Source organism: Mycobacterium sp. NGS68 (assembly GCF_059812195.1).
Genome location: NZ_JCALCE010000002.1, coordinates 229770 through 285446, shown reverse-complemented (window position 1 = coordinate 285446; position 55677 = coordinate 229770). Strand labels below are relative to the sequence as shown.

General features: G+C 67.1%; 54 protein-coding genes, 3 tRNA genes and 1 pseudogene (1 of these 58 cut by a window edge). 24 read left to right on the top strand and 34 right to left on the bottom strand.

The features are described from left to right. Nucleotides 1–36: 36 nt before the first annotated feature. Entirely contained in the window at nucleotides 37–1269 is a 1233-nt protein-coding gene (gene lipQ, locus AC5Y5V_RS04255; protein ID WP_499931538.1) for an esterase LipQ, read from the bottom strand. A gap of 193 nt (nucleotides 1270–1462) precedes the next feature. Between lipQ and AC5Y5V_RS04250 the strand changes: the two genes are divergently transcribed. After that, nucleotides 1463–1536: transfer RNA gene (locus AC5Y5V_RS04250), tRNA-Arg, on the top strand. 24 nt (nucleotides 1537–1560) lie between these two features. Here AC5Y5V_RS04250 and AC5Y5V_RS04245 read toward each other — a convergent pair. The 3 genes from AC5Y5V_RS04245 to AC5Y5V_RS04235 form a co-directional block, all read right to left on the bottom strand. Continuing rightward, nucleotides 1561–1806 (bottom strand): DUF6400 family protein, encoded by a 246-nt coding sequence (locus AC5Y5V_RS04245; RefSeq protein WP_499931353.1) that lies wholly within the window; start codon nucleotides 1804–1806, stop codon nucleotides 1561–1563. 567 nt (nucleotides 1807–2373) lie between these two features. Next, nucleotides 2374–4329: an ABC transporter ATP-binding protein/permease gene (locus AC5Y5V_RS04240; protein WP_499931351.1), complete on the bottom strand. Its 1956-nt coding sequence runs from the start codon at nucleotides 4327–4329 to the stop codon at nucleotides 2374–2376. A 100-nt stretch (nucleotides 4330–4429) separates the two neighbouring features. Next, nucleotides 4430–5983, bottom strand: coding sequence for an FAD-dependent monooxygenase (locus AC5Y5V_RS04235; RefSeq protein ID WP_499931349.1), 1554 nt, complete (start codon nucleotides 5981–5983; stop codon nucleotides 4430–4432). A 131-nt stretch (nucleotides 5984–6114) separates the two neighbouring features. On the opposite strand from AC5Y5V_RS04235, the gene AC5Y5V_RS04230 reads away from it, so the two are divergent. Then, nucleotides 6115–6297 carry a hypothetical protein gene (locus tag AC5Y5V_RS04230; protein ID WP_499931347.1) on the top strand — a complete coding sequence of 61 codons (183 nt, stop codon included), beginning with the start codon at nucleotides 6115–6117 and terminating at the stop codon, nucleotides 6295–6297. 59 nt (nucleotides 6298–6356) lie between these two features. On the opposite strand, the gene AC5Y5V_RS04225 is transcribed toward AC5Y5V_RS04230, so the two are convergent. The 4 genes from AC5Y5V_RS04225 to AC5Y5V_RS04210 all read right to left on the bottom strand — a co-directional run bounded on the left by AC5Y5V_RS04225 (nucleotide 6357) and on the right by AC5Y5V_RS04210 (nucleotide 10986). Then, nucleotides 6357–7529: a serine hydrolase domain-containing protein gene (locus AC5Y5V_RS04225; RefSeq protein WP_499931346.1), complete on the bottom strand. Its 1173-nt coding sequence runs from the start codon at nucleotides 7527–7529 to the stop codon at nucleotides 6357–6359. Beyond that, complete coding sequence (locus tag AC5Y5V_RS04220; RefSeq protein WP_499931344.1) at nucleotides 7526–8977, bottom strand: biotin carboxylase; 1452 nt, start codon at nucleotides 8975–8977, stop codon at nucleotides 7526–7528. Before AC5Y5V_RS04220 ends, AC5Y5V_RS04225 begins: the two co-directional genes overlap by 4 nt. A 14-nt stretch (nucleotides 8978–8991) precedes the next feature. After that, nucleotides 8992–9366, bottom strand: coding sequence for a DUF4189 domain-containing protein (locus AC5Y5V_RS04215; RefSeq protein WP_499931537.1), 375 nt, complete (start codon nucleotides 9364–9366; stop codon nucleotides 8992–8994). Between the two features lie 117 nt (nucleotides 9367–9483). After that, entirely contained in the window at nucleotides 9484–10986 is a 1503-nt protein-coding gene (locus AC5Y5V_RS04210) for a flavin-containing monooxygenase (RefSeq protein ID WP_499931342.1), read from the bottom strand. A gap of 135 nt (nucleotides 10987–11121) precedes the next feature. On the opposite strand from AC5Y5V_RS04210, the gene AC5Y5V_RS04205 reads away from it, so the two are divergent. After that, entirely contained in the window at nucleotides 11122–12336 is a 1215-nt protein-coding gene (locus AC5Y5V_RS04205) for an Rv1453 family transcriptional regulator (RefSeq protein ID WP_499931341.1), read from the top strand. Here the strand turns inward: AC5Y5V_RS04205 and AC5Y5V_RS04200 are convergent. Continuing rightward, nucleotides 12333–12584: a hypothetical protein gene (locus AC5Y5V_RS04200; RefSeq protein WP_499931340.1), complete on the bottom strand. Its 252-nt coding sequence runs from the start codon at nucleotides 12582–12584 to the stop codon at nucleotides 12333–12335. The two genes, AC5Y5V_RS04205 and AC5Y5V_RS04200, sit on opposite strands and share 4 nt — an antisense overlap. 56 nt (nucleotides 12585–12640) lie before the next feature. Continuing rightward, nucleotides 12641–12811, bottom strand: coding sequence for a hypothetical protein (locus AC5Y5V_RS04195; RefSeq protein WP_499931339.1), 171 nt, complete (start codon nucleotides 12809–12811; stop codon nucleotides 12641–12643). 201 nt (nucleotides 12812–13012) lie between these two features. On the opposite strand from AC5Y5V_RS04195, the gene AC5Y5V_RS04190 reads away from it, so the two are divergent. The 3 genes from AC5Y5V_RS04190 to AC5Y5V_RS04180 all read left to right on the top strand — a co-directional run bounded on the left by AC5Y5V_RS04190 (nucleotide 13013) and on the right by AC5Y5V_RS04180 (nucleotide 15297). Then, the gene (locus AC5Y5V_RS04190; protein ID WP_499931338.1) at nucleotides 13013–13210 is read left to right on the top strand and encodes a hypothetical protein; all 198 of its coding nucleotides are present in this window, start codon (nucleotides 13013–13015) and stop codon (nucleotides 13208–13210) included. Nucleotides 13211–13306: 96 nt separating this feature from the next. Then, nucleotides 13307–14266 (top strand): hypothetical protein, encoded by a 960-nt coding sequence (locus tag AC5Y5V_RS04185; protein WP_499931337.1) that lies wholly within the window; start codon nucleotides 13307–13309, stop codon nucleotides 14264–14266. Between the two features lie 62 nt (nucleotides 14267–14328). Beyond that, nucleotides 14329–15297: a GlxA family transcriptional regulator gene (locus tag AC5Y5V_RS04180; protein WP_499931336.1), complete on the top strand. Its 969-nt coding sequence runs from the start codon at nucleotides 14329–14331 to the stop codon at nucleotides 15295–15297. A gap of 6 nt (nucleotides 15298–15303) precedes the next feature. Here AC5Y5V_RS04180 and AC5Y5V_RS04175 read toward each other — a convergent pair whose 3' ends face one another. The 9 genes from AC5Y5V_RS04175 to AC5Y5V_RS04135 all read right to left on the bottom strand — a co-directional run bounded on the left by AC5Y5V_RS04175 (nucleotide 15304) and on the right by AC5Y5V_RS04135 (nucleotide 25029). Further along, on the bottom strand, nucleotides 15304–15591 hold the full coding sequence (locus AC5Y5V_RS04175; protein ID WP_499931335.1) for a hypothetical protein: 288 nt from the start codon (nucleotides 15589–15591) through the stop codon (nucleotides 15304–15306). Nucleotides 15592–15816: 225 nt separating this feature from the next. Then, a complete protein-coding gene (locus AC5Y5V_RS04170) occupies nucleotides 15817–16629 on the bottom strand; it encodes an HpcH/HpaI aldolase/citrate lyase family protein (protein WP_499931334.1) in 813 nt (270 codons plus the stop codon). Further along, a complete protein-coding gene (locus tag AC5Y5V_RS04165) occupies nucleotides 16616–17116 on the bottom strand; it encodes a MaoC family dehydratase (protein ID WP_499931333.1) in 501 nt (166 codons plus the stop codon). Before AC5Y5V_RS04165 ends, AC5Y5V_RS04170 begins: the two co-directional genes overlap by 14 nt. Continuing rightward, entirely contained in the window at nucleotides 17113–18288 is a 1176-nt protein-coding gene (locus AC5Y5V_RS04160; protein WP_499931332.1) for an acyl-CoA dehydrogenase family protein, read from the bottom strand. The genes AC5Y5V_RS04165 and AC5Y5V_RS04160 overlap by 4 nt, the downstream gene beginning before the upstream one ends. Before the next feature lie 6 nt (nucleotides 18289–18294). Then, nucleotides 18295–20268 carry an acetyl/propionyl/methylcrotonyl-CoA carboxylase subunit alpha gene (locus AC5Y5V_RS04155; RefSeq protein WP_499931331.1) on the bottom strand — a complete coding sequence of 658 codons (1974 nt, stop codon included), beginning with the start codon at nucleotides 20266–20268 and terminating at the stop codon, nucleotides 18295–18297. Nucleotides 20269–20273: 5 nt separating this feature from the next. Continuing rightward, nucleotides 20274–21857, bottom strand: coding sequence for a carboxyl transferase domain-containing protein (locus tag AC5Y5V_RS04150; protein WP_499931330.1), 1584 nt, complete (start codon nucleotides 21855–21857; stop codon nucleotides 20274–20276). Further along, the gene (locus AC5Y5V_RS04145; RefSeq protein ID WP_499931535.1) at nucleotides 21854–22480 is read right to left on the bottom strand and encodes a CoA transferase subunit B; all 627 of its coding nucleotides are present in this window, start codon (nucleotides 22478–22480) and stop codon (nucleotides 21854–21856) included. The genes AC5Y5V_RS04150 and AC5Y5V_RS04145 overlap by 4 nt, the downstream gene beginning before the upstream one ends. Before the next feature lie 85 nt (nucleotides 22481–22565). Next, nucleotides 22566–23309, bottom strand: a complete 744-nt coding sequence (locus AC5Y5V_RS04140; RefSeq protein WP_499931329.1) for a CoA transferase subunit A — start codon at nucleotides 23307–23309, stop codon at nucleotides 22566–22568. 100 nt (nucleotides 23310–23409) lie between these two features. Then, the gene (locus AC5Y5V_RS04135) at nucleotides 23410–25029 is read right to left on the bottom strand and encodes an AMP-binding protein (RefSeq protein ID WP_499931328.1); all 1620 of its coding nucleotides are present in this window, start codon (nucleotides 25027–25029) and stop codon (nucleotides 23410–23412) included. 115 nt (nucleotides 25030–25144) lie between these two features. On the opposite strand from AC5Y5V_RS04135, the gene AC5Y5V_RS04130 reads away from it, so the two are divergent. Together AC5Y5V_RS04130 and AC5Y5V_RS04125 are read left to right on the top strand one after the other, a co-directional pair. Beyond that, on the top strand, nucleotides 25145–25786 hold the full coding sequence (locus AC5Y5V_RS04130; protein ID WP_499931327.1) for an SACE_7040 family transcriptional regulator: 642 nt from the start codon (nucleotides 25145–25147) through the stop codon (nucleotides 25784–25786). 63 nt (nucleotides 25787–25849) lie between these two features. Next, entirely contained in the window at nucleotides 25850–26623 is a 774-nt protein-coding gene (locus AC5Y5V_RS04125; protein ID WP_499931326.1) for an MmpS family transport accessory protein, read from the top strand. Here AC5Y5V_RS04125 and AC5Y5V_RS04120 read toward each other — a convergent pair. Next, nucleotides 26620–27951, bottom strand: a complete 1332-nt coding sequence (locus AC5Y5V_RS04120) for an MFS transporter (protein ID WP_499931325.1) — start codon at nucleotides 27949–27951, stop codon at nucleotides 26620–26622. The genes AC5Y5V_RS04125 and AC5Y5V_RS04120 overlap by 4 nt on opposite strands. A gap of 394 nt (nucleotides 27952–28345) precedes the next feature. On the opposite strand from AC5Y5V_RS04120, the gene cmrA reads away from it, so the two are divergent. Beyond that, nucleotides 28346–29149, top strand: coding sequence for a mycolate reductase (cmrA, locus tag AC5Y5V_RS04115; protein ID WP_499931324.1), 804 nt, complete (start codon nucleotides 28346–28348; stop codon nucleotides 29147–29149). Nucleotide 29150: 1 nt separating this feature from the next. Here the strand turns inward: cmrA and AC5Y5V_RS04110 are convergent, their stop codons facing one another. Then, nucleotides 29151–30719 carry a helicase HerA-like domain-containing protein gene (locus AC5Y5V_RS04110; protein WP_499931323.1) on the bottom strand — a complete coding sequence of 523 codons (1569 nt, stop codon included), beginning with the start codon at nucleotides 30717–30719 and terminating at the stop codon, nucleotides 29151–29153. A gap of 109 nt (nucleotides 30720–30828) precedes the next feature. On the opposite strand from AC5Y5V_RS04110, the gene orn reads away from it, so the two are divergent. Together orn and AC5Y5V_RS04100 are read left to right on the top strand one after the other, a co-directional pair. Further along, nucleotides 30829–31476, top strand: coding sequence for an oligoribonuclease (orn, locus tag AC5Y5V_RS04105; RefSeq protein ID WP_499931322.1), 648 nt, complete (start codon nucleotides 30829–30831; stop codon nucleotides 31474–31476). A gap of 32 nt (nucleotides 31477–31508) precedes the next feature. Next, nucleotides 31509–31584, top strand: a tRNA-His gene (locus AC5Y5V_RS04100). A 74-nt stretch (nucleotides 31585–31658) separates the two neighbouring features. Here AC5Y5V_RS04100 and AC5Y5V_RS04095 read toward each other — a convergent pair. Beyond that, the gene (locus tag AC5Y5V_RS04095) at nucleotides 31659–32027 is read right to left on the bottom strand and encodes a SpoIIAA family protein (RefSeq protein WP_499931321.1); all 369 of its coding nucleotides are present in this window, start codon (nucleotides 32025–32027) and stop codon (nucleotides 31659–31661) included. 85 nt (nucleotides 32028–32112) lie between these two features. Here AC5Y5V_RS04095 and AC5Y5V_RS04090 point away from each other — a divergent pair, with 85 nt between their 5' ends. Then, nucleotides 32113–32298, top strand: a complete 186-nt coding sequence (locus tag AC5Y5V_RS04090; RefSeq protein WP_499931320.1) for a YegP family protein — start codon at nucleotides 32113–32115, stop codon at nucleotides 32296–32298. A gap of 13 nt (nucleotides 32299–32311) precedes the next feature. Here the strand turns inward: AC5Y5V_RS04090 and AC5Y5V_RS04085 are convergent, their stop codons facing one another. Further along, the gene (locus AC5Y5V_RS04085) at nucleotides 32312–32911 is read right to left on the bottom strand and encodes a TetR family transcriptional regulator (protein ID WP_499931319.1); all 600 of its coding nucleotides are present in this window, start codon (nucleotides 32909–32911) and stop codon (nucleotides 32312–32314) included. A gap of 278 nt (nucleotides 32912–33189) precedes the next feature. On the opposite strand from AC5Y5V_RS04085, the gene AC5Y5V_RS04080 reads away from it, so the two are divergent. From AC5Y5V_RS04080 to AC5Y5V_RS04035, 10 genes are read left to right on the top strand one after another with little or no spacing between them, the layout of a single operon-like run. After that, a complete protein-coding gene (locus AC5Y5V_RS04080) occupies nucleotides 33190–34062 on the top strand; it encodes an MlaE family ABC transporter permease (protein ID WP_499931318.1) in 873 nt (290 codons plus the stop codon). Nucleotides 34063–34064: 2 nt separating this feature from the next. Next, a complete protein-coding gene (locus AC5Y5V_RS04075; RefSeq protein ID WP_499931317.1) occupies nucleotides 34065–34931 on the top strand; it encodes an MlaE family ABC transporter permease in 867 nt (288 codons plus the stop codon). An 11-nt stretch (nucleotides 34932–34942) separates the two neighbouring features. Then, nucleotides 34943–36508, top strand: a complete 1566-nt coding sequence (locus AC5Y5V_RS04070; RefSeq protein ID WP_499931316.1) for an MlaD family protein — start codon at nucleotides 34943–34945, stop codon at nucleotides 36506–36508. A 38-nt stretch (nucleotides 36509–36546) separates the two neighbouring features. After that, entirely contained in the window at nucleotides 36547–37563 is a 1017-nt protein-coding gene (locus tag AC5Y5V_RS04065; RefSeq protein WP_499931534.1) for an MCE family protein, read from the top strand. Further along, nucleotides 37556–38602, top strand: a complete 1047-nt coding sequence (locus tag AC5Y5V_RS04060; RefSeq protein ID WP_499931315.1) for an MCE family protein — start codon at nucleotides 37556–37558, stop codon at nucleotides 38600–38602. The genes AC5Y5V_RS04065 and AC5Y5V_RS04060 overlap by 8 nt, the downstream gene beginning before the upstream one ends. Next, on the top strand, nucleotides 38599–39726 hold the full coding sequence (locus AC5Y5V_RS04055) for an MCE family protein (protein ID WP_499931314.1): 1128 nt from the start codon (nucleotides 38599–38601) through the stop codon (nucleotides 39724–39726). Before AC5Y5V_RS04060 ends, AC5Y5V_RS04055 begins: the two co-directional genes overlap by 4 nt. After that, nucleotides 39726–40946 carry an MlaD family protein gene (locus AC5Y5V_RS04050; protein ID WP_499931532.1) on the top strand — a complete coding sequence of 407 codons (1221 nt, stop codon included), beginning with the start codon at nucleotides 39726–39728 and terminating at the stop codon, nucleotides 40944–40946. Before AC5Y5V_RS04055 ends, AC5Y5V_RS04050 begins: the two co-directional genes overlap by 1 nt. Then, nucleotides 40943–42193: an MlaD family protein gene (locus AC5Y5V_RS04045; RefSeq protein ID WP_499931313.1), complete on the top strand. Its 1251-nt coding sequence runs from the start codon at nucleotides 40943–40945 to the stop codon at nucleotides 42191–42193. Before AC5Y5V_RS04050 ends, AC5Y5V_RS04045 begins: the two co-directional genes overlap by 4 nt. Nucleotides 42194–42217: 24 nt before the next feature. Continuing rightward, the gene (locus AC5Y5V_RS04040; RefSeq protein WP_499931312.1) at nucleotides 42218–42898 is read left to right on the top strand and encodes an Rv1363c family protein; all 681 of its coding nucleotides are present in this window, start codon (nucleotides 42218–42220) and stop codon (nucleotides 42896–42898) included. A 16-nt stretch (nucleotides 42899–42914) separates the two neighbouring features. Next, nucleotides 42915–43712 (top strand): mannan-binding family protein, encoded by a 798-nt coding sequence (locus AC5Y5V_RS04035; RefSeq protein WP_499931311.1) that lies wholly within the window; start codon nucleotides 42915–42917, stop codon nucleotides 43710–43712. Between the two features lie 10 nt (nucleotides 43713–43722). Here the strand turns inward: AC5Y5V_RS04035 and AC5Y5V_RS04030 are convergent, their stop codons facing one another. The 8 genes and pseudogenes from AC5Y5V_RS04030 to AC5Y5V_RS03995 all read right to left on the bottom strand — a co-directional run. Next, nucleotides 43723–44373, bottom strand: coding sequence for a PadR family transcriptional regulator (locus AC5Y5V_RS04030; protein WP_499931310.1), 651 nt, complete (start codon nucleotides 44371–44373; stop codon nucleotides 43723–43725). A gap of 11 nt (nucleotides 44374–44384) precedes the next feature. Beyond that, a complete protein-coding gene (locus AC5Y5V_RS04025) occupies nucleotides 44385–44804 on the bottom strand; it encodes a Zn-ribbon domain-containing OB-fold protein (RefSeq protein ID WP_499931309.1) in 420 nt (139 codons plus the stop codon). Next, complete coding sequence (locus AC5Y5V_RS04020; protein ID WP_499931308.1) at nucleotides 44801–45961, bottom strand: thiolase family protein; 1161 nt, start codon at nucleotides 45959–45961, stop codon at nucleotides 44801–44803. Before AC5Y5V_RS04020 ends, AC5Y5V_RS04025 begins: the two co-directional genes overlap by 4 nt. Before the next feature lie 34 nt (nucleotides 45962–45995). Beyond that, the gene (locus tag AC5Y5V_RS04015) at nucleotides 45996–46325 is read right to left on the bottom strand and encodes a hypothetical protein (protein WP_499931307.1); all 330 of its coding nucleotides are present in this window, start codon (nucleotides 46323–46325) and stop codon (nucleotides 45996–45998) included. A 7-nt stretch (nucleotides 46326–46332) separates the two neighbouring features. Beyond that, entirely contained in the window at nucleotides 46333–48702 is a 2370-nt protein-coding gene (locus AC5Y5V_RS04010) for a CaiB/BaiF CoA-transferase family protein (RefSeq protein WP_499931530.1), read from the bottom strand. Between the two features lie 14 nt (nucleotides 48703–48716). Next, nucleotides 48717–50054, bottom strand: a complete 1338-nt coding sequence (locus AC5Y5V_RS04005) for an amidohydrolase family protein (protein ID WP_499931306.1) — start codon at nucleotides 50052–50054, stop codon at nucleotides 48717–48719. A gap of 475 nt (nucleotides 50055–50529) precedes the next feature. Next, nucleotides 50530–51726: a L,D-transpeptidase gene (locus AC5Y5V_RS04000; RefSeq protein ID WP_499931305.1), complete on the bottom strand. Its 1197-nt coding sequence runs from the start codon at nucleotides 51724–51726 to the stop codon at nucleotides 50530–50532. Nucleotides 51727–51903: 177 nt separating this feature from the next. Beyond that, nucleotides 51904–52041: pseudogene (locus AC5Y5V_RS03995) on the bottom strand (DMT family transporter); the annotation flags it as partial. Nucleotides 52042–52198: 157 nt separating this feature from the next. On the opposite strand from AC5Y5V_RS03995, the gene AC5Y5V_RS03990 reads away from it, so the two are divergent. After that, nucleotides 52199–52274: transfer RNA gene (locus tag AC5Y5V_RS03990), tRNA-Lys, on the top strand. Nucleotides 52275–52300: 26 nt separating this feature from the next. Here AC5Y5V_RS03990 and AC5Y5V_RS03985 read toward each other — a convergent pair. Beyond that, nucleotides 52301–52876, bottom strand: a complete 576-nt coding sequence (locus AC5Y5V_RS03985; protein ID WP_499931304.1) for a TetR/AcrR family transcriptional regulator — start codon at nucleotides 52874–52876, stop codon at nucleotides 52301–52303. A 48-nt stretch (nucleotides 52877–52924) separates the two neighbouring features. Between AC5Y5V_RS03985 and AC5Y5V_RS03980 the strand changes: the two genes are divergently transcribed. Then, nucleotides 52925–53785 (top strand): lysophospholipid acyltransferase family protein, encoded by an 861-nt coding sequence (locus AC5Y5V_RS03980; protein ID WP_499931303.1) that lies wholly within the window; start codon nucleotides 52925–52927, stop codon nucleotides 53783–53785. A 46-nt stretch (nucleotides 53786–53831) separates the two neighbouring features. Here the strand turns inward: AC5Y5V_RS03980 and AC5Y5V_RS03975 are convergent, their stop codons facing one another. Beyond that, nucleotides 53832–54620 carry an ABC transporter permease gene (locus AC5Y5V_RS03975; protein ID WP_499931302.1) on the bottom strand — a complete coding sequence of 263 codons (789 nt, stop codon included), beginning with the start codon at nucleotides 54618–54620 and terminating at the stop codon, nucleotides 53832–53834. Beyond that, nucleotides 54617–55677, bottom strand: the 3' portion of a protein-coding gene (locus AC5Y5V_RS03970; protein ID WP_499931301.1) for an ABC transporter substrate-binding protein. It continues 112 nt past the right edge of the window; 1061 of the gene's 1173 nt are visible here — the last part of the coding sequence; the start codon falls outside the window, past its right edge — the gene reads right to left on this strand; its stop codon occupies nucleotides 54617–54619. Before AC5Y5V_RS03970 ends, AC5Y5V_RS03975 begins: the two co-directional genes overlap by 4 nt.

Here is a 55677-nt window from a genome sequence, read left to right as displayed (position 1 = left end):
TCGGCGAAGAGAGGCCGGCTGCGGCCACCGCCGGCGTCAGCTGGCCGGGTTGGCTGCCAGCGGCAGCGGATCCAGCATCGAGATGCCACGCCGCCCGTAGACGACGCCCAGGAAGTCCGAGACGGCCCTGGCGGCCAGCCTGGACCGGACCGTCGGCGTGATGTCGAAGGCGTGGTGCGCGTTGGCGAGTTCGGCGTAGGACACCGAGGCGCCGACGTCCCGCAGCGCCGCGCAGAAGGAGTGAGCCTGGCCCGTCGGGACCAGCTCGTCGCGCTCGCCGTGCAGCACGAAGAACGGCGGCGCGTCTGGGTGCACGTAGGAGATCGGCGACGCCGTGGTGAACCGTTCCGGCTCCTCGTCGTAGCGGGCGCCCATCACGAAGTGCTCGAGGAACGGCAACATCATCTCGTGCATGTTGTCGAAGTCGGTGAAGTCGTAGACGCCGTAGTACGGCGCCACCGCCTGCACCGTCGTGTCCGCCCTTTCGAAGCCGGGCTGGAACGTCGGGTCGTTGGCGGTGAGCGCGGCCAGCGAAGCCAGGTGCCCACCCGCGGATCCGCCGGTGATTGCGATGAAGTCCGGATCGCCGCCGTAGTCGCCGATGTTCTCGCGGACCCAGGCGATGGCCCGCTTCACGTCGATGATGTGCGCCGGGAACTTCGCGCGTGGGCTGCGGCTGTAGTTGATTGAGACGCAGACCCAGCCGAGTTCGACCATCCGGCTCATCAGCGTGTAGGCCTGCGGGCGCTTGCCGTTGACCGTCCACGCGCCGCCGGGCACCTGGATCAGCACCGGGGCGTGGTCACCGGGCCTCAGGTCGGAACGCCGCCAGATGTCGAGCAGGTTCTCGCGGCCGCGGGGGCCGTAGGAGATGTCGGAGGTGTGGGCCGCGTAGCGGCGATGCGGGCCCGACGGCAGCAGCCCGCGCCGCGCGCACCGGTCGGTGGCGGGATGGCAGACCAGCTCCCGAAAGTCCGGCCCGAACGAGTCCTCGAGGGCGGCGGTGAGAGCCTCGTCCGCCTTCTGCGCGGCCCACGTCGCGCCGACGCGGCCGATCGATCGGCCCGACACCCGGGACAGCGCATGGCCGGTGACGACATGCGGCGGAAATTCGGTGGCCACCCAGCCTGCGACCCACCCGACAGCGAACGGCGAGCCGCGCAGCAGTACGCCGCCGGCACGGAGCGTATCTCTGCCCGCGGCTGCCAGCTGGGCCCCGTGCCGCAGCGCGTCAGCACCGGCACGCGAGCACCGTGAAGTCACGTTCATGACCATGGTCAACGTCACCCCTCGACGTCAGGCACACGCATCGTTGCGGTTAACGACTGATTACCAGTCGATGTAGCACGTGTGTCGAGGCTCACACCATAACCGATAACTGCGGCAGCGGAAGGCTTTTGGGGCGCGTTGCGGTCACCGAAATCGATCAAGTTGGCCCGTTGGATAGACTGACCTGCGCATTGCCTCCGTAGCTCAGGTGGATAGAGCAAGGGCCTTCTAATCCCTAGGTCGCACGTTCGAGTCGTGCCGGGGGCACTGGGAACCGCCCTGCGGCGGTTGCTACCCAGCGGTTCCTGACGGCATCCGTGCGGGCAGAACCCCGGCGCGGACCAGGTCGTCGTAGATTCGCTGCTGCTCCGCGTCCAGATCGGAATACAGCATGTCGTAGGCAGCCTGTTCCCCGGCGAGCACGGCGTGGGGATCCCAGTCGTCACCTATGGCGTCCAGCACCGCGCTGCGCCGACGCGCCTCGTCGAGGGTCAGGTCATAGGCGAAGTCAAGGTTGGCCACTGCGCTCCCAGCCATCAGGTATCCGAACGAATGGTTAGGATGCCTAATTGACGCTGATCAGCGCTATGACCCAGCTCACTTTGGCGGTTGAGGTTCGTCACAATCGGCCGCGCCGCCAGCGCCCCACCTGCGCTATGCGTGGTTGGCGATCCGGCAATGCGTGAGATTGGGCTCGCAGATAAGGCCAGGTGGCGGCGGTGGCGGCGGCGGAGGCGGGGTCTCGCCCTCGAAAATCAGCCTCGCGACGTTGCCCTGGCCCGGGTAGACGTACCAGTACGTGTGGCAGACACTCGCGTCCCACCGCACAGGGTCAACTTGGAGGTTGCCCGTCTGCACTGGCGGGTCGCCCGGACACCAGTGACACGGACCCGCCGGGTGTTCCGGCGGGCAACCGGGCCACGCGCCGTTCAGCGGCGGCGGCGAGGGCTGCGCGTGGGCGGTTCCTACCGCCAGACCGCCGACCGCGGCAACGGCGACAGCGCCCGAAAGCAACGCCCGGGCAATGATTCGCCCAAGGTTAGGAGGGGTGTTCATGAGCTGCGACGTTAGGCCCGCGTGCTTGCGGAATTCTTGCGTCCCGACTCAGCGTGAAAGCGCAAGCTCACCATCGAATTCGACGCCGCCAGACTCGGCTTCCAGAAGGAGTTCGCCGATCCGGCCGTGCCGCCAGCCGCCGTCGCCGAGCAGCTCCAACTCGCGCTCGTGGTGCTGCTCGACGGTCGAGCGGTGACTCACGCTGACCACGATGCACTCCGGCAACTGGGTGCGCAGCAGGTGATACAGCACGAACTCGAGGCCCTCGTCGAGCGCTGAGGTGGACTCGTCGAGGAACACCGCCTTGGGTTTGGTCAGCAGGATGCGCGCGAAGGCAACCCGCTGCTGCTCGCCGGGTGAGAGGACCGTGGACCAATCGGCGACCTCGTCGAGCCGGTCCCGCAGGTGCGGCAGCGCCACCTGGGCCAGGACCTGAAGTACCCGCTCGTCCCCGCAGTCGTCGGGCTTGACGGGGTAGCACACCGCGGTGCGCAGGTCGCCGAGCGGCAGATACGGCAGTTGGGAGATGAACAGGGTCTCGTTCTCGCCGACGGGCCGACGGCACACCCCTGTGGTGGCGGGCCACAAGCCGGCCAGGCTGCGCAGCAGCGTCGTCTTCCCGCCACCCGACCGGCCCGTGATCATCAGCGCCTCGCCCGGCTCCAGCCGCAGATCGAGCCGCTCGATCAGCAACTCACCGCTCGGTGTGCGCACCTCGACGCCGTCCAGCTGCACGGAGCCGTCGGTGCTGGGCGCGGTGGCCAGCTCGGGCAGCTCGCGGGCGCGCTCGTTGGCCTCGACCAGCCCGTACAAGCGCAGGACCGCTGAGCGATAGGTGGCGAACTCGTCGTAGGCCCGGCGGAAAAACGACAGCCCGGTTTGGATCCTGTCGAAAGCGATGGACGACTGGTACACGTCGCCCAGCGTGAGGGCGCCGGCGAACAGCCGTGGCGCCTGCACCACGTACGGCAGCGGGTGAATAGCCTTCGTCACCGCATAGTTCCAGCCGACAAATCCGAGCGTCCGCGCAAGGTAGCGCCGGTAGTTGGCGATGATCGCCGAAAACCTACTGTCGAGCTGCGCGCGTTCGGCCTGCTCGCCGCGGTAGAACCCGACCGCTTCCGCCGAGTCGCGCAGGCGCACCAGCGCGTACCGGAACGCGGCATTGTGGGACTCGTTGCGGAAGCTCAGCCGGATCAGCGGGCGGCCGATCCGGGCGGCGATCACGGTGGCCACCAGCACGTAGAGGATCACGATCCAAAACAGCGCCCGGGGTATCACCAGCCCGAATACGTTCAGCGGCCCCGACAGTCGCCACAGGATCATGGCGAAGGCGCCCGCCGCGCCCACTGATTCCACCGCCCCGAAGAGCAACGTGCTGGTCGAGTGGTACGACGGGATGTTGGGGCCGATGCCCACGCCGGTGGTGAAGATGTCGACGTCCTGCTGGATGCGCTGATCGACGTTGTCCACCGCACTTTGGGTGAACCGCGTCCGGCAGTAGGCGCGTCCCGCAAGCCAGTCCGTGGTGAGTCGCTCGGTCAGCCACACGCGCCAGGCGATGATGAAGCGCTGAGTCAGCCAGGTGTCTAACACCATCCGCACGACCAGGATGGCCGCCAGGAGGAAGAACACCATGATCGCGGCCCAGAAGCCATGTACCCCCGACTTACGCGCCACCGGGTTGTGGGCGCCGGGACCCAGCGCCACCTGAAGCGCCGAGAACCAGTCGTGGCCGGCGTAGCTGGTCAGCACCTCGATGCGCACCAACACCAGCACCGACAGCAGGATCAGGGCGAACATGCCCCAGACCCGCACACTGGCCGGGCCGGTGAAGTAGTCGCCGGTGATCCGCCAGAATTGCCGTCCGCAGGTGGTGTAGCGGATCGCCAAGAAGCCGAGCACGGCCAGGCATACCGCGCAGATCGCCCAGCCGTGCAGGATCCACGTTGCGGACGCGACAAGTTCATTGCCCCAGTTGATTGACGGCTTAAACGTTTCCAACGCTCAGGCTTTCTGTTCGGGGCACCTTGGCAGCACCGTGTTACGAACAGACTGTCGACCACGCCTGGCGGACTTCTAAAAGGATTCTTGGCAGCTGCTGTCAACGGCCGGACGTCAGGTAGTGGGCCACCATCGCGGCCCGCAGCTGCGCGGCGTCAATTCCGTTCTGGTGCAGCGGAATCGACGCCGCCACGAACTGGTCCGGCCGGACCAGATAGACGCGGTCAGACCTGAGCCGAACACGGTGATCGATGCCGAATGAGCGCGGCCCGTCGATCCAGTCGGGCGCATCGGGCCGAGCGACATCGCCCGCGCCGTACGTGTGGAACTGCCACATCATGTCCCGCAGCGACAGCTGATTGTCCCCCACCGGCGGCAGGCGCAGGCCCACGGCAGGGTCGTCGGCCCAGGCGGGCTTGGATGCCTGTTTGTCGACGAAGTGGTAGCGGATGCGGTACTGCCCCAGGTAGCCGCCGAGGCGCGGTCCAAGCCGCGAATTCATCACCTTGGGAGCGACTCTGGCCATGACCGAACTGAACCGTCGGCGGAACAGGGCGGTGGCGCGGCTTCGACGCCCGATGACGCCGAACGCGCGGTCGGTCACTTTCACCAAATGCAAAGCGACAGGCCGACGCTCACGCTCGTAGCGATGCAGCGCCGCGGAATTCAGGCGCTGGTGACTGACGTCGGCAAGCAGCATCGCGAGGTTGTGGGCGTCCTGCAGGCCGGTGTTCATGCCCTGGCCCCCGACGGGTGAGTGCACGTGTCCGGCGTCGCCGGCGAGGAAGACGGACCCGACGCGGAACCGGGAGGCCACCCGGTGATGGACCCGGTAGGTGGAGAACCAGTCGACCGGGCCGAAGGTGAGGCCCAGATCGCTGCTCGCCGACGTCAGTGCCTCGTCCTGGGTGATCTGGTCATGCGCGGCCAACGCGACAAGCCGGGTGTGACCGTCGGGTCCAAGGGGGAAGGCGACGGCGAAGGTTTTGTCGCCGAATCGCATGGCCATCGACCCTTCCGGGACGCCACGCACGTCACGAATATCGGCAACCCAGAACGTCGCGTCATCGGTGACGCCCTCGAACCGCACGTCCACGATGCGACGCACCGTCGAGGCGGCGCCGTCCGCCCCGATACACCACCGGGCTCGCACCCTGCTCAATCCGTCGGGACCTTCCAGCAGCGCGACGACGCGGCCGTCGGATTCGCACGTGTGGTCGATCAAATCGACCAGCCGGTGGTTCCAGCGCAGGTCGGCGTTGCACATCGAGAGCGTCTCGCTGAGCAGTTGCTCGTTGCGGCTCTGTTCGAAAATCTGAATTCCGGGAAACCGCGTCGCGCCCTGCTGAAGGGCCGCGATACCGATTCCGTCCAGGCCCGCGGCCCGACCGATTTGCATGCTCGCGGCGGGATAGGCGCCGTCGACGACCTGCTCGGCAAGTCCGAGCTGATCGTAGATTTCCATGGTCCGCGCCTGGACAGCCAAGGCACGCGACTCCCGGGTCGGTCTGCCCTTGCGGTCGACGATCACCGCGGGCACCCCGCGCCGCGCCAGGATCAGCGCGGCCATCAATCCCGTCGGTCCCGCTCCGACGATCAGAACCTCGGTATCGGTCACCGGAAGGTCCTCGACGCGAACTTCAGTCGCACTCACGAGTCGACCCTCTCCCATCTCCGGTTACACGCCAAGAATCCGTCAAGGATGCGTCAAGCCCAGCACGCGAATCTTTCTTCAGTCAACAACGACCAACCCACCAAAACCCAACACACACAGGAGCAACCACCATGAAGAACATCATCCGCACCGCCGTCGGCTCGACCCTCATCGCCGGAGCGCTGGGCGCGTCCGCCCTCGGACTTGCCACCGCCGCGAACGCCTCCCCGACCGACAACGCCCCCAAGGCCGTGTACTGCCAGGTCTACCGCAACGGCGTGCCCGTCTACTGGTACTGGGGTCCCTGCCGCTAGGCCCCCGCCCAACCACGACACAGTGGACCCAGCCCACACCGGGCTGGGTCCACTTCGCGTTACCCGGCCAGTTCGTGCGCGACGGCGTCGAACGCGCGCAGCGTGTCCGCCAGCATCCGCGGATGGGGAGAGGCCGACTGGGTGGACAGCTTGGCGGCGACGACCTCCGCGGCGCGGTTGATGTAGATCATCTGACCGCACATGCCCAGGCACAGCAGCACGTTGTTGCCCGGACAGGGAAACCACATCTGGTTGCGGTACATGCCGCCGGGCATTTGCGTGTCGTCGGGGCTGGCGGCGAACGCCCGACGCGAGTCGGCGTCGCCGTCGAGGGTGTCGGCGATCCACGCCTCCGAAATCACCTGTTGATCGGTCAACGACACGCCGTCACGCAGGAACAGCGACCCGAACCGGAGCATGTCGGTCAGGCAGGCGGTGATGCCGCCGTCGAACAGCCCGGCGCCGACGGGGTCGACGCCGATGGTGGCGTCACACCGCGCGCCGAGGCGGCTCCACAGCAGCTCCGACATCAGTTCCGGCATCCGCTGACCGCCGGCCACCTCGCAGATCCAGCCGAGCACATCGGTTTCACACGAGCGATATTCGAACGGGCCGCCGTGCGCGGACTTCTGCCGCAGGGTCAGCAGGAAGTCGTACAGCGTGGACGGGCCGTGCGGATCGCTCTTCGGCGCCCACCCCATCGCCTGGTCGAGGCGATGGATCTCCGCCGCAGGGTCGCTGTAATCCTCCGAGAACGCGATACCCGACCGCATGTCCAGCAGCTGGCGGACCGTCGCACCGGCATAGCCGCTGTGCGCCAAGGCGGGAACGAACGCCGTGACGGGTGCGTCGAGCTCGATCGCGCCCGCCCCGTGCAGCGCGCCGACGACCGCCGCCACCAGCGACTTGCTCACCGAGAACAGCAAATGCCGGGTCTGGGACCTCATGCCGCCCAGGTACTGCTCGGCCACCAGCGATGCGCGGTGCGCGACGGCCCACCCGTCGGTCGCCGTGGTGGCCATCACCGTCCCGACGGTGACCCGCACCCCGTCCACGCTGGCCACCGGGATCTCGGCGACCGCGGCAGCCACGGCAGGCAACGCCGCAACGGTTCCGGTCCCGCGTGAGATCACTGCGGTCGGGACGAAGTCGTCGACGTGCTGGAACGACCAGTGCGAATAGGGCTCCGTCAGCCAGTTGTTCAGCGAGATACCGGCCGGAACGCCGCTCACGCCCGTGCGACGAGCCGTGAGACGATCGGCGCGGCCGGCGTCAGCGGCGTCGAGACGAACTTCGCCTTCATCCCCTTGACCCAGCGCTTGCAACGGTCGCTGAGCTGATAGTCGTCGGTCTGCAGGTGAGAGCGGGTGACGAGCACGCCGAGCTGGGCGCCCTCGGAACGTAGGTCGCCGGGCGCCGCGACCCGCATGTAGAAGGCCTCGGACCCGTCGAGCAGCGTGGCCCAGTCGTTGGCGGAACGCGCATAAGAGACCCGGCCGTCGTCGTCGATGCGCCACACACCGGTGCGTGGCGTCGCGGTGAAGATCTCGAGATCCGGCGAGGTCTCGGTGATGATCACCTGGCCCCAGACCTCGTCCTCGCCGTAGCCGCGCTCCCAGCGCGCATTGATGTCGTCGATGTCGAGTTCGTACTCCACATCCATGTACTCGAGCAGGTGGAAGAGGAACAGCGGCATGTCGGCGTAGGCCTCGGTGGTCAGGTTGGTCATCGGGCTGGCGCCGGACAGGCGCGGATTGACCTCGCCGAGATAGAGCTGGTCGGAGTCGAGGTCATGCAGCAGGTCCACCTCGAAGTAGCCGCGGTAGCCCTCGCGGCGCATGACGTCGCCGAGTTTCCCCACCATTTCCCGCGCGGCGTGCGTCTGTGCGGGCGGCAGCACCTCACGCCAGATGTCATTGCCACACCAGCTGCCCCGGCTCGGCGTCAGCTCCGAATAACCGACCAGGCTCGTCATCGCGGGGCCTATCACGGTGCCGTGGCGGGTCACCGCACCCTCGAGGCACACCTCGACGTTGCGGATGCGCTTCATGACCTTGAGTTCTTGCGACGCCAGGTCACTCGCGTGCTGGTCCCAGTCGCGCTGACCGTGCACGAAGAACGTCCCGCTGCCGGCGGCGCCGTACGCGATCGAGATGACGAGGTCATCGCCCAGTCCGGCGCCGTGTGCGAGCGCCTGCAATTCGTCGTAGGAGCCGGCCCGCCCGATCACGTGCGGCACGCTCGGTATGCCCGCCTCGTTGGCCAGCCGCGTCATGACGATCTTGGAGCCCAGGCGCTGGCGCAGCTCGAACGGCGGGTGCATGACCTCGAGACCCGCTTGCCGCGCCAGGGACTGCATTTCCTCGTTGAGCATCACGAAGCAGGCCTTGCCGCCGGCGCCTTTGCCCGCAATGAACTCCAGCGTCTCGGGATCGGACAGGAGGTGGCTGCACACCTCGTCCATGGAGTCGAAATCGCGGCGGTCGCGCCGGCGGGGCACGAACACGCGCGAGTGCGTGCCTTCGAACGAGTCGAAGTACGTCAGGTAGAAGAAGTTCCGGATCCAGCGGTCAACGCCGAGCAGGTTGAACGGGGTCGGCGAGATGAAGTACAGCGGCACCTTGTTGGTGTGGAAAAACGCGCGTATGTCCGAGAGTCCGTTCAGCACACTGCCACCCATCCCCTAAGTCTGCACTAGCTCGCCGGATCCCCGTCGCAGTGCGTGTGGTCGGCCAGGACCTTGCCGCCATGCGCGTTGGCCGACGCCGTGGCTTCGGCCTCCCCGCGCGACGGGCCCCAGCCGCCGATGTATTTGCTGCCCGCCGCGTTAAGCGCGAGCGCGATGCACCCGCCCTGCCCGCTGGCCAGCAGCCGACAGTCGCTGATGGACTTGCGACACGCCCCCATCGCCGCTTGCTGGGCCGCATCTTCGGTGGTGTTGCCTGACGAGAACTTGATCCGCCCCGTCGAGTCCGAGATCGCCATCGCAATCCAGTTGTCGTCGGCATGCGCCGTGGGTGCCGCCGCGACCACCACTGCGAATGCGATCGCCACCGCCGCGTGTTTCATCATGAGCAAACCCGGTCCCCCGCTCTTGCGCTGCACCGCGGTGGCGCAGGTAGACGCACAGGAGCCCATCTTCGCCCGTCGCGGCCCGCGGCGCGACCGCTGCCGCTGGGCGGTGACTCAGGCGGGAACCATCTCTCGCGCGGGTACGTACGCGGCCGAGTTCGACAGCTGCAGGGCGGGGTCGACGACGTCCCCGTTGCGCAGCAACTGCACGTCGCCGGAATAGCCCATCGACGTCTGCCACGGCTGACCCGCTCCCTGGCGGGGCAACCGGTCGGCCACGCGCTGAACGTAGCCGGCCGAGAAGTCAAGCAGCGGACGGGTTTCCATGCCGGGGTCACCGATGACCGGGCGCGCCGTGTCGTGGCCGTTGGCGTCCATGTGGCTCAGCAGCCGGCAGAAGTGCTCGCACAGCAGGCCGACTTTGAGTGTCCACGAGGAGTTGGTGTAGCCGAACACGTAGGCGAAGTTCGGGATGTCGGACAGCATCATCCCCTTGTAGGCGACATGGTCGGACAGGTTGATCGCCTCGCCGTCCACGGTGAGCGACATCCCGCCGAACAGCTGGATGTTCAGCCCCGTCGCGGTGACGATGATGTCCGCGTCCAGTTCGCGGCCGGACTCGAGCAGGATCCCGGTCTCGGTGAACGTCGCGATCCGGTCGGTGACGACCGACGCGCTGCCGTTGCCGATCGCCTTGAACAGGTCGGAGTCGGGCACCGCGCACAGCCGCTGGTCCCACGGGTTGTAGGCCGGGCTGAAGTGCTCGTCGACGGGGTAGTTCTCGGGCAGCTGCTTGGCATTGACGTATCGGATGATCTTCTTAGCCAGTGTCGGGTGATTCTGGCAGAACTGGTACACCGCACGCTGTTTGACGATGTTCTTGCGGCGGGCCAGCGCGTAGCCCAGCTTGGCGCCGAGCAGTCGCTGCGCGGTGTTGGCGAAGGCGTCCTTGGACGGCACCGGCATGATGTAGGTCGGTGAGCGCTGCAGCATGGTGACGTGCCCGGCGCGCTGGGCCATGGTCGGCAGCAGGGTCACGGCGGTGGCACCGCTGCCGATGATGACCACCTTCTTGCCGGTGTAGTCCAGGTCCTCGGGCCAGTGCTGCGGGTGCACGATCTGCCCGGCGAAGCGCTCGCGGCCCTCGAAGTGCGGTGTGTAGCCCTCGTCGTAGCGGTAGTAACCGCCGGCACAGAACAGCCAGTTGGCGCTCATCTGCGCTCGCTCACCGGCGCGTTCGATGTCGACGACCCAGCGCGCGTCGGCGCTCGACCAGGCGGCGCCGAGCACCTTGTGGTGGAACCGGACCTTGCGGTCGATGCCGTTCTCGGCGGCCGTCTCACGCAGGTAGGCCAGGATCTTGTCGGCGGTGGCAATGGCGTCCTCGTCGCGCCACGGCTTGAACTCGTAGCCGAACGTGTGCAGGTCGGAGTCCGAGCGAATTCCGGGGTAGCGGAACAGGTCCCAGGTGCCGCCGGTGGCGTCGCGCGCCTCCAGAATGGCGTAGCTGCGGCCGGGGTGCTCGCGCTGCAGGTAGTACGCGGCGCCGATGCCGGAGATGCCGGCGCCGACGATGAGTACGTCGACGTGCTCGATGTTGCTGTTCGACTGGGACATGATCCGGGCTCCTGACGCTGGTGGAATGCGCTGTTGGAGTAATCGTCGCGATTCCGGCCGCCCCAACCAAGGGCAAATGATCCCAGTCGTTCCCATCCCGTGGTGCAATTTGCACCAATAACTTACGGTGACTAAATGTCGTGGAAACGTCCGTCGGAGCCGGTCAGGGAGTTGATCCGGCAGTGCGCGCAGATCACCGTCAACCCGCGCGCGGAGTGGCTCGAAGAACTCGATGCGGAGGTGCTTGCGACCAGCCCGGCGCTCGCCGGGGATCCCGAGCTCGCCGCCGCCGTCAGCCGCAGCAACCGGGCCAACATGTACTTCTGGGGTGCGGCCAACGTGCGCGACCCCGGGGCGCCCGTGCCGCCGAACACCGGCCCCGAGCCGATGATTATCGCGCGCGAGGTGGCGCGCCGTGGTCTCACCGCCTACATCCTCGACGGCTATCGCGTCGGCCAGGGCGTGGCGTGGCGCCGGTTGATGGAGATCGCGTTCGAGTTGACCTCGGATCCCGCCGAGTTGCGGGAGATGCTCGACGTGTGCTCGCGCTCGATCAGCGCCTTCATCGATGCCACGCTGGCCGGTATCGCCGCGCAGATCGAGCAGGAGCGCGACGAACTCACCCGCGGCAGCCACGCCGAGCGACGCGAGACCGTCGCGCTGATCCTCGACGGCGCCCCCATCGCCCGTAAGCGGGCCGAAGCCCGACTCGGCTACGCCCTGACCGGCCCGCACAGCGCGGCGGTGATCTGGAGCGACGACCCTGCCGGGGATATGGCCCGGCTTGACGCCGCCGCCGAGGCGCTCGGGCGCGCCGCCGCGGCGCGGCCGCTGACCATCTTCGCCAGCACCGCCACCCGCTGGGTGTGGACCTCCACGACGTCGATAGACACTGCCGCGTTGGGGGATTCGGTCGAGCACATGCCCGATATCCGGATCGCGATCGGACCATCGGCCGACGGCATCGACGGCTTCCGGCGCAGCCATTTCGACGCCATCACCACCCAACAGATGATGGCGCGCCTGAATTCACCGCAGCGGGTGGCGCGTTTCGCCGACGTCGAATTGGTCGCTCTGCTGACCGCCGACACCGACCGAGCGGCCGATTTCGTGCACCACACGCTCGGCGGCCTGGAGACGGCGGGAAGCGAATTACAGGAGTTCGTACGGATATTCGTCAACGAGCAGTGCAACGCCTCGCGCGCGGCGGCGCGGCTCTACACCCATCGCAACACGCTGCTGCGACGGCTGGCGCGCGCGGACGAACTGTTGCCGCGCCCCTTGGCGGAAAGCACCGTCAACGTGGCCGTCGCCCTGGATGTGCTGCGCTGGCGCGGCAAGAGTCTCTAGTGGCCCTCGCTGTCGCCGCCGTCGTCGTCGCGGGGGCGGGGCTGGGCGAGCAGGGCCACGGCGATTCCGATCGGCCCGAGGAACAGCAACGTACACCAGAAGAAGCTCCAGGACCTGTCTGCCGGGGCCACGATGAGCGCCGCGAACGCGGCGATCACCCAGATGCCGGCGAATATGACGGCGAATATCAGGGCGTATGCCGACAGGGTAGCGATCAGCTGGTATCCCGCGTGTGGGTCGTTGGTCATGCGCGCGATCATTGCAGCGCGCCGAATCCCGACATCGGGCCCCCAGGGCGCGCGGGTTACTTTTGGCGAGCCGCAAAGCCTTTGGGCGCTTTGCGGTAGCCCATCGCGGCGGGGTTGATTTCGGCGAAGAACGGGTCGGCGTTCAGCTGAGTCCACTCGGCGCCGGCCAGGGCCGCCGACGGCAGCTCCGGCGCGGCGACGCGGGTGGGGCCGCCGAAGAGGGTCATTTCGTGAACTCGAGGCATGGCGTCAGCGTCCACCGCAGGCGTTGACGAATTCTTGGAGGATTCTTGAAACCGGCTGCCGCACCGGCACTCACAGCAACATCACGTTCGCGTCTCGATTCGCCAAGGATCTTTTAAGAATGCGTTGAGGGTGGCTCGCGAAGCTTTAGCCATCAGCCACCAACCTGAACCCAGGAGTACACAATGATCACCAACCGCATCCGCACCGTCGTCCGCACCGCCGTCGGCTCGACCCTCATCGCCGGAGCGCTCGGCGCGTCCGCGATCGGACTGTCCAGCGTCGCCAGCGCCTCCCCGACCGACAACGCCCCCAAGGCCGTCTACTGCCAGGTCTACCGCAACGGCGTGCCCGTCTACTGGTACTGGGGCCCCTGCCGCTAGCCCCGAATCAAAAGGACCCAGCCCAGGCTGGGTCCTTTTCCATGTGCGGACCCGATCGGGGGGCAATTTTTGGCGCGGCGGTGCGATGATGGCAACGTGGCTGACGGGACATCACCTGCGCAGACGGCCGCGGTCGACGCGCCGACGGCGGGGCCGAAGTCGGGAGCGGCTCGCCGGTCCGCCGCCGCGCGCGCAACCCTCGGCAAGGTGGTAAGCGCGATCGGGTCGGCGGTGGCCGCGGTGGTTGGGGCCATCGTGAAGGCGGCACCGCACGCGGCCGCGCTGGCGAAGAAGTGGTTCATCCGGCTCACCGAGTTCCGCCCTTCTCCCCTGACGACCCTGGCCATGCTCGGCGGGGCCGCCGCGTTGAGCGTCGTTGGCGGCCTTGCTTTTCCGCATAACGTGATGGGACAGGCGTGCGCGATCGCCCTCGTGCCGGGGCTGTCGATCGCCATTGGCATCCTGGCGAATCGCTGGTACGTCAACGAGGTGCCCGCCCGTCGGGCCGCGGACTACCCGACGTCGCACCTGACGAGGTCCGTTCGCTTCGTCGACGATCGGCTTTCCGCGGCGCAAACGCACCTGCAGAACGGCGACGCCTTCGGCGCCCTCATCGAGGTCGTGCGGGCCAAGACCGCGACCGAACTCGGCACCGAGCCGACACACCGGGGCGACCCAGCGGCCACCCCGGCGCCGAGGGCCGGTGAGCACAATGACGGCAGCGTCGCTCGCGTCGAGGACCGCAACACGCTGATCATCAACCGCGGAGCCGACCACGGCGTACGCACCGACATGGTGTTCGCGGTGATGGCCGAGGGCGGCGACACGCTCATCGACCCCGAGACCGGCGAAGCGATCGGCGACCTGCCGATCGAGAAGCTGCGCGTCAAGGTGTTCAACGTGCAGGCCAGATACTCGTGGGCGGAGGTTGAATATTCGACGCCGAGCCTGACGAGCGTCGCCGACCAGGAGGTCCCGCATCAGGAACTGGCCGAACGGGCCGATCTGGCCAAGGTCACGGTCGACATCGGCGACAAGATCCGGCACGTAGCCTGACCCCGCCGCGTCGGGACCGCGGCCAGTGGCAGGAATAGTAACTTTCTTGCATAATTCGCCGCATGATCGGAATCGACGTACTGGTGCTTGAGGGAGCCAGCGCGAGCGCTGTCGGCACCTCGATCGACGTCGTGTCCGCGGCGAATCGCATCCTCGGGACGCCCAGCTTCGACCTGCGCTTCGTCTCCTGTGAGAGTCGAGTTACCTTGCGGGGCGGGCTGATCGCGCCGGCGCAACCGCTGGCGCACGCGAGGCCGCGTGACGTCGTGGTGACGCCGGGACTGGGCGCGGCCACCGCGGCCGAGATCGCGACCCGGCTAGGCGCCACCGACGTCGCCGAGGCCGGCGCTTGGCTGATGCGCGCGAACTCCCGCGGCGCCGACATCGCCGCATCCTGCACAGCCGTGTTCGTGCTCGCCGCCGCCGGCCTGCTGGACCGGCGCCGCTGTGTCACCACGTGGTGGCTGGGCGCGGAGCTGGCGCAGGCGGCGCCGACGGCCCAGGTCGTCATCGACGACATGGTGGTGCGGGACGGGCCGATCTGGACAGCCGGCAGCGCGTTCGCCCACATCGACCTGATGCTGGCGGTCATGCGCCACCTCGGTGGGGCGGCGTTGACCGACGAACTGGCCAGTCGCCTCGTCGTCGATCAGCGCACGTCACAGGCGAGCTTTCTGATTCCCTCGCACCTCGCGGCTCGCGACGACACCGTGGCCGCGCTGGAATCATTTGTGCGCAACCGCCTTGATCAGCCGCACACGCTGGAATCGCTGGCTGACCACTGCGGAGTCAGCCCGCGGACGCTCGCCCGCCGAACCGGTAATGCCGTCGGCCTCAGCCCTCTGCAGCTCGTACAGCGGGTGCGTCTCGAACGCTCGCTGCATCTGCTGCGAACCACGAAGATGTCGTTGGAAGAGATCGCCGCCGCCGTCGGGCTGGGTGACCCGGCGACGCTGCACCGGCTGGTGAAGAAGCACACCGGACGATCGCCCGGGGCACTGCGGCCGGGCGCCGCGGCCAAAACCGCCTGACGGCACCTACGGCTGGTTCTCGGTGCGTCCGCCCTGCTCTTCCACGTCGGTGTCGGACGGGTATTGCCACACCAGTTCGCGGCTTCCGACGCCCTTCGGGTCGCAGGCCATCGTGCGCCCGATCGCATCCTGCGCGGTGGCGTGTTCAACCGTGCACGTCTGTCCCCGCACCGGGGCGTTGTAGTAAAGAAAGCCGATCCCCAGCGCGACCACCCCCATCGCAAACAGGGACACGATCGCCAAGCGACGGCGAATGGCCTTGTTGCTGAGGGTCTTCGTTTCTGCACTGGTCATAGGTTGTTGTCCTCGTCACGTCGACGTCCGGCGGGCGCTCTTTTGTGATCTTTCGTGAGCTGCCCAGAGCATCCGCACGATGCCTTGGAGGATTCTCGAGAAATCCTTGGCGCCGCGGTGCGCCAAGCGAATTGCCTTATAGCCTAACGATGCTGCCGCCGGCTCGCAGAGCCGGTGATCGATGACACACGTGCGGCGCGAGTGTCGGCCGCGCCACGGTGGCCGTTAGGACTCGCCCGCCCGGCGCAGCATCATTGCGGCGTGCTTGAGCACGGGCGAGTCGACCATCTGACCCTCGAACGCGAAGACCCCGCGTTCGGTCCGCGCCGCCGCCAACACCCGCCGTGCCCAGTCCAGCTTCTCCTCGCCGGGTCGATACGCCTTACGCACGACCGGGATCTGGCTCGGGTGAATGCACACCGTCGCGTCGAAACCCACCGCGACGGCGTCGTCGGCCTCGGCCCGTAGGCCGTCGAGATCCCGGATGTCCAGGTGCACGGCGTCCAGCGCCATCCGCCCAAACGCCGACGCGGCGAGCAGGACCGCCGAGCGGGCGTGGCGGGCGACATCGCGATAGGTGCCGTCGGCGTGGCGACTGGAGCTGCCGCCCAGGGTGGCGACGAGATCCTCGGCGCCCCACATCATTGCCACGGTGTCGGGCTCCGCGGCGATGTCCGCGGCGAACACCACCCCGCGCGGGGTTTCCAGCAGGGCGATGACGTGGCGCGGCGCCAGCGCGGAGATCTGCCCGGCCGACTCGGTTTTCGACAACATCACCGTGTCGTACGGGGTTTGGGCCAGCGCCTCCAAGTCGCGCGCATACTCGTCGGTGTCGGCCGCGTTGATCCGCACGACGGTTCGCTCGGGGTTCAGCAGCGTGCCCCGCAAGGCTTCGCGCGCGGCGGGCTTGTCCGCCGCGGCCACCCCGTCTTCGAGGTCGAGGATGACCACATCGGCTGCGGCCGAGGCCTTTTCGAACCGTTCGGGGCGGTCGGCCGGGCAGAACAGCCAGCCTGGGCCGGCGTCACGCAAGCTCATCGCCACGCTCCTCGCCCGGCCGTTTCTGCACCAGCGTCGTGCGGACCGCCCGGGCAACCACGTCACCGTGCTGGTTGCGCCCAGTGTGCTCGAGGGTGACGATGCCGTCGCGTGGCCGGCTCTTCGACTCGCGCTTGCCGGTGCACACGGTCTCCGCGTAAAGGGTGTCGCCGTGAAAGACCGGCTTGGGGAACGACACCTCCGAGAAGCCGAGGTTGGCCACGATGGTGCCCAGCGTCAGTTGCGCCACCGACAGCCCGACCAGCGTCGAGAGCGTGAACATCGAATTCACCAGCCGCTCGCCCCGAAAGCCCGGCTGCTCGGCGGCCCACGCCGCATCCAGGTGCAGCGACTGGGTGTTCATCGTCAGGGTGGTGAACAGCACGTTGTCGGCCTCGGTGACCGTGCGGCCGGGCCGGTGCAGATAGGTGGTGCCGATCTCGAACTCCTCGAACCACAAGCCCCGCTGGACAATTGACTTGCTCATGACAGCCCAAGCGAACGCGCGATCAGCATCAGCTGCACCTCGGTCGTGCCCTCGCCGATCTCGAGGATCTTGCTGTCGCGGTAGTGGCGCGCCACCGGATACTCGTTCATGAAGCCGTAGCCGCCGTGGATCTGGGTGGCGTCGCGGGCGTTGTCCATCGCCGCCTCCGACGAGATCATCTTCGCGATCGCCGCATCCTTCTTGAACGGCTTGCCCGCCAACATCTTTGCGGCTGCCTCGTAGTAGGCGGTGCGGGCAACGTGCGCACGCGCCTCCATCCGCGCGATCTTGAAGCTGATGCCCTGATAGGAGCTGATCGGCCTGCCGAACGACTCACGCTCCTTGGCGTACTTCACGCTTTCGTCGACGCAGCCCTGTGCCACCCCGGTCGCCAGCGCGGCGATAGCGATGCGGCCCTCGTCGAGGATTGACAGGAAGTTCGCGTAGCCGCTGCCACGCGCGCCCAGTAGGTTTTCTTCGGGGACGCGCGCGTCGGTGAAGCTCAGCGCGTGGGTGTCGGAGGCGTTCCAGCCGACCTTGTTGTATGCCGGTTCGACCGTGAATCCCGTTGTGCCGCTGGGCACGATGATCGCCGAGATCTCCTTCTTGCCGTCCGCTTCCATGCCCAGGGTGCCGGTGACCGCGGTGACGGTCACCAACGACGTGATGTCCGTACCTGAGTTGGTGATGAATTGCTTGCTGCCGTTGACGACCCATTCACCGTCGTCCAGGCGGGCGGTGGTGCGGGTGCCCCCGGCGTCCGAACCGGCTCCCGGCTCGGTAAGCCCGAAGCCGGCGAGCGCCCGACCGGCCACGAGGTCCGGCAGCCATTTCTGCTTCTGCTCCTCGGTCCCGAAGCGGTAGATCGGCATCGCTCCGAGGCCGGTCGCGGCCTCCAGCGTGATCGCCACCGATTGGTCGACCTTGCCGAGTTCTTCGAGCGCTAGCGCCAGCGCGAAGTAGTCGCCGCCCATGCCGCCGTACTCCTCCGGAAACGGCAGACCGAACAGGCCCATCTCCCCCATCTTGGCCACGACCTCGTACGGGAAGCTGTGCTCCTCATCGTGTTTGGCCGAGACGGGGGCGACCACGCTGCGCGCGAAGTCGGCCACCGTATCGCGAAGGTCTTCGTATTCCTTGGATAGTGTCCCCCCGCTGATTGTCGTCGTCATAATCCCTTATCCCTTGATCCTGGCCAGTACCTGCTCGACCTTCACCTGGTCGCCCACCGATACCAGCACCTCTACTTCTCCCGAAATCGGTGCGGCCAGCGAGTGTTCCATCTTCATCGCCTCGACGACCACCACCACGTCACCTTCGGTCACCGCCGCGTCGGAATCCACCTGCACGGCGATCACGCTGCCGGGCATGGGACTGATGATTTCGGCCGGCCGCTCCCCCGCCTCGCGGTGAATCTTGCTTTCTTCGGCTTCGCGGATGTGCCAGGTGCCCCGCTCGTCGGCGACCCACAAGTGCCGGTCGGCCTCGGCCCAGCGGTACTCACGGCGCACGCCGCCCAACGTCACGCTCATGAGAGCACCCTCGAGTCGCGCACTCGCGGCGTGGATTTCGCCGTCACCGACCTGAACCCGGGCCGCCTCCGGCAGGCCCCACACCGACACCGTCTCGGTGCGCTGCGGGGTCTGCATCGCAGTGCGCACCGGCGCGGTGATACCGCCGACGCGCCAGCCGGCCGGCGCGGCCCACAATGAGCCCGTCCCACGTCGAGCAGCAAGCGCCAGCATGCTTTGCACGTACAGCCCGCCGGCGGCGAACACGTCGTCGGGCGCGGGCAGCGGCGCGAAGTCGGCCAGCCGCTCGTCCAGCAGCGCGGTGTCCAGGTCGCCGGCGCGGACCCGCTCGTCAGCGAGCAGAAACCGCAGGAACTCCACGTTGGTCTGCACCCCCAGGACGGCGGTGCGCGACAGCGCCTGGTCGAGCCGGGCCAGCGCCTGGTCGCGGTCGTCACCGTGCGCGATCACCTTGCTCAGCATCGGGTCGTAGTCGCTGCCGATCACGGTTCCGGCCAGCAGCGACGAGTCCACTCGGACGCCGGCACCGAACGGCTCGACCACCGCGAGCACCCGGCCGCCGGTCGGCAGGAAGCCCCGCGCCGGGTCCTCCGCGTACACCCGGGCCTCGATCGCGTGGCCGTCGAGTTCGATGTCGTCCTGCGCGAACGGCAGCTTCTCGCCGGCGGCCACCCGCAGCTGCCACTCGACGAGGTCCAGCCCCGTGATGGCCTCGGTGACCGGATGTTCCACCTGCAGGCGGGTGTTCATCTCCATGAAGAAGAACTCGTCCGGGCGCTCGGCGGACACGATGAACTCCACCGTGCCGGCGCCGACGTAGTCCACGCTGCGGGCGGTGTTGCAGGCCGCCGCCCCGATCCGCGCGCGGGTCTGCGGGTCCAGCAGCGGCGACGGCGCCTCCTCGATCACCTTCTGATGACGCCGCTGCAGGCTGCACTCGCGCTCACCGAGATGCACCACGTTGCCGTGCGTATCGGCAAGCACCTGCACCTCGATGTGCCTGGGCCGCAACACGAACCGCTCGAGGAACAGCGTGTCGTCGCCGAACGACGACGCCGCCTCGCGTCGGGCGCTCACCAGCGCCTCGCGCAGCCGGGCGGGCTCGGCCACCATCCGCATGCCCTTGCCGCCGCCGCCCGCGGACGGTTTCACCAGCACCGGGTACCCGACCTCGTCGGCCGCGGCGACGAGGTCGTCGTCGGTCAGGCCGGGCTTGGCGATCCCCGGCACCACGGGGACGTCGAAGGCGGCGACCGCATTCTTGGCGGTGATCTTGTCGCCCATCACCTCGATCGCCCGGGCCGGCGGCCCCAGGAACACCACCCCGGCGCGGTCACAGGCCGCGGCGAAATCCGCGTTCTCGGACAGGAATCCGTAGCCCGGGTGGATCGCCTGGGCGCCGCTGCGCGCCGCGGCGTCGAGCACGCGATCGATGTCGAGGTAGCTTTCCCGCGCCGGCGCGGGACCCAGCCGCACCGCGGTGTCGGCTTCCAGCACATGCCGGGCCCCCGCGTCGGCGTCGCTGTAGACCGCGACCGACCGGATACCCAGGCGGTGCAGGGTCCGGATCACCCGGACCGCGATCTCGCCGCGGTTGGCCACTAATACCGTGTCGAACATTCTTGTCACATCCGGAAGACGCCGTAGGAGACCGGTTCCAGCGGGGCGTGGGCGCACACCGAAAGGGCAAGCCCGACACACGTTCTGGTATCGGCGGGGTCGATGATGCCGTCGTCCCACAGGCGGGCCGTCGAATAGTAGGGGTTGCCCTGGTCCTCGTACTGCCCCCGGATTGGCGCCTTGAACGCCTCCTCCTCGTCGGACGTCCAGGGCTTGCCTGCGGCGCTCAACTGCTCGCCGCGCACGGTCGCGAGCACCGACGCGGCCTGCTCGCCGCCCATCACCGAGATCCGCGCGTTCGGCCACATCCACAGGAAGCGGGGCGAATACGCGCGGCCACACATCGAATAGTTGCCGGCGCCGTAGGATCCGCCGATCACCACGGTCAGCTTGGGCACGCGCGCGCAGGCCACCGCGGTCACCATCTTGGCGCCGTGTTTGGCGATGCCGCCGGCCTCGTAGTCGCGGCCGACCATGAAGCCCGCGATGTTCTGCAGGAACAGCAGCGGGATCCTGCGCTTGTCGCACAGCTCGATGAAATGTGCACCCTTCAGCGCGGATTCGCTGAACAGGACGCCGTTGTTGGCGATGATCCCGACGGGATGTCCATGGATGCGCGCGAAGGCGGTCACCAGCGTCTTGCCGTAATTGGCCTTGAATTCGCTGAATTCGCCGCCGTCGACGAGCCGCACGATCACCTCGTGCACGTCGTAGGGCACCCGCGGGTCCGGGGGAACAACGTCGTAGAGCTCGGTTTGTGCGTACATCGGGTCGACGGAACGGATCACGTCCCACTGGGCCGGTTCGCGCGGCCCGAAGGTGGCCCCGATCGAGCGCACGATCCGCAGCGCGTGCTCGTCGTCGTCGGCCAGGTGGTCGGTGACGCCGGAGACCCGCGAGTGCAGGTCGCCGCCGCCGAGTTCCTCAGCGGTGACGACCTCGCCGGTCGCGGCCTTCACCAGCGGCGGACCGCCCAGGAAGATGGTGCCCTGCTCGCGGACGATGACGGCCTCGTCGCTCATCGCCGGCACGTAGGCGCCGCCGGCCGTGCACGAGCCGAGCACGGCCGCCACCTGCGGAATACCTCTGGCGCTCATGGTCGCCTGGTTATAGAAGATCCGCCCGAAGTGCTCGCGGTCCGGGAAGACTTCGTCCTGGCGGGGCAGGAAGGCGCCGCCCGAGTCGACGAGGTAGATGCATGGGAGCCGGTTCTGCAGCGCGACTTCCTGTGCGCGCAGGTGCTTCTTGACCGTCATCGGGTAGTAGGTGCCGCCCTTGACCGTCGCGTCGTTGGCGACGATCACGCATTCGTGCCCGGAGACCCGGCCGATACCGGTGATGATGCCGGCGCCCGGCGACTCGTCGCCGTACATGCCGTTGGCGGCCAGCGGGGACAGCTCCAGGAACGGGGTGCCCGGGTCGAGCAGGCGGTCCACCCGCTCGCGGGGCAGCAGCTTGCCGCGGCTGACGTGACGTTCGCGGGCCTTCTCGCTACCGCCGAGCGCGGCCGCGCCCAGTTTGTCGTTGAGTTCGGCGACCAGGCGGCGGTGCTCGTCGGCGTACGCCGGCGCGGCCGCCACGGCCGTCACGGGGCCACCAGACCCGAGACCACAAGCGGCGGTTGGGTCTTGGCGAGGACTTCCTCGACGGACACGTCGGGCGCCGTCTCGACCAGGTGCAGGCCGTCGTCGCGGACGTCGATGACCGCGAGCTCGGTGACGATCCGGTTCACGCAGCCCACGCCGGTCAGCGGCAGCGTGCACCGTTCGAGGATTTTCGGGCTGCCGTCCTTGGCGGCGTGCTCCATCATCACGATCACCCTGCGGGCGCCGTGCACCAGGTCCATCGCGCCGCCCATACCCTTGACCATCTTGCCGGGGATCATCCAATTGGCCAGGTCACCGGTGACCGAAACCTGCATGGCCCCAAGCACCGCCACGTCCAGATGTCCGCCGCGGATGATGCCGAACGACGTCGACGAACCGAAGTACGCCGCACCCGGTTGCGTAGTGACCGTCTCCTTGCCCGCGTTGATCAGGTCGGCGTCGAGGTCCTCGCGCCGCGGGTAGGGACCCACGCCGAGGATCCCGTTCTCCGAATGCAATACGACGTGCACGCCGTCGGGAAGGTGGTTGGGGATCAGCGTGGGCATGCCGATGCCGAGGTTGACGTACTGGCCGTCCTCGAAGTCCGCGGCCACCCGCGCCGCCATGCCTTCTCTCGTCCAGCTCACAGTGCACCCCACGGCTCGGCGCCTAACGTGAAGCTGGCGTCACGTTCGACGAAAGCAAGGTTGTTCACCGCACCGTCTCCTTCTCGATCCGCTTGGGGGCATCGGGCACGTGCACCACGCGCTGCACGAACACGCCGGGGGTGTGCACGGTGGCGGGGTCGATCTCGCCGGGCTCCACAAGGTGTTCGACCTGGGCGATCGTGATCCGTCCCGCCGGGGCGCACTCGGGGTTGAAGTTGCCGGCGGCGTGGCGGTACACCAGGTTGCCGTGCCGGTCGCCCTTCCAGGCATGCACCAGCGCGAAGTCGGTCCGGATCCCGCGCTCGAGAACATAGGTGACACCGTCGAACTCGCGGGTCTCCTTGGGCGGCGACATCACGGCCACCGCGCCCGACGCGTCGTAGCGCCACGGCAGGCCGCCGTCGGCGATCTGCGTGCCGACCCCGGCCGGCGTGTAGAAGGCCGGGATGCCCATGCCGCCGGCGCGCAGTCGCTCCGCCAGGGTGCCCTGCGGTGTCAGCTCGACTTCCAGCTCACCGGACAGGAACTGCCGGGCAAACTCCTTGTTCTCTCCCACGTAAGACGAGACTGTGCGGCGAATCCGCTTGTGCGCCAAGAGCACACCCAGCCCGATGCCGTCGACGCCGCAATTGTTGGACACCGTCTCGAGGTCGGTGACGCCGCTGTCTGCGAGCGCCGCGATCAGCACCTCGGGAATGCCGCACAGGCCGAAGCCGCCGACCGCCAGGGACGACCCGTCGGTTATGTCCGCCACCGCCTCCGCAGCGGTAGCCACCACCTTGTCCATTACCGCAGAGCCTCCAATTTCAGTTAATCTTCATTAACTGGCAGCTGAGAATACCATCGCCCGCTCGGCGCGTCCAGGTATCCCGATGCCATGCGGGCGCTCACTGCCGGCCGCGCAGGTACTCGATTGCCTGTTCGCGGATCTCCACTTTGCGAACCTTGCCGGTGACGGTCATCGGGAATTCGTCGACGACCCACAGGTACCGCGGGATCTTGAAGTGGGCGATCTGGTCCGCGCAGAACTCGCGTAATCCCCGCACGCTCAAGGCCGTCGCGCCGTCGCGCAGTTTGACCACCGCCATCAGCTCCTCGCCGTAGCGCGCGTCGGGCACGCCGACGACCTGCGCATCGACGATGTCGGGATGGGTGTAGAGGAACTCCTCGATCTCGCGCGGAGAGATGTTTTCGCCGCCGCGGATGACGATGTCCTTGATCCGGCCCAGGATCTGCACATACCCGCAGTCGTCTAGCGCGGCGAGGTCTCCCGTGTGCATCCAGCCGTCGGAGTCGATGACCTCGGCCGTCTTCGCCGGATCGTTCCAGTAACCGGCCATCACTGAATAGCCCCTGGTACAGAACTCTCCGGCCACGCCGCGCGGGACCGTCTCGCCGGTAGGAGGGTCGACCACCTTGATCTCGAGGTGGGGACCGACTCGGCCGACCGTGCCGACGCGCCGCTGCAGCGAGTCGTCGGAGCGGGTCTGAGTGGATACCGGACTCGTTTCGGTCATGCCGTAGCAGATCGAGATCCCCGCCATGTGCATGCGCTCGATCACCTTGCGCATCACCTCGACCGGGCACGACGAGCCGGCCATGATCCCGGTGCGCAGGCTGTCCAGCCGGTAGTCGGCGAAGTCCGGCAGGGCGAGCTCGGCGATGAACATCGTCGGGACGCCGTAGAGGCTGGTGCACCGCTCGGCCTCGACGGCACGCAGCGTGGCGGCGGGATCGAAGCCGGGAGCGGGGATCACCATGCAGGCGCCGTGACTGGTGGCCGCGAGGTTGCCCATGACCATGCCGAAGCAGTGATAAAAGGGAACGGGGATGCAGATGCGATCCTCTGCGGTGTACTCGAGTAGCTCGCCTACCAGGTAGCCGTTGTTGAGGATGTTGCGGTGGCTCAACGTGGCGCCCTTGGGCGATCCCGTTGTGCCGGAGGTGTATTGGATGTTGACGGGATCACGGTTATCCAGTGTCGCGGCTATGCGATTCAGCGCGGCCGGGTCGGCCTCCGTTGCGGCCAGTTCGGCCCAGCGGTCGCTTTCCATCAACACGACCTCGTTAAGGTCCGGACAGCGAGGAGCGACCTCGGCCAGCATCGCGGCGTAATCGGTGGTCTTGAAGCTCGGTGCGGCAACCACCATCGCCACCGCGGATTGCGTTAGCGCATACTTCAATTCGCGCGTTCGGTAGGCGGGGTTGATATTCACCAGGATCGCGCCGATCTCGGCGGTTGCGTACTGGACGAGCACCCACTCCCAACGGTTCGGCGACCAGAGGCCGACCCGATCTCCGGTACGGATGCCCGCCCGCAATAGCCCCGTCGCCAACCGGCGCACATCGTCCAGCAATTCGGCGTAGGTCCACCGGCGCCCGGCCCAGACGTCGACGAGTGCGTCGCGCTGGCCGAATGTCGTTGCGGTATCGGCGAAGTTGGCGCCAATCGTCGTCTCGAGCAGCGGAGGGCTACTCGGGCCCCGCTCGTAGGACAGCGGCTCCACGGCTCCTCCGCCTCGCACTTAGAAGGGCAACGAACTTGAGTTAATCACCCATAACTCGTGCTACGTTAGTGACGATTAACCGAAGTGTCTAGGACGAGTTGGACGGAGGGCCGTCGTGACAACGTCCGCCGCGTCTGGCCGGAACGGCCCCGCCGAGGCTCCGAATCGCCGCAGCCAGTTGAAGTCCGACCGGCGCCAACAGCTGTTGGCCGCGGCCGAAAGACTGTTCGCTGAACGCGGATTCCTCGCAGTGCGGCTCGAAGACATCGGTGCGGCGGCCGGAGTCAGCGGGCCGGCCATTTACCGACACTTCCCCAACAAGGAGTCGCTGCTGGTCGAGCTGCTCGTCGGGATCAGCGCCCGGCTCCTCGCCGGCGCCCGCGAGGTGACGGCCGGCGCCGACGACGCCGCCGCGGCGCTGGATGGCCTGATCGACTTCCATCTCGACTTCGCGCTCGGCGAACCGAACCTCATCCGGATCCAGGACCGCGACCTCGCGCACCTGCCCGCGCCCGCCCAGCGGCAGGTACGCAAGGCCCAGCGGCAGTACGTGGAGATCTGGGTGGGCGCGCTGCACGAATTGAACCCCGCGCTGGCCGAGGCCGACGCTCGGCTGATGGCCCACGCGGCGTTCGGCTTGCTGAACTCGACGCCGCACAGCATGAAATCGGCGGACGCGAAGCCCGCGCGGGCGCTGCGCTCGCGTGCCGTGATGCGGGCGATGACGGTCGCGGCGCTCACCACCGGCGACCGCTAGGCCTGCCCGCGGGTAGCTCGCCACCCCGCGCGGTTTAGGTACCCTGCAAGTCATGAGGTGGACATGACCGATCCACGTCGACCTGAGTCCACTCAAGCGGGGTCTGCAGCCGACGACCCCCAGGATCAGCCTTACGTCGACCCCGCGTATGCCGAGCAAGCGCCGTATGGACAGGCCTACGGCGGCTCGGCCTCGCCATGGGCGCCGAACGCCGACGGCACCCACTCCACCCTGGAACTGCCTGCCTACTGGCAGGAAGAGCAGGCGCTGTCAGCCGGACATCCGGGCGCCGAGCCGCCTCCCCCGCCGCCGGATGGGCCGAAGTCACCGCGCTGGCTGTGGTTCGCCGCGGGCACGGCCGTGACGGTGGTCGTCGGCCTGTTGATCGCGTTGGTCATCGCGAACGGGGCCGACAAGACCGAGACCGCCGTCCCGCCGCTGCCCGCCATGCCCGAGTCGACTTCGGCCACCCCGTCCTGGACGCCGACGCCCTCAACCTCGCGCCGGCCCCGGCCCGCGCTACCGCCCACCGGCACCAACTCACCCACCGTGACCACCGACCCCGCGTCACTGCAAAGCGTCGTCTACAACGTGACCGGTGACGGCCGTGCGATCAGCATCACCTATATGGACACCGGCGACATGATGCAGACCGAGTTCAACGTGGCGCTGCCGTGGAGCAAGGAGGTCCGGCTGTCGAAATCACCCAACCACCTGCCGATCGTCACGATCATCAATATCGGCCACAATGTCACCTGCTCGCTCACCGTCGCCGGCGTCCAGGTGCGTCAGCGTGAGGGCGTCGGCCTGACGATCTGCAACGCCCCACCGAGCTAGACCTGGTTGACGACGGCGACGTCACGACGTGGCGGCACCCGGACGCTCAGCATCGCCAGCAGGCCCGCGATCAGCACCAGCGAGACGCCGCCCAGGCCGGCGCGCACGGCACCGAACACGTCGACGAACACGGAGAACAGCCAGGGCGCCAGGAACGCCACGGCGCGACCCGTCATCGTGTACAGGCCGAAGGCCACCCCTTCCTTGCCCTCGTCGGCCATGTGCAGGAGCAGGGCCCTCGACGACGACTGCGCCGGTCCGATGAACAGGCACAGCGCCAGTCCGGCGATCCAGAAGGCGACCGGACCCGACAACACCATCAGGGTGAGCGCCACACCGATGATCGCCACCAGTGACCCGACGATGACGGGTTTGGACCCGATTCGATGGTCGACGTAGCCGCCGAGCACGGCGCCCGTCGCCGCGACCACGCACGCCGCCACCCCGAACACCAGCACATCCGCCTTTGAGATGCCGTACACCTTGACGCCCAGGACGGGACCGAAGGCAAAGATCCCTGCCAGCCCGTCGCGGAAGAGCGCGCTGGCGACCAGGAAGAAGATCAGGTTGTGGTCACGCCGCCACTCGGCCCTGACCTCGCGCCACAGCTTGCGGTAACCGCCCAACGCGCTCGTCGGCTGGGACACCTCGCCCGCGTCGGGTAACCGGTGGGCGACCAACAGCAACGGCAATGCCCAGATCGCCAGCCAGGCCGCGGCCAGCAGCATTGCCGCGCGCACGTAGAGGCCATCGTGCACGGACACATGCAGCAACCCCCGCTCGTCGCCCTTCCCGGCGATGAATCCGACGTAGATCAGCAGCAACAGCAGGACGGTGCCGAGAAAGCCCGCCGCCGCACCGAAGCCCGAGATCCGGCCCGCCGTCTGCGGCGTCGAGAGCTGCCGCAGCATCGCGTTGTACGGCACGCTGGCCAGGTCGCCGCAGGCCGCCGTGCCTGCCAGCAACACCAGCCCGGCCCAGAAGTAGCCGGGCTGATCGCGGATCAGGTACATCGCGCTGGCCAACACCACCGCCATGGCGGTCAACACGCTCAGCGCCACCCGACGGCGGTGCGGTGATTCCACCCACACCCCGACCGCCGGCGCCAGTACCGCGATCGTCAACCCGGCGATGGCAGCCGCGCGGCCGAGCCAGCTTTCCGGCGTGGTGCTGCCGGAGATGCCCTCCCCGACCGTCTCGGTCACGTAGACGCTGAACACGAAGGTCGCCACGACCGCATTCAGGCCGGTCGATCCGCAGTCCCACATCGCCCACGCCGCTACTCGAGAGCGCACAATCGTGCGCGGAGCCGATTCCGGCTGACTCATGCCCGGCACTCTATTGGTTGGGCAGACGACCCGCTGCGCCCGGCTTCGCCGCGCTTGCGATCGCTGCGGATTGGTCGGGCAGACGACCCGCTGCGCCCGGCTTCGCCGCGCTTGCGATCGCTGCGGATTGGTCGGGCAGACGACCCGCTGCGCCCGGCTTCGCCGCGCTTGCGCATCGACTCTGCGTCCACGGCGCGAAAAACCGACGAAATCACGCCGCCGGCGCGGAGTCGGCGCCGCCCGTTCAGACTCGGCCGCCGGGTGCCCCCGACCTGTCGCGCTGAGGAGGGCAAAACTCCACATCGTTCCTGGCAGGGGCCGGAGGAGACCGATGTGGCGGCTGTGACCAGCGGCGCCGAACCGACGTCGACCGGGCACTGTCTACGATTGGCGCATGCCGATACCTGCGCCCAGTACGGATGCGCGCGCCGTTGTCACCGGAGCTTCGCAAAATATCGGCGAAGCGCTGGCCACCGAACTCGCCGCACGCGGGCACAGCCTGATCATCACGGCGCGACGCGAGGAACTGCTCACCTCCCTGGCCGCGCGGCTGATCGACAAGTACCGCGTCGCCGTGGACGTGCGTCCCGCCGACCTCGCCGACCCGCATGAGCGTGCCAAGCTGTGCGACGAGCTCGCCGGCCGCCCCATCTCGATCCTCTGCGCCAACGCGGGTACCGCCACCTTCGGTCCAGTCGCGAGCCTCGACCCGGCCGGTGAGAAGGCCCAGGTGCAACTGAATGCCGTAGCGGTGCATGACCTTACGCTGGCGGTGCTGCCCGGCATGATCGAGCGCAAGGCCGGTGGCATCCTGATTTCCGGTTCGGCGGCGGGCAATTCACCGATTCCCTACAACGCCACCTACGCCGCGACGAAGGCGTTCGCGAACACCTTCAGCGAGTCGCTGCGCGGCGAGCTGAAGGGATCCGGCGTGCATGTCACGCTCCTGGCACCCGGGCCAGTGCGCACCGATCTGCCCGACGACGCCGAACGATCACTGGTCGAAAAGCTGGTGCCGGACTTCCTGTGGATCTCGACCGAACATACCGCGCAGGTGTCGCTGGACGCGTTGGCGCGCAACAAGATGCGCGTCGTTCCCGGACTGACGTCGAAGGCGATGTCGGTGGCCAGCGGGTACGCCCCACGGGCGATCGTCGCGCCGATCGTGGGCACCTTCTACAAGAAGCTCGGCGGGTAACTCACTTCCGGCGGCGGCGCCCGGTGCCCAAGAGATCGCGGGTGATCTCGCGCACGCTGGTGTTGATGGCACTCTTGACGGTCGGGTTCTTCAGTACCTCTTGCCACCAGGCCGGGTCCTTCTTCCCGGCGGGCGCCGGCATCGGCGGAACGTCGGAGTCGCCCGGCAGCGGTGCAGAGTCGCCACCCTGCTCCGACGACGGCGGTCCGGCAGCCATCTTGGCCCGCAGCATCTCGTACGCCGAATCCCGGTCGATGCTCTCGCCGTACTTGCCGTGCAGCGGGCTGGCCTGGGCCGCCGCGCCGACGGCGTCGGTGCCGATCGCGGCCATCAGCGACCGAGGCACCCGCATCCGGGTCCACGCGACCGGCGTCGGCGCCCCCTTCTCCGACAGCACCGTGACCACGGCCTCGCCGATGCCCAACGACGTCAGCGCCGACTCCAGGTCGTAGACATCGGTTTTCGGATAGGTGCGCACCGTCTTGCTCAGCGCCTTCTGGTCGTCGGGGGTGAACGCCCGCAACGCGTGCTGAACCCGGGCGCCCAGCTGGGACAGCACGTCATTGGGCAGATCGGTGGGCAGCTGGGTGCAGAAGAACACCCCGACGCCCTTGGAACGGATCAGCTTGACGGTCTGCTCGACCTGTTCGAGGAATGCCTTGGACGCGTCGGCGAACAGCAGGTGCGCCTCGTCGAAGAAGAACACCAGCTTGGGCTTGTCCACGTCGCCCACCTCCGGCAGGTGCTGGAACAGGTCGGCCAGCACCCACATCAGGAAGGTGGAGAACATCACCGGTCGCAACGTCTGGCCGCTGAACTCGAGCAGCGTGATGATGCCGCGGCCTTGGTTGTCGACGCGCAGCAGGTCGTGCGGGTCGAGCTCGGGCTCGCCGAAGAAGGTGTCGGCGCCCTCGGCTTCCAGGTTGACCAACGTCCGCAGGATCACTCCGGCGGTCGTAGCCGACACTCCGCCAAGGTTTTTCAGCTCGGCCTTGCCCTCGTCACTGGTCAGGTGGCTGATGACCTCGCGTAGATCCTTGAGGTCCAGCAGCGGAAGGCCGCGCTGGTCGGCCCAGTGGAAGATCAGGCCCAGCGTCGATTCCTGAGTGGTATTGAGCCCCAACACCTTTGACAGCAGGATCGGACCGAAGCTGGAGATGGTCGCCCGTACCGGCACGCCGACACCGTCGGTGCCCAGCGACAGGTACTCCACCGGAAAATCCGTCGGCGTCCAATCGTCCCCGGTGTCCTTGGCGCGCGCGGCGGTCTTGTCGTTGGCCTCCCCCGGGCGGGCCAGGCCGGACAGGTCGCCTTTCACGTCGGCCATCAGCACCGCCACACCGGCGGCGCTGAGCTGCTCGGCGATCAGCTGCAGCGTCTTTGTCTTGCCCGTTCCGGTCGCCCCCGCCACCAGCCCGTGCCTGTTGATGGTGGCAAGCGGGATGCGGATCTGGGCGCCCGGATCGGCCTGGCCGTCCACGACGACGGTGCCTAGCTCCAGGGCCTGCCCCGATACGGCGTATCCGGCCGCGATCCGTTCCGCTGGGGTCCCCGACGATTCGGTGCTCATCGTGCCGCCTCCCTCTTCCCGAGTTGTCCCATCAAGAACGGCAAAACATCACCCTACTTCGTAGGGGGACGCAGGGGCACGGGCCGGAGTGGGCCTACTGTTGAGCGCTGTGCGCGACGAAATGGTGTGGATCGACTGCGAGATGACCGGTTTGGACCTGGGCAACGACAAGCTGATCGAGATCGCGGCGCTGGTCACCGACGCGGACCTGAACATTCTGGGCGACGGGATCGATGTGGTGATTCACGCCGAGGACGCCGCGCTGACCTCGATGATCGACGTAGTCGCCGAGATGCACTCGCGCTCGGGGCTGATCCACGAGGTCAGGGCATCGACCGTCGACCTGGCGACAGCCGAGACGATGGTGCTCGATTACATCGGCGAGCACGTCAAGCAGCCCAAGACGGCGCCGCTGGCGGGCAATTCGATCGCCACCGACCGGTCGTTCATCGCCCGAGACATGCCCAAACTGGACTCGTTCCTGCACTACCGGATGATCGACGTCAGCTCCATCAAGGAGCTCTGCCGGCGTTGGTACCCGCGCATCTACTTCGGCCAGCCGGCCAAGGGTCTCGCGCACCGCGCCCTCGCCGACATTCACGAGTCCATCCGCGAACTGCAGTTCTACCGGCGCACCGCGTTCGTGCCCCCTCCGGGGCCGTCTACCAGCGAAATCGCGATGGTGGCGGCTGAAATTCAGGGCGGCGCGCACGCGCTGGACACAAACGATTCGGCCGACGAGGCACCGAACGGCTAGTATCGACGTCGCCGCGCCTACGCCCGGCCATGGTGGCTGTAGTTCAGCTGGTAGAGCACCAGGTTGTGATCCTGGATGTCGCGGGTTCGAGCCCCGTCAGCCACCCCAACTGCGCGAGCAGACGCGGAGCACCCACACGCCCAGCGTGTCGGGTGCTTTTGCGTCTCTGCGGTAGCAAGCCGCTAGCCGGCGGCCCACTGTTTCGCGCGCTCGAGTTCGTCGAGGCCGAATAGGGCGAACTCGCCGGGGATCATCCACGCCAGGGCATGCAGCGTGTGTCTGACCCATTCCTTGTCCGAAACCACGGCGATTCGCTTGAATGCCGAATGATGGCGGAATACGCCCAAGCCGAGCTTCACGTCTTCGGCCAGTCCACCCGGCCCGAACCCCTCGTAGTCGGGCGCGATGACCTCGACGATCCTGATCTCCTCGCCGGATGTCATGAGCTTCTCGATGGCGGGCTTGATCTCGCGTAGCTCGTCACCGGCAAGGCGACCGGACACTCGAATCCCGACCACCCCGTCTGGCACGTCAGGCAACAGGTCGATCATGGGCTTACTCCTCTTGGCGTATAGGCGTCAGCTTAATGCCGGGCTACGGTGAATCCGGGGTCGCCAGCGATCAAAGGAGACCGATATGGCAGGCAAGTTCGAACTCTACAAAGATTCGCAGGGAGAGTTCCGGTTCCGGCTGAAGGCTCCCAACGGGGAGATCATCGCGACCGGGCAGGGCTACTCCTCCAAGGCTGCGGCCGAGAAAGGCATCGAGTCTGTGCGGACCAACGCCGCGGGCGCGACGCTGGACGACCAGACCGGCAGTTAGCATCCGGGCTTTGCTAGTTGAACCCCGCGAGGGTGATACGTAGCGCCTCCTCCATCTGCACATAGAGCGGCGGGACGGGGTCGCTCGTCCCGGTCAGCCAGCGGTCAAGCACGAATTTGACTGTGGCCATTGCTGTATGGACCAACAGCGCAGGCCGGATGTCGGCTGCGGGATCGACGCCCATCCGGTTGGCCACGTGCTCGATGAACCTGTGCTGGTCGTCATCGCTTACCAGCGATGATTTGCTCAACAGGTGCGGCGCAGTCAAGACCGCTTGGTGCCAGGTGTCGAGATTGAGCTGGCTCGCGTCGCGGGCGGAGATGATGAAGATCTCAATCAACGCGTCGACGGCCGATTCGCTCGCCGGTCGGGCGCTGTACGCCGTGACGAGTTCGCTGATCGCCTTGCGCACCGGATCGACCAGCAGGCCCTCCTTGGTGGGCGCATACCGGAAGTAGGTACTGATCGAGATTCCGGCCGCCGCGGCGATGTCTTCGGTCGTCACGGTGGCAAACCCGCGCTCGGCGAAAAGCTGGTGCGCGGCGCGCTGGATCTCGGAAAGCAGCTCAGCGCGGCGTCGGTCTCGCAGCGAACCGCTGTTTGCTGAGGCCATGTCGTCATTCCCGTCAATCTGACATCTCGACGCAATCGTGCCATGCCGTGACGCTCGCAGGTGAGTGACTCTACACTATTGAAAGTGGCTATCAACTAGGCTAGCGTGTTACCGCGTACCCTATGAGCTGCGCAATCGCGGATCCTGATGACGCTATCTTAACCAAGATAGCCTCTTAAGGCACCCATCCCTCTTTGCTCGGCCCTCAGGACCTAGTGGTGGGGAGAGCGCCGATGACGGCGGCTGCTGGTGCGCATGACTAGTGGAATTAGTTTGCTATGTCAACTCTGGGTGGCTCCTTGACCGCGCAGCAGGTCAGCGCGGAAGACGGCCTGGGAGCCATTCGGGATTGGTCCGTCGGATACGTCAGGCGTCACCCGGGCGCTTCGCTGACGACGGTCGGCGAGCAATTCGTCATGGGTGTACGCACCGTTCAATACTTCTTCGTCGACCTGTTCACGGGCCGATTCCAGTGGCAGGAGTTCGTTCGGCAGGGCGCCTTCATGGCCGGCACCGCGGTGTTGCCGACGATCCTGGTGTCCCTGCCGATCAGCGTCACCCTGTCGATCCAGTTCGCGCTGCTGGCCGGCCAGGTCGGCGCCACTTCGCTGGCCGGCGCGGCCAGCGGGCTCGCGGTCATCCGTCAGGGCGCCTCGCTGGTGGCCGCGGTGCTGATGGCGTCCGCCGTCGGATCGGCGATCACGGCCGACCTGGGTTCGCGAACCATGCGTGAAGAAACCGACGCCATGGAAGTGATGGGTGTGTCGGTGATCCGCCGCCTGGTGGTGCCGCGATTCGCGGCCGCAATCATGATCGGCGTTGCGCTCACCGGAGTCGTGTGCTTCGTCGGCTTCTTCGCGAGCTACATGTTCAACGTGTACTTCCAGAACGGCGCGCCGGGCAGCTTCGTCGCGACCTTCGCGTCGTTCGCGACCACCGACGACATGATCCTGGCGCTGGGCAAGGCGATCATCTTCGGCGCCATCGTGGCGGTGGTGTCGGCGCAGAAGGGCTTGTCCACCGTCGGTGGCCCGACGGGGGTGGCCAACTCTGTTAACGCGGCCGTCGTCGAAGCGATATTGCTACTGATGATCGTCAACGTCGCCATCAGCCAGCTCTACATCATGCTGGTGCCCAGGCAGGGACTGTAGCGATGACGACGGCGGCGCGCTATTTGCCCTTCTCCCCCATCACGACCCGGGCCGTGCGGGTGGCGCGCCGCGGTGCCGTGCCGATCCGGCGGCTCGGTCATCTGCTGGTGTTCTTCGTCCGCGCGCTGGCCGGGATCCCGATCGCGGTCCGCCAGTACCGCACGGAATTCCTGCGGTTGCTGTCGAATATCACCTGGGGCAACGGCTCGATCGTGGTCGGGGGCGGGATCGCAGGTGTGGCCGTGGTGTTGGGTATGACGGTCGGCGCATTGGTCGGCATCGAGGGCTACAACTTCCTCGACCTGCTCGGTCTGGGTCCGGCCACCGGGTTCGTCTCGTCGTTGGTCAACACCCGCGAACTGGCCCCGCTGATGGCCTCGATGGCGTTCGCGATGCAGGGCGGCTGCCGGTTCACCGCGCAGTTGGGTTCGATGCGGATCGCCGAGGAGATCGATGCGCTGGATTCGATTGCGATCCGGCCGATTCCGTATCTGGTGACCACTCGGCTCATCGCCTCGGTGATTGCGATGGTCCCGCTCTACGCCGCGTGCCTGGCCATCGGCTATTTGACCACGCAGGTGGTGGTGCAGATCAGCAGCGGCGGCTCCACCGGGTCATACCTGCACTACTTCTCGCTGATGCTGGCCGGTCAGGACATCGTTTATTCGCTATTCAAGGCGATCATCTTCGTCTGGATCGCCTCAACGATCCAGTGCTACTACGGGTTCTACGCAAGCGGCGGCCCAGAGGGCGTGGGGGTGGCCGCAGGACACGGCATGCGGGCCAGCATCACGGTCGTGATCATGGTGAACATGCTGCTCACCATGGCGTTGTGGGGAGTGGACGCCGGCGCAAGGTTCGGTGGCTAGGTGATGCGCTGATGCCCAACTCATTCGAGACCGACGGGCGTGGTGCCTCGGACCGGCAACTGCTCGGCATCGGGGCGGCGGTCATGGTGGTGCTGGTCGTGCTCACCGGGGGGCTGTTGCTCAAATCGACCGGCCGACTGGACAACTACGTGCGGGTGGTGGCCGACCTGGTCAACGTGGGCGACGGCCTGCCGCAGAAGTCCGACGTCAAATACCACGGGGTGCTCGTGGGCATGGTCGACGACGTGGTGCCGGCAACCCACGGAAAGCCCAACTACGTCCACATCAACCTCAAAACCGAATACGCCAAGTCGATTCCGGCTTCGGTGACCGCCCGCGTGGTGCCCAGCAACGTGTTCGCGGTGTCCTCCGTCCAGCTGGTGGGTGCCGGCCCTGGGCGAATCATCGGCCCGGGCGCGCACATTCCCGAAGACACCCGGTTGCCGACCGTGCTGTTCCAGACCACCGTGAGCAAACTGCGTGACCTGCTGGCCGCCGCGGGGCGCGGACGGGAAGACAGGTCCGTCGGCATTCTCGCCGCGCTGGCGGCCGCGACCGACAATCGGCGCTCCAAGCTGTTGACGAGCGCGGCCCAGCTCAATCGTGCACTGGATCAACTCAACTCGCTCGTCAGCACCGACGCGGGACCGTCGACCGTCTCAGCCCTGCTCGACGCCACCCACGGGTTGCGGGCAACCGCACCCGATCTGCTCGACGCGTTGCATCAGGCCGTCGAGCCGATGCGGACGTTCGCCGAGACCCGTGCGCAGCTGTCCACGCTGCTCTCCGGCGGTCAGGACACGCTGGGCACCGTCCACGGCTCGTTCAGCAACCACATGGATCAGCTCATCCGGATATCGAGCGACCTCACGCCCACCTTGGGCGTGCTGGCCATGAAGTCGAACAACTTCGTGCCCGCCATCGTCAAACTGGACAACCTGGCCAGCAAGTTCATGCAGGAAGTCTGGATACCCGAACTCGGGGTCGGCAACATGCGCGCCAGGATCGCGTTCACCCAGACCTATCCCTACACCCGCGCCGACTGCCCGCACTACGGCGAACTGAAGGGCCCCAGCTGCTACACCGCACCGCTGTACCCGAACAAGCCGTCCCTGCCCGAACAGCTGCTGCCGCAGAACTATCAGCCGCCCAAATCGCTGGCACCGCCGCCGGGAACGGTCGTCGGGCCGGATGGAAACCTCATCGCCGTGGGCCCGCCCCTGATCAACGGGCCGCCCAACCTGAACGATCCGAATCCGCCACTGCCCATGTTCATTCCGCCGCTGCCACCCGTGCCGGAAAGCTCCAACCCCGACAATCCGACCGGACCGCCCGCGCATACACCGTTCCCACCGGCACCGCTGCTGAGGCCGCCGGCTGCGGGATCGGTCCCCGGCTCCTACACGCATCCGTCGTCGTTCGGCGGCAACGTCGGCCCGGTCGGTAGTCAGTACGAGCGGGACGTGTTGAGCGCGATCGCCGGACGACCGGCCAGTCCCGCGACCGAACTGTTGTTGGGTCCGGTCGCCCGCGGAACGACGGTGTCGATCGTGCCCCAGGGCGGAGGGGCGAAGTGAGAAATTTTCGCGGCCCGCTCATCGGTCTGACGCTCTTCATGGTCGTCGCGCTGACGCTCACCTGGCTGGTCTATGTCAGCCTGCGCCGCGACGTTTCGGGCACGACGGCGCCCTACACCGCGATGTTCACCGACGTCTACGGCCTGCGCGACGGCGACGACGTCCGCATGGCGGGGGTGCGGGTGGGTCGGGTCGAAAAGGTCGAACTCGACGGCAAACTCGCGAAGGTCTCGTTTGTCGTACAGCAGGGACAGCACCTGTACGGCAACACCGTCGCATCGGTCACCTACCAGAACATCGTCGGTCAGCGGTACCTCGGCCTGTCCCTCGGTAACGAAGGCAGCCAGAGCCTGTTAGCGCCGGGCAGCGTCATCCCGCTGGAGCGCACCGACCCGTCCTTCGATGTCACCGCCCTGCTCAACGGCTACGAGCCGCTGTTCAGCCTGCTGAACCCGCGCGATGCCGACAACCTCACCAAGGGCGTCATCGAGTCCCTGCAGGGCGACACCTCCTCGCTTGCCACGCTTATCAGCCAAACATCAACGATCACGGAAACTTTCGCCGGCAGAGATCAAGCGCTGGGCAATGTGATCACCAACCTCAATACGGTGATCACCAACCTCGCCAACCAGAACCAGAATCTCGACGGCGTCATCGAGCAAACCCGTGGCGTGGTAGCGGCGCTGAACCAGCGACGGCCCGAACTGGTGGCGTCGATGGGGTCGCTGTCCCGGGTGATGATCCAGCTGTCCAAGGCCGCCCGCGAAGATTATCCGGCGCTTCGCGAATTCATCGACCGCCGACCCGGTGTCGCTCGGCACATCCTCGATGTGGAACCCCAGGTGGCCTTCTTCGGCGACAACGTTCCGTTGCTGTTGAAAGGGCTCGCACGCGTTGGCAACTCGGGCTCGTACGGCAATGCTTACCTGTGCGACGTGAACGTATTCGGCTTCTTCCCAGGTCTCAACGACGTCGTGCCCATCATCGTCAACGCCGCCACCCCTGGCAACAAGGCGAAGTACACGGCGAGATGCAGGAATACGGGCGATGGCTGAGTCATCCAGGTGGGAACGCCTGAAGCAGCGCCCGCTGGAGAGCTACAACAAAACGTGGCTCGGAACGATCGCGGTCGCGGTGGTTGCGGTGTTGATCGGATGCCTGTTGGTCGCCCACATGGTCGGCGCCGGTTACAAGCACTACACGGCGGAGTTCCTGCAGGCCGCGTCGCTCAAGGCGGGAAACCCGATCACGGTGGCCGGCATCGCGGTCGGTGAGGTCACCAGCATCAAGCTCGCCGGCGACCACGTCGAGGCGGGTTTGAAGATCCGCGACAATGTGGCGCTGGGCAAGAATTCCAAGGCGTCGATCAGGGTCACCACCATCCTCGGTTCGCGCTATCTCGCCCTCGAGCCCGAGGGTCCGGGATCCCTGCCCAACGGCACCTTCGATCTGGCGCACACCCAGGTCCCCTACGACCTGCAGGCCGCATTGCAAGACGCGACAACCACTTTCGAACAGGTCGACTCCGACCGGTTCGCCCAGTCACTGACCGTGCTGGGTCAGCAGATCAAGAGGCTGCCCGGAGTCGTCCCGCAGGCCATGGCAAACGTCGACTCGCTGTCGTCGATCATCGCCAGCCGCCGCGACCAGCTGGGCCAGTTGCTCAGGGGCGCCGAACAAGTCACCAACACGCTGCACAGCCAACAGGCCGGCCTGGGAACTCTGATCAACCAGGCGCAGGATCTGCTGGGCCAATTCGTCGCGCGGCGTGCCGTTTTCCACGCCATGATGCAGTCGCTGACCAATCTCGTCGACACCATGAGCCAGATCGTGGTCAACGACCGCTCGGGTCTGGACACGCTGCTCAGCGACATGCGCGAGTTCACCGGCATGATGGCGTCACACGACGACCTGCTGCGCAACCTGATGCAAGTCAGTGTGGTCTTCTTCCGCGAAGCCGCCAACCTCACCGGCGACGCCAACGCGGTCAGCTTCAACGCCCCCAACGGCCTGCTCATCGACTCCTGGATGTGCGCATTGAGCGGCCGGGCAAAGCAATTCGGGATGATCCAGTACTTCAAGGACTGCAAATGAGTGGCATCCACGAGAGGCTCGGCGCCAAGGCGGTTGCCATCACCGCCGCTGTGGCGTCGGTGCTCGCCGCGGTCGGCATCGGCTGGTGGGTGATGGGCCGCGGCGAAGATCCGATGACATTGACGGCCCAGTTCGACAGCGCCTCTGGCTTATACGAGGGCAACGTGGTGGCGGTCCTGGGCATGCCGGTCGGCAAGATCACCAAGATCACCGCCCGGGGCGCTTACGTCGAGGTTCAGTTCACCGTCGACCGCAACGTCAAGATTCCGGCGAATGCGCAGGCCGTCACCGTATCGACCTCGATACTCACGGACCGCCAGATTGAGCTCACGCCGCCCTACCGTGGCGGGGCGGCCATGCAGAACCACGACACCATCGGCCTGACGCGCACTAGGACACCCGTCGAATTCAGCCGCGTGCTGGCCGTTCTCGATAGGGTGACCAAATCCCTGGAGGGCGACGGGCGCGGCGGCGGCCCCATCGCCGACGTCCTCAACGGTGGCGCCGAGGTGGTCAACGGCAACGGCGCGAAGATCAAGAAGGCCCTGGGCGAGCTATCCAAAGCGCTGCAGTTGAGCGGCGACGGCGGTGCCCATTCCCGCGAACAGATCACCACGATCATCAAGAACGTCAGCTCACTGTTCGAGGCGGCCGCAGCAAACGACGCCAAGCTACGCGAATTCGCCTCCACCATCCACCAACTCAGCGTCATCCTGGGCGACGAGAATCTGGGCGGCGGCAGCACCGGGCGCAAGCTCGACGAACTGGTGCAACGCGCCGGCAACCTGATCGAGGCCAATCGCGACAAGATCAAGAACACCGCGCTCGGCGGCAACAAGCTGCTGAGGTCGGTGAATGAGCAGCGGCGCGACCTCGCCGAGCTACTCGACCTGGCCCCGTTGGTGGCCGACAACGCCTACAACATGATCGATCGCGAAAACGGCGCGGTGCGAGCGCATTTCCTCACCGACCGGCTGATCTTCGACAACCAGCTGACCAAGGAGGTCTGCAACCTGATGGGTCTGCGGCAACTGGGCTGCAGCACCGGAACGATGCAGGATTTCGGACCCGATTTCGGGCTGACCTACGTACTCGACGGCTTAGCGGCGATGGGCCAGAAATGATGCGCAGACCCTACAAGGCAGCCGTCGCTGTGGCGGCAACAGCGGTCCTGTGCTCCGGTTGCGGCACGAATGGTCTTGCCAGCCTCCCCCTCCCGGCCCCGGAGATGGGTTCGGGCGGATTCCTGTTGACGGCGATCTTCGCCAACGCGCTGAACCTGCCGATGAACGCGAAGGTCAAACTCTCCGGCGCCGATGTGGGTCAGGTCGAATCGATGGAGGCCCGCAACTACACCGCGGTCACCACATTGCGGATCCGCGACGGAGTCGTCTTGCCGCGCGGCAGCAGCGCTGAATTGCGCACCGCCACACCGCTGGGCGACGTGTTCGTGGCATTGCGCCCGCCGGCCGACGCTGGTGAGAACGCGCCGCTGCTGAAGAACGGCGACACCATCGGGCTGGACTCCACGGCCGCGGCCGCGACCGTCGAATCGGTGCTGAGCTCGGCGGCGATCCTGGTCAACGGCGGCGCGGTGCGCAATTTCACCAACATCATCAACGGTTTCGGCAGGGCCACCGGCGACGAGGGACAGGCGTTCGGACAGCTGATCGGCAAGTCCAACGAACTGCTGGGCAAGATGAACGCCCGGTCGAGGCAGATATCGGACGCGCTGACCGAGTTGTCGCGGCTGAGCCAGCAGCTCGACGCCAAGAACCAGGCCATCACCGATCTGATGGCGGCGGCCAACCCCGCCACCAATGCGTTGTCCGCCAACACAACCCAACTTGCCAACCTGGTGGTGCAGGTCGGCGCCACCAGCCGGATGCTGGCCAGGTTCCCGTCGCTGGGAGGAACTGACACCAGCGGTCGCAGCATCATTCGTGACCTGAACACCATCGCCGGCGCCGCCAACGACGTCGCGGTGAGCCCGGACACAAGTTGGGTGGCCGTCAACCGGCTGCTGCCTCCGCTGATCAAATCCACTGCGGGCAACTCGATTTCCGTGCACGTCGGTGTCGACCAGCTGATATTGGGATCGATACCCGACATCGGGTTCCCCGGTGACCGCGGAATGCACGGGCCGCGCCGCTACACCTGGAACGAGCTGGTCGGATCGCTGAAGTACACGCTGTTCCGCCTGCAGGAGCGGGTGGTCGGGCGGGGTCCGGAGTCGCCGCAATTGCCGGTGATGCCGGACCCGAACGTCCCGGGCGGCGTCATCATCGGTGCGCCCACCACACCGCCCGGTCCCCCTCCTGCCGCCCCGGGACCGACGCCATGATCCGCCCGGTCGCCAACGGAGTCGTCCGCGCGGTGCGCGCCGCGCACCGGCGCCAGGTCTGGCTGTCGGTGGCCGGACTCGTGCTCACCCTGGTCGTCGCGGTGGCATACCTGCTGATCGGCGCGCTGCGGGTGACGCCGTTCGCGTCGTCGTTCCGGGTGACCGTGCAGCTCCCGGAATCCGGTGGCCTGCTGCCCAATCAGGACGTCGCGTTACGCGGCGTGCGCATCGGGCGCGTGGAGTCGTTGCAGATCACCGACCGGGGCGTCAATGCCATCGCCAGCATCTCGTCGAACGCAAAGGTTCCCGCCAACAGCACGGCCCACGTGTCCGCGCTCTCCCCAGCCGGGGAGCAGTACATCAATTTCGAGGCCGAGTCCGACGCCGGGCCCTATCTGCGCGACGGCAGCTTCATCGGGCTGGATCGCACGGGCGTGCCGATTAGCTTGGCGCAGTTGCTCGGCGACGCCGATGGGCTGCTGGCGCAGGTCGATCCGCACAAGGTCGAACTGATCAAGAAAGAACTGAGCATGACCAAGGAGGGGCCGCGCAAGTTGGCCGCGATCGTCGATGGCGGCACGATGCTGCTGTCGACCCTTGACTCGGTGCTACCCCAAACCACCAGCATCCTCAGGACGAGCCGGGTGGTGCTAACGCTGGCCGCCGACAAGAACGCCGGGTTGGCCGCGGCCACCGTGGATCTCAACAAAACCCTGGCCGGTGTGTCCCGGATGCGCGGCGGCTACCGGGATCTGACCGAACAGGCACCGGGCACGCTTTCGGCCGTCGACAATTTGTTCGCCGACAATTCCGAGACCATGGTGCAGTTGCTGGGCAGCCTGGCCACCATGTCGCAGCTGCTCTACTTGCGGGTACCTGCGCTCAATGCGCTGTTTCCCACTCACCGCGGGTCGGTGCTGGATGCGGTCGCCAGTGCCTTTCACGACCATGGCGTGTGGGCGACCGCCGAACTCTACCCGCGTTACGCGTGCAGCTACGGAACTCCAATGCATCCCCCCTCGTCGGCGGACTACTACGAGCCGTTCATGTACACCTACTGCCGCGACGATGACCCCGGAGTCTTGATCCGGGGCGCCAAGAACGCGCCGCGCCCCGGCGGCGACGACACCGCCGGTCCCCCGCCGGGCGCCGACCTGGGCCGCCGTACCGATCCAACCCCGCGCGGCCGCTTCACGATCCCCACCCCGTATGGCGGCCCGGCCCTGCCAATCGAACCGCCGCACTGAGACCTATCCCTTTAGCGCAAGGAGATGACCATGACCACCACGACCGAGAAGGTCCTCGACGCGGAACTTGACGAGCCCGACACGGAGCTCGCCGAGGCCGACGTCGACGATGCCGACCTCGAGGCCGACGAAGACGAAGACGATAAGCCGCTGCTGCGGGGGCGCGGCAAAACCAAGCGCGACAAGGTAAAGGCCGGAGGCGGCAATGCCAGGCGCCGGCTCGGGTCGTTGGTCGGGCATCTGCGTCGCAACGCCATCCTGGTGCTGCTCATTGCCTCACTTGCGGTTTCGGGATTCCTCGGGTGGCAGCAGTGGCGACAGCATCAGCTGGACCAGGCCGGCGAGCAGGCGCGACAGGCGGCCATTGCCTACGCGGGCGTGCTGACGAGCATCGACTCCAACAACGTCGACCAGAACTTCCGGGCGGTGCTCGACGGAGCGACGGGCGAGTTCAAGGACATGTACACCCAGTCCAGCGTGCAGCTTCGGCAGTTGCTGATCGACAACAAGGCCACCGCGCACGGGGTCGTGGTGGATTCGGCGATTCAAACCCAGTCGACGGGCAAGGTTGTCGTGCTGCTGTTCATCGACCAGACCGTCACCAACGTGGCGGTGCCCGATCCGCGCATCGACCGCAGCCGCATCAAAGTGACCATGGACAAGGTCGACGGCCGTTGGCGGGCAAGCAAAGTCCAGCTTCTCTGAGCGCTCGGAGCATCTCATGTCGATAAAAAGACCGAAGTCGATCAGCAGATTCACCGCCACAGCGATCCTTGTCGTGACGGCCGGACTGGCTCAGGTATCCGACACCGCCCTCGCGCACGCAACCGCGCCGTCGTTCTGCGGTGAACTCGGCGGCAACTGGGACGGCCAGTACTGCCACACGTCGGTCACCTCCGAACGCAACGCCGTCCGCGACATCAAAGTCGCCGTGCCCGGCGAACTCGTCGACAACCCCACAGCGGGCCCCGTGGTGCGCGACTACCTGCGCACCCTGGTCAACAACTGGCGAAACGCCAACGGGCTCATGGCCGCCGACAGCTTCGGTGAGGAGAACTACGAGATCTTCCACCACGGGAACCTGCTCAGCGCCGTGTTCCACGAGGACTACCACGCCGACGGGCCGCCACCCAACAACGCCTACCGCACCTTCACGTTCGACATGGCCGGCGGCAGGCGCGTTCAGCTGGCTGATCTGACCAACGGCAACCCCCTGGCCGTCATACCGCCGCTGGCCCAGCCGTTCGTCGAAACCGCGCTCAATCAGGCTCCGCCACCGCACGATCCGGGAACCTACCCGTTCCTCGTCGACCGCTGGACGCCCGACAAAATGTACTCCGGCGCATATCGGGCATGGGCGATCACTCCGGACGAGTTGATCATCTACATGCCCGACTATCCAGTGGCTCATGACGAGCCGATCGACTTCACGCCCGGGGCCAGGCAATGGTCCATGGACGGCGGGACCGTGCAGGCGCACATCCCGCTCTCGGCCCTGGCCTCGGTGCTGCGCGTCTAGGCTGGCCGAACTACGCGCCGGGGTCGCGTCGGCGCCGCAGTTGCCCCTTCGGCCGGCGCACCCGCCGTGCCGGGTCTTGCTCTGTGCCGCTGGCGATTTCGTCGCGCAACTGGGCAATGTTTGAGATCTCCGCGTACAGGGCGCGGATCGAGTAATTGAGAACGGCGAAGGAGGACCGCAGGTTCGGGTCCGCGGCGATGCCGACCTCCTGGGAACGCTGCCGCGACCACAGCGCCTCGTCCAGGCGGGCCCGCGTGGCCGCCAGGTGCTGGTCGAGCGCCTCGAGAACCGGCTCGGGTTCACCGTCACGGGCCAACCACGTCCGCAAAATCACCGGGTGTTTGACGACGACCTGCTCGGAGTGGGGCAGCACCTGGACCCAGCGTCGCAGCGTCGTCAGCCCCTCCGGCGTCGTCTCGTACACGGTGATCGTGCGCTTGCCCGATTCGACCGTGGCCTCGGCGACCAGACCGCGTTCGAGCAGCCGGGCGAGCTCCCGCCGAACGTGGCTGACCGACGGCGACCAGTAGAAGTAACCGACCGACAGCTCGGCGCGCAGTTTGATCTCGCCGGCGGTGAGTTGCTCGTCGTTGGTCGCGAGGATTCCCAGCACCAGATACGCGGTGACGGGCAGGCCGTGCAGGGCCCTGCGGTTGCTCACGGCAGCCGTTTTCAGGCGACCGTGAAGTAGGGCAGGACCAGATCGCCGCCCGCCGAGTGGAATTCGACCCGCACCGGCAGCCCGACCCGCAACTCGGCGGGCACGATGCCGACGATGTTGGTCAACATCTGGTACCCCTCGTGCAGCGTGACGATGGCCGGAGCGTACGGCGCGCTGAAGGCGGTGGTGACGGGCCGGTGCACGACGGTCCAGCTGTAGATCTCGCCGCGTCCCCGGCCGGTCTGCCATTGCAGCCTCTCCGATACGCAGTAGCGGCAAGTGTCCACCGGCGGGAAGTTAGCCTCGCCGCATTCCGCGCAGCGCTGATAGCGCAGCTGCGCCTCGCGGCACCCGTCCCAGAACGGGGCGCTGGTCGGCGTGCTGCTGTGCGGCAGCGGACCCGACTGTGGTTGCAGCAGATCGGAACTCATCGCGGCTGATCTCCCAGAAGTAGGACGGTGGTGAACAGGGCTCCGGCCCCCCCATTGCTACACAGCGCAACATGGGCGTTCCGAACCTGCAGTGGACCGGCCGTGCCCCGCAGTTGCTGCACCGCCCGAATCGCGCGCTGCATCATCTGCGGGTTCTGGCCGGCGTGACTGAACGACATCGTGCCGCCGTCGGTCGTGACCGGGTGGCTGCCGTTCGGGGCGATGTGCCCGTCGGCGACGAAGGGGCCGCCCTCGCCGTCGGGGCAGAACCTGAACGCCTCAATTTGACGAATGATCTCGAAGGAGAACGGATCGTAGAGTTCGAGCACGTCGACCGCGTCCCGATCCAGGCCCGCCTGGGCAAAGGCCAGATCCGCGGCCCGCCGTCCGACATACCCGTTGGCGTCGTCGGTGCGCCGGCCGGTGAGGTCCCAGGCGGGCGGGTGCTTGTAGGACGGTCCGTGAAAGTCCGCGCCGGCGCCCAGGACGTACACCGGCGCGGCGGCGAAGTCCCCCCGATTGACGTCGGCTAGCACCAGCGCGCATCCGCCCTCCGAGGTCATGGCGCAGTCCAGCAGATGGAAGGGATCGGCAATCATGCGGGAATCCGTGATGTCGTCGGGAGTAAACGGTCCGCGTTGGTAGTAGACGGCTTCCGGGTTGGCAGAGCCGTTGTTGCGGATGGTGGCCGCCACGATCGAGAGTTGTTCCCGCGTCGTCCCGTAGACCTCCATGTGGCGCCGCGCGATCAATGCGAACTCGGCGGCGGTGAACATGCCCCAGGGCACCACGAACTCGTTCTCCGGGCGCGTCCAGGGGGCGGTCGCGGCGTGGTCGCGATAGTCGCCGGCCTGCGCCGAAACCAGCACCACGACTTCGGCCATGCCGCTCTCGATCGCCGTGGCCGCCTCCGTCACCATCCCCAACCCGAAGTTGACGCCCTGCCAGGCGGGGCCGATGCGCAGGTCGTAGATCAACGCGGTGGAATCGGCTCCCGCGCTGATGCCGTCGACGTCGTCGAGGCCCAGCCCGGCATCCTCGAGCGCGCCCTGCACCGCTTCGATCGTCAGCCGGTGGGTGGTGGCGCCGTCGAGACGGCGCGCCTGGCGGGTGTTGTACACCCCGACGATCGCTGCGGTGCGCTTGGTCGCGGTCACGGTGGCCTTTCGGATTGGATCGTACTGTGGGAGTTCAGTTCTCGTCGGCCACGACACCGAGGTAGATGCCCAGGACGTCGAAGGACTGACCGTCGCGGACTATCGTGCCGATCTTCTTGCTGCGTGCATCGGAGGTTTCGCGGTCCGGCTGCACGATGTCGAAGCGCACGTCGATGGGCCGGGCCGTAGCAGGGTCGGTGATCTCGATGTGGACTGCCACCGCATGCTCGCCCGCGTCCCACTCGACGCCGGTGATCCGGTGCCGTGACGTCAGTTCCATCACCGTCGACTCATGCCGCAGCAGGAATCGGATGGGCGCGCACAATTCACCGGGTCGCGGTGGAATGCACAGGGTGACTGTCACGCCCGCCTCACAACCCGGCCGGCCGCGTGCCGATCACGCCAGAGTGTTCCAGCGCAGCAAGCCGATCCTCGGAGAGGCCGAGCAGATCGGTCAGGATCTCGCGATTGTGCTCACCGAGCAGCGGAGCCGCTGTGCGCACCCAGTTGCGCGGCCGGCCGACGATCGTGAACGGCAAGCCCAGGCACCTGAACGTGCCGGCGACAGGATGCTCGACCGTCTCCCAGAAGCCCCGCGCCACCAGTTGCCCGTCGTCGAGCAGGTCCGCCTGTTTTGTCACCTCGGCCGCGGCCACTCCGCAAACCCGCAGTGCGGCAACCGCTTCCGCCGGGATGCGGTGCGCGGCCCAGTTGGCGACGAACTTGTCGACATGGTCGGCGTGGCGTCTGCGTGCCGCGTGGGTCCCCAGAGCCGGGTCGGTGGCCAACTCCGGCGCTTCGATGGCCGCGCAGAACGCGGGCCAGGCGTGGTCGAAGACCGCGACGGCCACCCACGCGTCCTCGCCCCGGCACCGGTACACGCCCTGCGGGCTGGCGCCGGGCCCGCGGTTGCCGTCGCGTTGCAGCCCGATGCCGTGCTGCGAATACTCCAGCACCATTTCGGCGGCCACGTTCAGCACGGATTCCACCATCGTGGCCTCGACCTGCATGCCCGTGTCGGTGCGGTCCCGCACCACCAGCGCGGCCACCGCGGCGAACGCGGCGTGCAACCCCGCGATCGGGTCGCAGACGCCGCGCGGCAGGATCGGGTCCCCGTCGGCGTGACCGGTCATCCAGGCCATCCCGGTCGCCTGTTCCATCGTCTGCGCGAAGCCGACGCGGTCGCGCCAGGGCCCGTCCAGGCCGAACGCGGGCATCCGGACCATGACGGCGCGCGGGTTGGCCGATCGCACCGCGTCCCACTTAAGTCCGAAGTTGGCCATGACCCGAGGCGAGAAGTTTTCGATGAGCAGGTCGCTGCGCGCGATCAGTTCGCGCAGCAGCTCCCGGCCCTCGGGCTCGCTGAGCTCGAGCGTCAGGCCGCGCTTGTTGCTGTTGCTGCACAGGAACGTCGGACCCCATTCCCACCAGCGGTCCCAGCTCGGCGGTGCGCCGGCGAATCGCATGCCGTCCGGCCGGCGCACACCCTCGATCTTGACGACATCGGCACCCAGCCCGGCCAGCACCTCGGTGGCCAACGGACCGGCCCAGAATGCGGTGCAGTCCGCCACCCGAACACCCTGCAGGGGAAGTTGTTTCGGGGCGGGATCGCCATCCGATGACGGGGATGCCAGCGCCGGCCAGCGGACCGCGCCGGTGTCCGCACCGAGCGCGGGCGGCAGTCCGCCGCCGCGGGTGGCCAGCCCGGTACTGCGATACGGCACCCGGGGCTGCAGCACCCCGCGCTCCGACGGCACGAACACGCCGCGTGACACGAAGTGGTCGATCGCCGTCACCGTCTCCGGAGTCGCGATGGGCGCCACCGGGATTCGCAGCGCCACCGCGATCTCGATGATCTCGGCGGTGGACTTCTGCCGTGCCCACCGATGCACCATGTCGAGGAACTCGTCGCGACGCCTGGCGCGGCCCGCCCAGGAGGCGAGGTCGGCGTCGTCGAGCAGGTCAGGACGCTCGATCAGCACCAGGAAGTCCTGGAACTGTTGGGCGGTGATGGTGCAGAATCCCACCAGCCCGTCCGCGGTGGGCACGATCGACGGCAGCTCCAATGTCCTTGGCGACATTGCCGAGTCGTCGGGAAGGACGCTGGCGGTCATCGCCGCGAGCCCGCCGAAGCCGATCACCATGGCCTCGTAGACGGAGAAGTCGATCACCGATCCCGTGCCCGTCCGCTGCGTATCGCGCACGCTGGCGGCGGCGACCGTGGCGGCGAACACCCCGGCCAGCCATTCGCCGATGCGCCCACCCGCCTGGACGGGTTCGGTGCCGGGCCACCCGCGGCCCCAAGTCGAGCCGCACATCGCCTGCAGGATGAACTCGTTGACGTCGATGCCGGCATCAACATAAGGACCGGTGGTCCCGAACGGTGTCACCGCCACGACTACGGCCGCGGGTGCGTTCCGGGTCAGTTCGGACAACGCGGGTCCGGTCGTCAGGTCCGTCAGGATCAGGTGGGCGCCGGCGACGAGTTCGGCAGGAGCGCAGCCCCTTTCGGCGACGACGGATTTCTTGCCCTGCGCAAGGTAAGCGAACAGCGCGCCGGCGCCGCCGGCGTTGCCGTCGTTGTCGTAGGCCCGCCAGCGCCGCATCGGATCGCCCCCGGGTGCCTCGACCTTGACCACGTCGGCACCGGCGTCGGCAAAGAGCTTGGCGCAGTAGGACACCGCGATCCCGGTCGAGAATTCCAGCACCCGCCAATCGGCAAAGGGCAACTGTGCCAGCACATCCAAGGCCACGATCAGTCGCCGAGGGTGGTCACGCGGCCCGCGATTCCCGCAGGCTCCGCCGTGAGTTGCGACTGCAACGCCATCTGAGTCATGCGGGTCCAGGCATCGCGGTCCCGTTGACTCGCCTGGTGACCGACGTGGGTGACCACGTCGACGTCGAGTGCCTGTGACCGCAGATAACCGGCCCGGGCATGGTCCTTCGGGATGTGCTTGAAGGGGTCGAACGAGTAAGCGGCCATGGCATTTTCGTGGGTGATCTTGCGGATCAACGCGTCGTCGAGGTGTCCCATGGTCTCGACAACGTCTTCGGGCGCGAACGGCCAGTTGCTGTCGGAGTGCGGGAAGTCCGACTCCCAGCACAGGTGGTCCTCGTTGAACCAGTCCATGTTCTGAACGCCGACCTTGTCGCTGATGAAGCAGGTGTAGAAGTGCCGCCGGAAGACGTCCGACGGTCCGTCGTAGCCCTTCGGGAACTTGGCCAGCGTCCAGCCGGAATGCCGGTTGAACACGTGCTCGGCACGCCACACGAAGTAAGGCATCCAACCGACGTCGCCCTCGGTCAGCGAAAACCTCAGTTCGGGGAAGTCGCCCCAGAATTCGGCCCAGATCAGCTCGACGAACGTGAACATGCTCATCATCGACGACGCCGTCATCATCACGCTGGCCGGGGCGTCCATCGAGACCATGGGTGAGCGTGACGAGGACCCGACGTGGGTGCACAGCACGGTCTTGTTCTCGCAGACCGCCTCGAACAGCGGGTACCAGTACTTGGTATGGATGCTGGGCATGTTCAGCGCCTCGGGGTTCTCCGAGAATGTCACGGCGTGGCAGCCCTTGTCCGCCAACCTCTTTACTTCCTTCGCCGCTTCCTGGACGTCGAACAGCGGCAGGATGCCGCACGGGATGAAGCGGCCGGGGTAGGCACCGCACCACTCGTCGACGTGCCAGTCGTTGTAGGCCTTGATCATCACCAGGTTGACGTCACGGTCCGGCCCCTGATTGAGAACCTGGCCCGAAAAGCCGGTGAAATTGGGGAAGTTCAGGCCGGCGAGCTGCCCGCCGGCGTTCATGTCGCGGATTCGCTCGTCGACGTTGAAGCAGCCCGGCCGCATCTCGTCGTAGCGGGACGCGTCGACGTTGTACATCTCGCGCGGCTTGCCGGCCACGGCGTTGAGGCCCATGTTGCGCCCGCGGACCTGACCGTAGTACCACTGCTGAATCCCGTCGGGTTCGATCACCACCCGCGGCGCCAGCTGCTTGTACTTCGCCGGAACGTGGGCCTCGAACATGTCGGCCGGTTCGGCGATGTGATCGTCCACGCTGATCAGAATCACGTCATCCGTGTGCATGGTGCCTCCTAGGCGGGTCACGCCCCCGCGACCCGCCAAACCGAGGGATTTGTCAGACTATTAGATATCGATCTAGATCACGAGGTCAACCACTGCTGGGCGCCCTCGGCGTACGGGGCGTGTCTGAGAAATATCCCTGGCCGGCTTGGCCGCGGGCGCGGCCGTGGCGAACGCGAGACTTAAACCAGTACGCCGTTACCCGGCGTGTCGTCGCAGACGTTCAAGTGTCGCGGGCTTCGACGATCGCGCTGCTAGACCCGTGGGGAGCGGGTGGACCGGCGAGTGCGGGCGGCCCCGAAAAGTGCGGCAAATGCCGCAATTGTCTGGTAGTTGCGTCCGCCCGCGCGCGTACGCTCAACTTCTCAGGAAAAGCCCACGTCAGACCCGCAAGTTGCGAACCCTCGCGGACGAGCGACCAACGCACGCTGGGTGTGACTAATAGTCGGACCATGCGCGATGTGGCGACCCGCCCGCGTCAGGTCTCGGCGTTGCCGGCTTTCCACTGCGGCCAGGGGATGTTCCAGTCGCCCAGGCCTTCAGTCCCGGGCAGGGTGCCGCCCACGGTGTTGATGACCTCGACGATGTCGCCGCGCTTGCTGTGGTCGTAGAACCACTCGGCGTTGCTCGGGCTGACATTCAGGCACCCGTGGCTGGTGTTGGAGTGCCCCTGGGCACCCACCGACCACGGCGCGGAGTGCACGAAGATGCCGCTGTAGGAAATCTGGGTGGCCCAGTCGACGTCGGTGCGATATCCGTTGGGCGAGTTGACCGGCACGCCGTAGGTCGAGGAGTCCATGATGATGTGCTTGAACCGCCCGCCGACCAGGTAGACGCCGTTGTTCGTCGGCGTACTGTCCTTGCCCATCGAGGTCGGCATGGTCTTGACGACTTCGCCGTTGACGCGCACGGTAATCATCTTCGTGTTGTCGTCGGCCGTGGCGATCATCTCGTCGCCGACGGTGAAGTGCGTCTTTACGTTGTCCTCGCCGAACATGCCATCACCCATGTCGACGCCGTAGGTGTTGACCGCCACGTCGATCGTGGTGCCCGGCTTCCAGTAATGCTCTGGACGCCAACGAACTTCGCGGTTGTTCAGCCAGTAGAACGCCCCCTCCACGGGGGGATTGGTGGTGATGTTGATGGCCTTCTGGGCCGCCATGCGGTTCGCGATGTTCTCGTCGAAGCGGATCGCCACCGTCTGGCCGATGCCGACGACCTCGCCCTCGCTCGGGCTGACATAGGGCATCGTCAGGTGCGCGGGTGAACTGGTCGCGAAGGTCATCTGCCGGGTTGCCGCGCCGCCCAGGCCCAGCGCCTTCACACTCAACGTGTAGTGCCGGTTGTAACCGAGCTGATCGGTGGTGGCCCAGTGCAGTCCGTCGGGGCTGAGCTGGCCGTTGATCGACTTGCCGTTGTCGTTGACCATCGTCACCGAGGCCAACACGCCGTCGGCGACGCTGACGGTCACGGGCGAGTCCACGGTGACACCGACGGCGCCGTCGGCAACCGAGGCGGTGAGCTTCGGGACCAGCAGATCGGCGAACGGCGTGCCCTTGTCCGTGATGGCCTTCACCGGGGCGGGCCCGCTGCTACCGTTGCAGGCGGCGCCGAACACAGCTACCAAGATCATCGCTACTACCAGCGATAATCGCGGTCTGCGCAAAGGCGTCATCAAGCTACCTTTCAGAAATTGGGCTTACGCTGGTCCCCGGTGACCCCGAATAACTTGGTTTTATTCTAATGGGTTACGAGAGCTTGCCGAACCAACACAGCCCGGAACCGCTCCACTGCGCGAAGTTCGGCCATTCAGCCGGCTTTCGGCCCCTTCTGTCGCGGATCGCGACGGCGTCGACGCCGCGACCGGCTGCGACATCTGCAGCGTGGGCATCGACGCCGTCAACGGCCCGGCCCGGAAACCAACTGGCTCAACACAAACCCGCCCCAGCCCTACCAGCGGGCAGACGTATGGCTCGGGGGCCCGGCTCACCGCCCACCGAATATCCTCGCGCAGCGGGGGTTTGGCATTTTCAGCTCCGATGGCGTTGCATCGGTCACGGTTCTCGGCCCGTTGCGGGGGGATCCCGGGATTTCACTCCCCGGTAGAACGCCTGTTATCCTCGCGTACGCGGTCTCGGCCGTCTAACGCGCCGTTAGCTCAGTTGGTAGAGCAGCTGACTCTTAATCAGCGGGTCCGGGGTTCGAAACCCTGACGGCGCACCAAGCCCATCGAAGTCATTCGCAGGGCGCTATTGCCGGTCGGGCGTAACGATCCGTCGCGCGGCCTCCACCGCCGCCGCGCGCCGCGCGGCCACGATCGCCGGGTCGGTGGTGACAGCGTCCGGGTGGAGCGACTGCGCCCAGGCCAGGGCGACGCCGAACAGGAGCACCAGCAGGTCCAGCGGCTGCCACGCCGGGTCGACGTATCCGGCGGACTGAGCGGCCTCGATGGTGCGGACGTCCCGGGCCGCCGCCGATTCCGGATCGTCGACGGGCGGCGGACTCAGGGCGAGACCTTCCAGATTCGCCCAGGTGATCATGCGCAAATGCTCGGGCCGCCGGCAGGCCAGGTCGTAGATGTCGCCCACGAACTCCGGGACGGCGTCGGGGCGCAGGGTGACCGCGGCGAAGAACTCGGCGGCGTCGGCGGCCACGACGCTGCGAAACAGGCTCTCCTTATCGCCGAAGTGGGCGTAGAGGCGTTCCTTGCTGGCGTTGGCCACCTTGGCGATCCGGTCGATGCGCGCGCCGGCCAGTCCGTACTGGGCGAACTCCTCGCGTGCCGCGCCGAGGATCGTCTCCCGCAGTTCATTGGTGCTACGCACAGCAGAATCATACCCCATACGAACTAGTTCGTTTGGTATTGTGGTCGCGTGACCATTCCCATTGACCTCGACGCCGTGCAGAACCACCCGCCCCGAGTGCAGAAGTTGCGCGCTGCGCTGGAGCGCGTTCACGACGGCATCGCGCCGCTGATCGACTTCTCCCGCCCCTACGTCAGCGGCCTGGAGTTGCTGCCCGCCGACGGCCGGTTCCTGTTGGTGGGCAACCATACTCAGTTCGTCGGCGGCGAGGTGTTGCTGATCCCGCACTTCGTGCGCCGCGCGATCGGCACCCGGGTACGGCCGCTGGCTGATCGCAGGTTCGCGCGGCAGCGGGGATTCGGCCGCGACCTGATCGCCGCGTACGGCGGCGTCATCGGCGCCCCGGAGACCGCCCGCGAACTGATGCGACACGACGAGACCATCCTGGTGTTCCCCGGCGGCGGCCGCGAGATCGCCAAGTTCAAGGGCGAGGAATACACCCTGAACTGGTATGGCCGGTCCGGATTCGCCCGCATCGCCGTCGAGAACGCGTATCCGATCATCCCCGTCGGGCTGGTCGGCGGCGACGACGTCTACAAGAGCCTGGTCACCCGCGACAGCACGCTGGGTCGGCTCAGCCTGGCCGTCAGCACGAAGTTCAGCGGAAGCGCGGATATGGCCATGCCGTTGATGCGCGGGATCGGGCCCACGCTCATCCCCCGGCCGCAGCGGATGTATCTGCGCTTCGGCAGGCCCATCGCCACCGCGAAGCCGAAACGGGTGGCGGCGGACAAGTGGGTGGCGTCGGTGCGCGACGACACGCAGCACGCCCTGGAAGCGATCCTGCGCGACCTGCTGGCCGTGCGCGCCGACGACCCGTTCCGTGAGCTGAACCCGTTGGCCCGGGCCGGCGCCGCCGCGGTCGCCTGAAGCGGCCAGCGCCGGCCGCGCCTGCTGCTTCGCCGAGCGTGGCGCCCTACCCCGCGCGGGCCCCGGATAGCGCCCGGCGCGCGACAAGGTCCAGCACGTAGCCGATGACGCCGATCACCACGATCACGGCGACCACCTGGCCATAGGCCAACTGGTCGCGAGCGTTGAGGATCTGATAGCCCAGACCCGAACGCACGCCCAGCATTTCGGCGGGGACGAGCACCACCCACGCGATGCCCAGGGCGACGCGCAGACCGGTCTGCAGGTGGCCCCGGATCGCGGGCAGCACCACGACGGTGAGCTGCTCGAACCGGCTGGCCCCGAACGATTTCGCCACCTGCAGAAACCCGGGATCGATGGAGTGCACGCCGGCGGCGGTGTTGATCAGGATCGGCCACACCGCTGCCGCGGCGATCAGGAAGATCACCGGCTCGTTGCCGATCCCGAACAGCGCCACAGAGATCGGCGCCCAGGACAGCGGCGAGATCATCCGCAGGAACTGGACCACGGGGCGGGTGGCGCGATCGGCGGTGTCGTTCAACCCGATCAGCAGCCCGGCAGGAATCCCGATGACCGCGCCGACGAGCAACCCGACCAGCAGCCGCCACAGACTGACCCCGGCGTCGGGCAGCAGCACGCCGCGGTTGTAGAGATCGACCAGCGACTTGGCGGTCCGCAGCGGCGTCGTCTCGCGCAGCAGCGACTGCGGGGCGGCCAGCACGGCAGTCGCCAGCCACCACAGCGCGACGGCGGAGCCGATCGCGACGACGGGTGGCCACCAGCGGCCGATCACCGAGGTGGCCTGGGACTCTGCGGTTATCGAGGTGGTGGTCATCGCGGCTGCACCTGTTCAGTTCGGGTCAGATCGGCTGGGATGCCGAAGGTTTCGGGTCCGCCGTGCGCGAGCAGCGCGGCCCGCACGAACGTGTCGTCGACCAGTTCGGAGTGCACGGTCGCGGCATCGAGCCCGTCCAGGAAGCGCCGATCGCCGTCGACGACGGTGTCGTGCATGGCCTCCACGAGCCGTCGGGTGAAGCTCGGGAACGGGAACGGCTGATACCCCAATCGCTGCGGCTGCCAGTCGGGGTGCAGGAACCGGTAGTCCTGCGGGCGGTAGGTCAGCGCGGTCTTGATGGCGGGCAGGGGTTGCGGCAGATACGCCCCGGTCGACAACGCCGCCGCGGCGGCCGGCCGGTCGCCGTTGATGCGTTGCTGCGCACCGACGATCGAGTTGACCAGCGAGGCGGCCGCCTGGGGCCGGTGCTCGATGAGGTCGTCGTGGGCCAGCACCACGCAGCAGGCGTGGTCGCGCCACACGTCGCCCAGGAACGTGTGGATGCGACCGATCTTGCGCACCTGGGCCATCGCGTTGAACGGGTCGGCGACCACGTAGCCGCTGATCGAGCGGTTGGCCAACGCGGGCACCATGTCCGAGGGGCTCATGACGATCAGTTCGACCGTCCGCGCGCTGCGCGAGGCGCTGCGGCGGACCACCGGCACCAGGTCGTGGGCGCGCAGCAGCTGCTGGAGAATGATGTTGTGGATCGACCACCAGAACGGTATCGCCACCTGCGTTCCGGCCAGCTGTCCGAGATCGGTGACGTGCGGCGCGACGGTCAATGCCGAACCGTTGGTGTGGTTCCAGCTCAATACCCGGACCGGGCTGCGCAGCAGGAAACGCAACTGGATCGCGGTCGGCATCAGCATGTGCACCGCGTCGACCTGTCGGGTGACGAACGCCTCCGCCAGCGATGCCCAGCTGCGGAACAGCACCGGCCGTGCGGAAGTCACCACCCCCGGCTGGTAGAGGCCGGCCGCGTGGGCGATCAGCAGTGGCGCCGCGTCGGTGATCGGCAGGTAGCCGATGCGGAGCTGCCCGCTGGTGTTGGTCC

Excerpts from the sequence above, each read along its gene's own strand:
- AC5Y5V_RS04070 (WP_499931316.1), top strand. The coding sequence starts at position 34,943 with ATGCCCAACTCATTCGAGACCGACGGGCGTGGTGCCTCGGACCGGCAA.
- AC5Y5V_RS04050 (WP_499931532.1), top strand. The coding sequence starts at position 39,726 with ATGCGCAGACCCTACAAGGCAGCCGTCGCTGTGGCGGCAACAGCGGTC.
- AC5Y5V_RS04230 (WP_499931347.1), top strand. The coding sequence starts at position 6,115 with ATGAAGAACATCATCCGCACCGCCGTCGGCTCGACCCTCATCGCCGGA.
- AC5Y5V_RS04155 (WP_499931331.1), bottom strand. The coding sequence starts at position 20,268 with ATGTTCGACACGGTATTAGTGGCCAACCGCGGCGAGATCGCGGTCCGG.
- lipQ (WP_499931538.1), bottom strand. The coding sequence starts at position 1,269 with ATGAACGTGACTTCACGGTGCTCGCGTGCCGGTGCTGACGCGCTGCGG.
- AC5Y5V_RS04145 (WP_499931535.1), bottom strand. The coding sequence starts at position 22,480 with ATGGCGGCGCGGGTGGCCGCGGACTTCGAGGACGGCCAGTACGTCAAC.
- AC5Y5V_RS04085 (WP_499931319.1), bottom strand. The coding sequence starts at position 32,911 with ATGGCCTCAGCAAACAGCGGTTCGCTGCGAGACCGACGCCGCGCTGAG.
- AC5Y5V_RS04165 (WP_499931333.1), bottom strand. The coding sequence starts at position 17,116 with ATGAGCAAGTCAATTGTCCAGCGGGGCTTGTGGTTCGAGGAGTTCGAG.
- AC5Y5V_RS04005 (WP_499931306.1), bottom strand. The coding sequence starts at position 50,054 with ATGCACACGGATGACGTGATTCTGATCAGCGTGGACGATCACATCGCC.
- AC5Y5V_RS04055 (WP_499931314.1), top strand. The coding sequence starts at position 38,599 with ATGAGTGGCATCCACGAGAGGCTCGGCGCCAAGGCGGTTGCCATCACC.
- AC5Y5V_RS04075 (WP_499931317.1), top strand. The coding sequence starts at position 34,065 with ATGACGACGGCGGCGCGCTATTTGCCCTTCTCCCCCATCACGACCCGG.
- AC5Y5V_RS04220 (WP_499931344.1), bottom strand. The coding sequence starts at position 8,977 with ATGGGTGGCAGTGTGCTGAACGGACTCTCGGACATACGCGCGTTTTTC.
- AC5Y5V_RS04090 (WP_499931320.1), top strand. The coding sequence starts at position 32,113 with ATGGCAGGCAAGTTCGAACTCTACAAAGATTCGCAGGGAGAGTTCCGG.
- AC5Y5V_RS04095 (WP_499931321.1), bottom strand. The coding sequence starts at position 32,027 with ATGATCGACCTGTTGCCTGACGTGCCAGACGGGGTGGTCGGGATTCGA.
- AC5Y5V_RS04180 (WP_499931336.1), top strand. The coding sequence starts at position 14,329 with ATGATCGGAATCGACGTACTGGTGCTTGAGGGAGCCAGCGCGAGCGCT.
- AC5Y5V_RS04210 (WP_499931342.1), bottom strand. The coding sequence starts at position 10,986 with ATGTCCCAGTCGAACAGCAACATCGAGCACGTCGACGTACTCATCGTC.
- AC5Y5V_RS04190 (WP_499931338.1), top strand. The coding sequence starts at position 13,013 with ATGATCACCAACCGCATCCGCACCGTCGTCCGCACCGCCGTCGGCTCG.
- AC5Y5V_RS04120 (WP_499931325.1), bottom strand. The coding sequence starts at position 27,951 with ATGAGTCAGCCGGAATCGGCTCCGCGCACGATTGTGCGCTCTCGAGTA.
- AC5Y5V_RS04110 (WP_499931323.1), bottom strand. The coding sequence starts at position 30,719 with ATGAGCACCGAATCGTCGGGGACCCCAGCGGAACGGATCGCGGCCGGA.
- AC5Y5V_RS04200 (WP_499931340.1), bottom strand. The coding sequence starts at position 12,584 with ATGACCAACGACCCACACGCGGGATACCAGCTGATCGCTACCCTGTCG.
- AC5Y5V_RS04170 (WP_499931334.1), bottom strand. The coding sequence starts at position 16,629 with ATGAGCTTGCGTGACGCCGGCCCAGGCTGGCTGTTCTGCCCGGCCGAC.
- AC5Y5V_RS04245 (WP_499931353.1), bottom strand. The coding sequence starts at position 1,806 with ATGGCTGGGAGCGCAGTGGCCAACCTTGACTTCGCCTATGACCTGACC.
- AC5Y5V_RS04000 (WP_499931305.1), bottom strand. The coding sequence starts at position 51,726 with ATGACGCCTTTGCGCAGACCGCGATTATCGCTGGTAGTAGCGATGATC.
- AC5Y5V_RS04140 (WP_499931329.1), bottom strand. The coding sequence starts at position 23,309 with ATGGACAAGGTGGTGGCTACCGCTGCGGAGGCGGTGGCGGACATAACC.
- AC5Y5V_RS04025 (WP_499931309.1), bottom strand. The coding sequence starts at position 44,804 with ATGAGTTCCGATCTGCTGCAACCACAGTCGGGTCCGCTGCCGCACAGC.
- AC5Y5V_RS04195 (WP_499931339.1), bottom strand. The coding sequence starts at position 12,811 with ATGACCCTCTTCGGCGGCCCCACCCGCGTCGCCGCGCCGGAGCTGCCG.
- AC5Y5V_RS04215 (WP_499931537.1), bottom strand. The coding sequence starts at position 9,366 with ATGAAACACGCGGCGGTGGCGATCGCATTCGCAGTGGTGGTCGCGGCG.
- cmrA (WP_499931324.1), top strand. The coding sequence starts at position 28,346 with ATGCCGATACCTGCGCCCAGTACGGATGCGCGCGCCGTTGTCACCGGA.
- AC5Y5V_RS04160 (WP_499931332.1), bottom strand. The coding sequence starts at position 18,288 with ATGACGACGACAATCAGCGGGGGGACACTATCCAAGGAATACGAAGAC.
- AC5Y5V_RS04060 (WP_499931315.1), top strand. The coding sequence starts at position 37,556 with ATGGCTGAGTCATCCAGGTGGGAACGCCTGAAGCAGCGCCCGCTGGAG.
- AC5Y5V_RS03975 (WP_499931302.1), bottom strand. The coding sequence starts at position 54,620 with ATGACCACCACCTCGATAACCGCAGAGTCCCAGGCCACCTCGGTGATC.
- AC5Y5V_RS04035 (WP_499931311.1), top strand. The coding sequence starts at position 42,915 with ATGTCGATAAAAAGACCGAAGTCGATCAGCAGATTCACCGCCACAGCG.
- AC5Y5V_RS04040 (WP_499931312.1), top strand. The coding sequence starts at position 42,218 with ATGACCATGACCACCACGACCGAGAAGGTCCTCGACGCGGAACTTGAC.
- AC5Y5V_RS04125 (WP_499931326.1), top strand. The coding sequence starts at position 25,850 with ATGACCGATCCACGTCGACCTGAGTCCACTCAAGCGGGGTCTGCAGCC.
- AC5Y5V_RS04045 (WP_499931313.1), top strand. The coding sequence starts at position 40,943 with ATGATCCGCCCGGTCGCCAACGGAGTCGTCCGCGCGGTGCGCGCCGCG.
- AC5Y5V_RS04175 (WP_499931335.1), bottom strand. The coding sequence starts at position 15,591 with ATGACCAGTGCAGAAACGAAGACCCTCAGCAACAAGGCCATTCGCCGT.
- AC5Y5V_RS04205 (WP_499931341.1), top strand. The coding sequence starts at position 11,122 with ATGTCGTGGAAACGTCCGTCGGAGCCGGTCAGGGAGTTGATCCGGCAG.
- AC5Y5V_RS04080 (WP_499931318.1), top strand. The coding sequence starts at position 33,190 with ATGTCAACTCTGGGTGGCTCCTTGACCGCGCAGCAGGTCAGCGCGGAA.
- AC5Y5V_RS04065 (WP_499931534.1), top strand. The coding sequence starts at position 36,547 with ATGGTCGTCGCGCTGACGCTCACCTGGCTGGTCTATGTCAGCCTGCGC.